Raw genomic sequence first — 56476 nt, 5'->3', positions numbered from 1 at the left:
ACGCTGGACGAGCTCAAGGCGATCCAGGCCCTCAGCGCCGACACGCTCAGCCGCACGCTCGCCGGCCTGCGCCGCGTGGCCGAGCAGCGCGACGACCTGGAGCGCCAGCTGTCCGCCGCGCAAGGCGAGCTGGGCCAGTTGCAGGGCCAACTCAACCGCCGCACCAAGACGGTCACGCTGCGCGTCAACCTGGCGCGCGCCGGCAAGCTCGATCTGAACGTGTCCTATGCGGTGGCGGGCGCGCGCTGGACGCCGTCCTACGATGCGCGCCTGCGTCCGGCCGACCGCAGCGTCGATCTCGGCTATTTCGGCGTGATCCGCCAGAACACCGGCGAAGACTGGAACAACGTCAAGCTGACCCTGTCCACCGCCCGCCCGGCGCTGGGCGGCGGCGCGCCCAAGCTGAATCCGTGGATCATCGACGTGGCGGCGCCGCCCCCGCCGATGCCGGCCCCGGTGGCGGCCGCGGCGCCGGCCATGCGCCCCGAGCCGCGGGCCCGCCAGAGCCCCAAGGCGGCCTACGCCGAGGCGGCCGCCGCCGACATGGCGCCCGTCCTGGAAGAGGCCAAGGTCTCGACCGCCGAGGTCCAGTCCGAGGCCACCAGCGCCTCGTTCCAGATCCGCCAGCCCGCCACGCTGCCGTCCGACAACAGCACGCAGCGCGTCGCCATCACCACCGCCAAGCTGCCGGCCACGCTGCAATACCAGTCCACCCCGGCGCTGCGCGAGGCCGCCTTTCTGACCGCGCTGGCCAACAACAACACCGAATACCCGTTCCTGGCGGGCACGCTCAACACCTTCCTGGAGGACGCCTTCGTGGCCGCCTCGTCCATGAAGCCGGTGATGCCCGGCGAAAAGGTCGAGCTGGCCCTGGGCGCCGACGACGGCATCTCGATCAAGCGCCAGCTGGTCAACCGGTTCACCGAAAGCACCGGCTTCTCCGGCAACGGCAAGCGCGTGACCTACGAATACAAGATCACGGTCAAGAACAACAAGGCCACCAAGGAACAGGTGAGCTTCAAGGACCGTCTGCCGATCTCGCGCAACGAGAAGATCGAGGTCAAGCTGCTGTCGCCGGCCGACCGCGACATCAAGCGCGAAGACGATGGCGTGCTGGTGTGGAACTGGGACATGGAGCCCGGCAAGTCGCGCGACGCGGTGCTCAAGTTCTCGGTCGACTATCCGGGCGACATCGACGTGGCCGGTCTCTGAGCGGCGATCGCGGCGCCGCCGGCCGGCCTCATTGCCGGCGGCAGAATGCGATGAAATCGGCCGGGGCCAGCGGCATCGAAATGCCGTAGCCCTGCGCCAGCGTGCACCCCAGCTCGCGCAGCAGCAGGATGTCGCGCTCCTGCTCGACCCCTTCGGCCACCACCCGCCGTCCCAGCACCCGCCCCATCTCGATGGCCGCCGCCACCACCGCGCGCGAGGCCGGCTCGCGGTGCATGTGGACGATGAAGTCGCGGTCGATCTTCAGTTCGGTGAACGGCATGGCCGAGAACAGCCGCATCGAGGCGATGCCCGCGCCGAAATCGTCCATGGCCAGCTCGAAGCCGCGCACCCGCAACAGGTTCAGGGCCGACGACAGGGCCAGCCAGTCGGTGACCGGCTCGTCCTCCGTCAGTTCCACCTTGACCAGCCGCGCTGGCAGCCCGGCCTGCGCCACCCGCTGCTCCAGGCCGTCCGGCAGCCCCGGCGCGCACAGCGTCGAGGCCGAGGCATTGATCGCGATCGGCACCGCGATGCCTTCGGCGTGCATCTCGGCCAGCACCTCGACCACGCAGTCGGCCACGCGATTGAACAGCGTCCGGTCCAGCCCCAGGCGGTGCGCCGCCGGCACGAAGTCGACCGCCGGAATGGCGCCCAGCGTCGGATGATCCCAGCGCGACAGCGCCTCGGCCGCCACCGCGCGGCCGGTGGTCAGGTCCACCTGCGGCTGCAGCACCACGCTCATGCCGTCGCCGGAATTGAGCGCGCGGCCCAGCTCGGCCTCGATCACCTCGCGCCGCACCGCGGTGCGGCGCGGCGACGCCGTATCGTCGTCCAGGCTGTGCAGCGCCGTCTTGATGGCGTGCTGCATGGCGGTGCGCGTCACCGGCTTGGCCAGCGCCTGCGACGACGGGCAGCCGGCCTGCAGCGCCAGCCGCACATGCGATTGCAACAGTTCGTCGGAAAGGCTGCTGATCCAGACGATCGGCGGCATGCTCTTGAGCCGGCCGCCGTCAACCAGCTGGCGCAGTTCGTTGGGCAGGCGGGTGCCGTCGCCCTCGCCCATGACGATGTCGCTGATCACCACATCGTAGGCCTGGCGCGCCAGGGCGCCGATGGCCTCGGCGCTGCTGCCGACCCCGGCCACCCGCCGGTACCCCAGGGCCAGCAGCATGTTCTGCAGATACGCCCGCTCCACCGGGTGGTCTTCCACCAGGAGAATCCGTCGAGAGGCGCCGGCGTCGGATTTGGGCATCGGTCATGTCCTCGGGCGTATCGGCATGCGGTGACCCTGGCTTGGGCCGCCAGGCCGGGGCGCGGTCGCGGGAACGCGTTGGGTCAATGCTAAGGCATCTTCCCCCACTGTAGCGCCACCGAACACGTCCTAGGCCCATTTGCCGCCCGGTCGCCATCGATCGTCCTAGGGCACACGGGGACATAGCCCGGACGGACGACGCCCGCCGGTGCGATAATGGCGGTCTTTCCCGCATCTACGGCACGGAGCTTCCCTTGACCCGCATTGACGATCCCCTGCACGACCGCGAGGTCGGCACGGCCGACGCCACCCAGGACAACACCCGCACGGACGACACCCGCATCAGCGCCGTGCGTCCGCTGATCTCGCCCGCCCTGCTGCAGGACGAGCTGCCGGTGTCGGCCGAGATCCAGACGCTGGTCGAGGACAGCCGCGCCCGCATCGCCGACGTGCTGCACGGCCGCGACGACCGCCTGGTGCTGGTGGTCGGCCCCTGCTCGATCCACGACCACGGCCAGGCCATGGAATACGCGCGCCAGCTGCGCGCCGCCGCCGACCAGTACCGTGACGACCTGCTGATCGTGATGCGCGTGTATTTCGAGAAGCCGCGCACCACCGTCGGCTGGAAGGGCTACATCAACGACCCGCGCCTGGACGGCAGCTTCCGCATCAACGAAGGCCTGCGCCGCGCCCGCGAACTGCTGCTGGACATCAGCGGCCTGGGCCTGCCGATCGCCACCGAATTCCTCGACCTGCTCAGCCCGCAGTACATTGCCGACCTGATCGCCTGGGGCGCCATCGGCGCGCGCACCACCGAAAGCCCCAGCCACCGCCAGCTCAGCTCCGGCCTGAGCTGCCCGCTGGGCTTCAAGAACGGCACCGACGGCGGCGTGCAGATCGCGGCCGACGCCATCGTCGCCGCCAGCGCCAAGCACGCCTTCATGGGCATGACCAAGATGGGCATGGCCGCCATCTTCGAAACCCGCGGCAACGAAGACACCCACGTGATCCTGCGCGGCGGCAAGCAAGGCCCCAACTACGACGCGGCCAGCGTCGACGCCTGTTGCGCCGTGCTGCGCGCCGCCGGCCAGCGCGAACAGGTCATGATCGACTGCTCGCACGCCAACTCCAACAAGTCGCACCTGCGCCAGGTCGACGTGGCCCGCGACATCGCCGCCCAGCTGTCCCAGGGCGACAGCCGCATCACCGGCGTGATGATCGAGAGCCATCTCGAGGAAGGCCGCCAGGACCTCAAGCCCGGCCAGCCGCTGCGCCATGGCGTGTCGATCACCGACGCCTGCCTGGGCTGGAGCCAGACCCTGCCGGTGCTGGACCTGCTGGCCGACGCGGTGCGCCAGCGCCGCGCCAAGGCCGCCTGAAGCGGCCTGCCGCCGCCCCGGTCCGCGCCGCGTCGCGGCGCACGCACCGGGCGGCCCCCGGCAACCGCCCGCGTCCCGCGCGGGCCTAGCGGTTCAATGCATACGGCGCCGGATCCATGTCCGGCGCCTGTCCCGTCATCAGGCAGGCCAGCAGCTTTCCGGTCACCGGCCCCAGCGTGAAACCGTGGTGCGCGTGGCCGAAGGCCAGCCACAGACCCGCATGGCGCGGCGCCGCGCCGATCACCGGACGCATGTCCGGCATGCAGGGCCGACAGCCCATCCAGGGCGTTTTCTCCACCGCCTCGCCCAGCGGCAGCAACTGCGCCGCCAGCGCCCGCGTGCGCGCCACCTGCACCGGCGACGGCGGCGCGTCGCGCGGCGCGAACTCGGCGCCGGTGGTCAGGCGCAGGCCCAGCGTCATGGGCGACATCACAAAGCCGCTGTCGATATCCGCCACCGGATGCGACAACGCCGCCCCGTCTTCCAACGCGAAATGCTGGTGATAGCCGCGCTTGACCGCCATGGGCACGCGATAGCCCAGTGGCCGCAGCACGTCGGGCGACCACGGCCCCAGCGCCACCACCGCCTCGCGCGCCTCGACCGGCCCGGTCACGCCGCGCACGCGCCAGCCGCCGGACACCGCTTCCAGGCTGCGCGCATCGCCCCGCGCCAACTGGCCGCCGCGCTGCTGGAACAGGGCCGCGTAGCCGCGCGCCACCGCGCCGGGATCCGACACGTTGACCGGGTCGCGCCAGTGAATCGCGCCCACCATGCGCGGCGACAACGACGGTTCCAGGGCCGCCAGGGCCTGGCGGTCCAGCACCTGGTAATCCAATCCGTAATCGGCCAGCGCGGAGGCGTCGGCCGCGGCGCGGTCCAGGCTCTGCTGGCTGCGCATGCCGTCGATCCAGCCGTTGCGGCGGAACAGCGCGCCGATGCCGGCGGCGTCCTTGAGCGCATCGTGCTCGGCCACGCTGCGCTCGATCAGCGGCAGCATCGCGGCCGCGGCGCGCGCCAGCCGCGACGGCGCCGAATGCCACCAATAGCGCAGCAGCCAGGGCGCGATGCGCGGCAGGAAACGCGCGTGGTAACGCACGTCCGGCGTGCGGTTGCCGGCATAGCGCAGCAGGCTGCGCCAGTCGCGCGGAAAGGCGTAGGGGATGACGCTGGCGCGCTCGATCAGCCCGGCATTGCCGTAGCTGGTTTCCTCGCCGGGACCGCGCCGGTCCAGCAGGACCACCGAACGGCCGCGCGCCTGCAGGTGCAGCGCGGCGCTCACCCCGATGATGCCCGCGCCCAGGACAACCACGTCTGTTTTCATGCGCCGCATTCTGCGCCCGGGCGCGGGCTTCGGCAAGCCGCCGACGGCGGGCGTAGAATCGCTGGGCGTCCGGGACGCCGCCATGACGGCGCGCGCCCGACCGCGACGCGCCCGCGGAGTCTCCCGTCATGCCCTCCCCCGCCCGCCTGCCGCCCGTCACCCTGGAAGGCGAGATCGTCCGGCTCGAACCCCTGACCCTGGCGCACGCCGCCGCGCTGGCCGAGGTCGGACTGCATCCCGAACTGTGGCGGCTGCAACCCGAACCGGTCGCATCGGCCGACGACATGCGCCGCTATGTCGAGCGCGCGCTCGATGGCCAGGCCGCCGGCGCCTGCCTGCCGTTCGCCATCGTGCGCCGCGCCGACGGCCAGGTCATCGGCACCACGCGTTATATGGATATCGCCCTGCCGCACAAGCGCCTGGAGATCGGCGCCACCTGGCTCACCCCCGCCAGCCAGCGCAGCGGCGCCAACACCGAAGCCAAATATCTTTTATTGCAGCACGCCTTTGAAACAATTGGTATCATGCGGGTTGTGTTCAAAACGGAAGTGACCAACCTGCAATCCCGGCAGGCCATTCTCCGTATCGGCGGCGTCGAGGAAGGGGTGTTCCGCAAGCACCTCATCGCGCAGTCCGGACGCACCCGCGACATGGTCTATTTCGCCATCCTCGACGAGGATTGGCCCGCCGCCAAAGCGCGCCTGCTGGCACGCCTGCGGCGCGCGCCGTAGCCCGGGCGGGGCATTGTTCTTTGTTGACATCAAGGCCGGCGCTCAAGTTCACGCAACTTGACGCCGTTAACGCAGTACCGCGGGGCAAGTTTCCACCCGCCCCGCCTCTTTCAAGTCAGGTATGGATCGTTCTCCCCTCGCCCCGCCCTCGCCGCTCGGGCACAACCAGCGCACCATCTTCATCTACACCGAGGAACAACGGGGCAACCAGCTGGTGGAATCATTGGTCATCGGCATGCTGTCGGACGTCTCGGGTTCGGACAAGCTCGTCGTGGTGCAGGATCCGTTCAGCGGCCTCAAGTTCATCTACCGCGTCGACCACGAAAGCAGCAACCTCGACGCCGCGGCCATTGCCGAGCAGGACGAGTCCGCTTTCAACGGCAAGAATTCCGTTCAGATCAACTCGATGTCCTACAAGTTGGGAACCGCCGAGAACGCGATGAAGCTGTTGCGCGGCAAGACCCAATGGATCCAGGACAAGGGCGCGGTGCTGTCGGTGCTGCTGCAGAACGCGGCGGCCCGCAAGACGCGCTTCGCCCCGCCCCGCATCGAACGCGATCGCGTGCGCACGGTGCCGCAGGGCGTGCCGGTGGAATACCTGGCGGACTCGACGACGCCGCCGCAATGACCCGGCGGCGCTGAACCGCTGAACAACTGTCAGGCGGCTTTCTTATCCACAGAAACTGTGGATAAGAAATTCGCGGGCGCACGGCTGCTGGCCGTTACGGCGCCGTTGACGGGGCTGATCATTTTTTGACCACCGGCATGGGCGCGGTTCGGGGCGCCTTGCAACAGCGTTCGCTGCACCGCAATATGCCGCGCCGCCGCAACGGCGATAATGATATTCTCCGCGAGAGCGCCTCGAGGGGATCACACCGATGGCGCCGTATCCGGCCCGCGCCAGGCGGACTCACTCACACCAATAAGAAGCCGTAGCATGAAAGGAGCGGAAAGCGTGTTTGCCCTTGGAGCGCCTCGCGCACAACCGCCTGCTCGACCGGCGCCGTGACCATCATCATCGTCGACGATCACGGGGACTGGCGCGACACCATCGCCGAATTCATCCACGACCTCGGCCTGGGCGAAGCCATCCTCACCGCGGGCTCGCTGTCCGAACTCGACCAACTGCTGCTGAGCGTCACCCCCGGCATCCTGGTGCTGGATGCCATGCTGCCCGACGGCGACGGACTGGCGCGCGTGTCCCACCTGCGCACCACCTATCCCTCAATGGGCATTATCATGCTCACCGGGCGCCTGTTGAGCGAGGACAAGGTGTCCGGCCTGAGCCTGGGCGCCGACCATTACCTGACCAAGCCCGTCAACCTGGCCGAACTGGGCGCGACGCTCGTCTCGCTGTCGCGCCGCCTGCGCGTGGTGCCCGCCAACAGCCCCGAGGCGCCCAGCGCCGACGTCTGGCGCTTCGATCCGGCGCGCCGCATGCTGGTGTCGCCCAAGCGCATCCATGTCGACATCACCGACACCGAGAGCCGCCTGATCGGCGCGCTGATCCAGGCCGCGCCGCTGCCGCTGTCGCGCGGCCGGCTGGTCGAGGCGCTGGGCGCCAGCGCCGAAGCCTACGACACCCACCGGCTCGACGCCCACATGCATCGCCTGCGCCGCAAGCTGCGCGCGCAGGCCGGCGGCGACATGGGCATCCGCACGGTGTATGGCGTCGGCTATGTCTGCACCATGCCCGTGCAGGTCATCAGCAATCCCAAGAGTTGAATCCATGTCCCTCGCCGCCCGTCCCCGCCGTTCCGTTCTCTACATGCCGGGCGCCAATGCGCGCGCGCTGGACAAGGCGCGCAGCCTCGATGCCGACACGCTGATCCTGGACCTGGAAGACGCGGTCGCGCCCGACGCCAAGGCGCTGGCGCGCCAGCAGGTCGCCGCGGCCCTGCGCGCCGGCGGCTATGGCCGGCGCGAATGCGTGGTGCGCGTCAATGCGCTGGATACGCCGTGGGGCCTGGACGACGTGCGCGCCATCGCGCAGGCCGGCGCCGACGCGGTGTTGCTGCCCAAGGTGCAATCGGCGGCCGAACTGGAAACCCTGGCGCAGGCGCTGGACGCGGCCGGCGCGCCCGCCGCGCTGCCGCTGTGGGCGATGGCCGAGACCCCGCTGGGCTTCCTGCGCCTGGACGCCATCGCCGGCGGCCACGCGCGGCTCGCGGCCATCGTGGTGGGCACCTCCGACCTGGTCAAGGACCTGCACGCGCGCCACACGCCCGAACGCCACGAGACGCTGCTGGCACGCTCGCTGGCGGTGCTGGCCGCGCGCGCCCATGGCCTGGCGGTGCTGGATGGCGTGCACCTGGATCTCGATGACGATGCCGGCCTGGCCGCCGCCTGCCGGCAGGGACGCGACCAGGGCTTCGATGGCAAGACCTTGATCCACCCGAAGCAGATCGCCGCCGCCAACGCGGCCTTCGCGCCGACCGATGCCGAACTGGCCAGCGCGCGCAAGCGGCTCGATGCCTGGCGCGCCGCCCAGGCCGCCGGCCAGGGAGTGGCGGTGGTGGACGGCGCGCTGGTCGAGAACCTGCACGCGTGCGAGGCCGAACGCCTGCTGGCCCTGGCCGACGCCATCGCCGCGCGCTCGGCCCCGGCCTGAAGCCGCGCCACGACTGGCTGAACCCGCCCTCGGGCGCGGGTCCGCGCGGCCGGCTACAATAGCGCCCGCGATCGGATGGGCATCGGCCCCGTCCGCCTGCCGCGCCCGACGCGGTCCGCATGTCGCGCCGCCGGCGCGATCGCTCCACGGTTCCTTCTTTTTGCGCCGCACTTTGTGGCGGGAGCCTTGCCGCGCTTATTTCACGCCACCCCGGTCGGCACCCTCCAGCCACACGATTCATGATCCGCTTCCAACAAGTTTCACTGATGCGCGGCGTCAAGCCCTTGTTCGACAAGGTCGACCTGCTCCTGAACCCCGGCGACAAGATCGGCCTGATCGGCGCCAACGGCGCCGGCAAGTCGAGCCTGTTCGGCCTGCTGCGCGGCACGCTGCACGCCGACCAGGGCGACCTGGACTACCCCGCCAGCTGGCGCATGGCCTACGTGGCGCAGGAAACGCCCGCGCTCGACCGCCCCGCCATCGAATACGCCATCGACGGCGACGTCACGCTGCGCAAGCTCGAAGCCGAGCTGGCCGCGCTGGAAGCGGAACCCGAGAGCGCCGAGAACGGCCTGCGCATGGCCGACATCTACGCCGCGCTGGCCGACGCCGATGCCTACACCGTGCATTCGCGCGCCGAACAATTGCTGACCGGCCTGGGCTTCACGCAGGCGCAGATGCAGTTGCCGCTGACCAGTTTCTCGGGCGGCTGGCGCATGCGCCTGAACCTGGCGCAGGCCCTGATGTGCCCGTCCGACCTGCTGCTGCTGGACGAGCCCACCAACCACCTGGACCTGGACGCCATCATCTGGCTGGAAGACTGGCTCAAGCGCTATCCGGGCACGCTCATCGTCATCTCGCACGACCGCGACTTCCTGGACGGCGTGGTCAACGTCATCGTCCACATCGACGAGCGCAAGCTCAAGCGCTATTCGGGCAACTACTCGTCGTTCGAGCGCCAGCGCGCCGCCCAGCTGGAGCTGGCGCAGGGCATGATGGAAAAGCAGATGCGCCAGCGCGCGCACCTGCAGTCGTTCATCGACCGCTTCAAGGCCCAGGCCAGCAAGGCGCGCCAGGCGCAGAGCCGCATCAAGGCGCTGGCCCGCATGGAGGAAGTGGCGCCGCTGCGCGCCGCCGCCGAGTTCTCGTTCGAGTTCCGCGAACCGCTGCGCGCGCCCAATCCGCTCTTGACGATGGACAAGGTCAGCGCCGGCTACCGCAACACCGACGAGGACAGCGGCGTCACGTCCGACAAGATCATCGTGTCGGGCATCGACTTCTCGCTGCAGGCGGGCCAGCGCCTGGGCCTGCTGGGCATCAACGGCGCCGGCAAGTCGACCTTCATCAAGACCATCGCCGGCGAGCTGCAATCGCTGGCGGGCGACACCCAGTTCAACAAGGGCCTGTCGATCGGCTACTTCGCCCAGCACCAGGTCGAGATGCTGCGCCATGACGAATCGCCGTTGTGGCACATGACCAAGATCGCGCCGACTGTGCGCGAACAGGAACTGCGCAACTTCCTGGGCAGCTTCAATTTCAACGGCGCCATGGCCACCAGCTCGATCGCGCCGTTCTCCGGCGGCGAGAAGGCGCGCCTGGCGCTGGCGCTGATCGTCTGGCAGCGCCCCAACCTGCTGCTGCTGGACGAGCCCACCAACCACCTGGACCTGGAGACCCGCGAAGCGCTGACCACCGCGCTGGCGCAGTTCGAAGGCACGCTGGTGCTGGTGTCGCACGACCGCCACCTGCTGCGCGCCACCACCGACCAGTTCATCATCGTGGCCGACGGCCGCTTCAGCCCGTTCGACGGCGACCTGGACGACTACAAGGACTGGCTCTACAAGACCAAGCTGTCGGCCAAGGCCGCGGCCTGACCGCGCGCGCCGAACCGGCATAGAATCGCAGGCATGTCCCGCCGCGCCGCGGCGGTCGCGCCCGCCTTCTCATGCCCTGAACCCATGGACAGCCTGAGCCAGATCCTGTCGACGGTCGAGCCCGCCGGCACGGTGGACCTGCTGTGCCGCTACGGCGGCCGCTGGCGCGCCGACCACCCGCAGGCGCCGGCGGGCCACGTGCCCTACCACGTCATCCTGCAAGGCGAAGGCGTGGCCCGCGTCGGGCGCGACGAGCTGGCGCTGCGGGCCGGCGACATCCTGCTGCTGCCGCACGGCGCCTCGCACCTGCTGCGCGGCATCGACGACACCGCGCCGGCCGCCTCGCCGCCCGCCGACATCCGCCACAACGGCGTCCTGACCGAACTGACCCAGGAAGGCCCGGGGCCGCGCCTGGAAATGCTGTGCGGCGTGTTCACGCTGGGCCGCGCCGGCGGCCTGCTGCTGATGGCGCTGCCGCAGGCCATGGTGCTGCGGGCCGCGGCCGTCGGCGGCAACACCGCGCTGGCCGCCCTGCTCGGGTTGATGCGGGCCGAGGCCGAGCAGCCGCGGCTGGGCGGCGCGGCCATCATCAATCAGCTGTCCACCGCCCTCTTCACGCTGGTGCTGCGGGCCCTGGTCCATGACGGCCAGCAGACCCGCGGCCTGCTGGCGCTGATGGCCGATGCGCGGCTGGCGCCCGCGATGCAGTCGATGCTGCTGGCGCCCACCGAGCCATGGACCCTGGCGTCGCTGGCCGAACGCTGCCATCTGTCGCGGGCCACCTTCGCGCGCCAGTTCGTCCGCGCCAGCGGCCTGACGCCGCTGCGCCTGCTGACCGCGATCCGCATGGAACACGCCGCGCGCCAGCTCGAGCGCCGCAAATGGTCGGTGGCGCGCGTGGCCGCCGAATGCGGCTACCAATCGGAAGCCGCGTTCGCGCGCGCCTTCAAGCAGCATTTCGGCGCCGGGCCGGGCGCCTACCGGCGCCATGGCGTCGCGCCGGCCGATACGGCCCAGGCGGCGTAACGGCACGGCCGGCATAGCGCGCCGCGGACCGTCAAATCGCGCGACGAAAGCTGTCCGCCCCATGGTCCATTCGCGGCCGGACGCGTTACAATCCCGCGAATTGCACGCCCGGGCGCGATCGGCCACGCAGCCATCGACATCACCCCGCGCGCGACAACCTCCAACCACGTCCCGCTGTCCGCGGGACGCGTTTTTTAGCGCTCCTAGATGCCCATCAAAGACCAGATCTTCCTCGCCAGCCAGTACCTCGCGCCGCATCACCTGGTGTCGCGTTTCTTCGGATACGCCTCGGACTGCCGGGAACCCGCGGTCAAGAACTGGATGATCTCGCGCTTCGTGCGCAAGTATGGCGTGGACATGCGCGAAGCCGAGCAGGAAGACGCGCTGGCCTACGAGTGCTTCAACGATTTCTTCACCCGCGCCCTCAAGCCGGACGCGCGGCCGCTGGACGATGAGCCCGGCGGCGTGCTGTGCCCGGCGGACGGCGCCATCAGCCAGATGGGCGCCATCGAGCATGGCCGCATCTTCCAGGCCAAGGGCCACAGCTATGGCCTGACCGACCTGCTGGGCGGCGACAGCGAGCGCGCCGCGCCGTTCCAGGGCGGCGAATTCGCCACCATCTACCTGTCGCCCAAGGACTATCACCGCGTCCACATGCCGGTGGCCGGCACGCTGCGCGAGATGATCCACGTGCCGGGCCGGCTGTTCTCGGTCAATCCGCTCACCGCGCGCAACGTGCCGCGCCTGTTCGCGCGCAACGAACGCGTGGTCTGCATCTTCGACACCGAGCACGGCCCCATGGCCGTGGTGCTGGTCGGCGCCATGATCGTGGCCTCGATCGAAACCGTCTGGGCCGGCCTGGTCACGCCGTACAAGCGCCGCGTCAAGGCGGTGCGTTACGACGACGCCGCCCGCGCGCCGATCCACCTGGACAAGGGCGCCGAGATGGGCCGCTTCAAGCTGGGTTCGACCGCCATCGTGCTGTTCGGGCCGGACAAGGTGCGCTGGGCCGACACGCCGTCGGTGCGCGGACCGGTGCGCATGGGTGAATTGCTGGCGCTGCCGCGGAGCTAGCGCGACGGCGCCATGGCGGGTGGCGGCGGGTGCTTGTCGAGGAAACGCTTCAGGTCCGCCTCGGTCGCGTCCGCCGGCTGCGGCAGCCCCTGCAGGAAACCCGGGCCTCCCGGACCGTAGTCGGACGGTTGCACGAAGATCTCTCCGCCCGGCAGAAACACCGCCCAGGCATAGCCATCGTGGAAGGGTTCATAAGGCAGCACGGGCGCATCACGCACCATCAGTTGGGTTTCCCCGCGCTTGAACATGGAATCCGTGCGCCACTCGATGCGCATTGTCATGCCGGGCTTCCACTGCGTTGGAATGGCAACGCAGCAGGTGCCCGAACTATGAGAACGCGGCCGGGCGTTCCCGGCCCAGCCTTGATTGATATACACGGGATCCAGGCCTTCACCAAGGTAATTGATGATGCCGAGCCGGACACCAAGCGTCTCGGGTATCGGCATCGACTGGGCCCATGCGGGCTGGCCCGCCCACGCCTGAACGGCCAGCAAGACACCGACCAACGCATAGCGGCCCGAGGCGATCAGGCCCCGCGGCGTGAACCAGCAACTCCGTGACGCGCTTGATATCCGCATGACTAGAACCGGGGCAAGGCGTTGAAATTCATCGGCATGTTCTGCAAGGCCCGCTGCGTTTGCTCCCGGTCCTGCTGCGCTTCCCTTTGCGCACGAACCTGGGGATTGGCGTAAACCGAACGCCAGCGCAGATATCCCCACTGCCAATAAAACTCCCGCCCGTCCGATTGCAACACCAGATCGTCCGGGTTGGCGCGGTAGCGTGCCAGTTCCGCCTGTTCCTGCTTGTTGGGGCGCGCGATCAGCGCCAGGTCGGGACGCCCGACGGCAACATACTCCTCGGCCTCTTTCTCGCGTTTTTCCAGCTGCTTGATGCGGTCCTTCTGCATCGCGATCCAGACATCGTCATCCTTGCCCAGCGGCTTGAACCAGGCGCGCGAATCATGCACGAAGTTGTCCAGCAGGTCGATTACCGCCGCGGCCGGACGGCCGGGGAGATTCCAGACGGTGCGGAGTTGATCGAGCCACATCTTCTCCTTGTTTCCTCGCAGCAGCAGCATGACGCTGTCGTAGAGCCGGGCGCCTCCGCCCCCGGCGCCTGGCATGGCCGTCGGCGTCGACGTGCGCTCCAGCGCATTGTCCGTCGTCAGCTTGCGCACTTCCAGCAGCAGTTCGTCATTGGCCCGCACCAAGTCTTCGTAGTCCTGCGGATAGTTGGCCCTGGCCCGCAGCGAGCTGGGAATGCCGCCGATCCACTCCGGTCCGCGATCGGCGCGCAAGCGCCGCCAACGCAGATACTGCACGTAGTGGTTGTACATGATGCGCCGGGTCGACGTCTGCTTCTGCGAAATGTCGGCGGTCGCGGTCACGTAGGCGTTGAAGGCGGCGCGCAGTTCCGCCGACACCTGGAATCGGGCCTGCGCGGGTCCGGGAGCGGTATGAAGCCGCAGCGGAACGCCGGCCTGCACGGCTTCCCGGTACATATCGCACAGCGGGATCTGCGACAGCTTGTCGCTGTCCCTCGTGCCGCGGCCCTGCTCCGCCGGCTTATAGCCGCCGCCCACGTCCGAGTGCACGCCCGGATAGACGATTTCCTCGTAGCTCGGCCCATCGATCAGGTCCAGCGGAAAAGACCCGCGCACTTCGTGAGCGCCGACCATGTGAACGCAGCGCGACACCGCGTTCGGAATCTCCAGGTCTTTCTTGCGCGCCCAGGCGCCGTGGCCGTCCCAGACGTCCTCGCTCACGCTCTGGGCGATGCCCGCGGACGCCACGGTATCGAACAACCCCATGAAATCGAGGTCGACCTTGATGCCCGCCAGGCGCAGCACGCCATCGCCGCGGGGCTGATAGAACGAAATGCCCTCGGGCGGATCGCACGCATCCTTGAGCCAGTTGGCGAAGACCCGGGCCTCCGCCGCGCCGCGCGAGAAACCGAAGATGGATACCCGGATGCGCTCGATCTTCGGCTTGGCGTCCAGATAGCCTGCCAGCAGGGTCCGCAGGTCCCGGTTGCGCCGCGCCAGCACCGTATAGCGTCCCATGTCCTTCGGTTCGGTGTTGTTGACCTCCCGAACACGCAACAAGGTGTCCAGAAAACCCTGCGTGCGCCGGGCCAGGACATCGGCCCCATCGCCCGGACTCATCCCGGTATAGGCGGCCAACGGGATCTTGGCGGCCTTGGCCAGGTCCTCGATCTGCAGGCGCGACAGGGACATGTCCGCGCTCATCTCCCGGACGAGGGCGCGGGTGTCCTGGCCCAGAGCCGCCGTCAAGGCGCGCGATGTGAAGTGCTGGTGCAGGTGGTTCTGGAACTCCAGCAACGCCCAGTTGATACGAGCCTCGCCGCCCCACCCGGCGGCGGCGCCGGCCTGCGCATGGGCCCCTGTGCCGGGATCGCCCACCTTATCGACACAAGGGGTGCCGACGCCCTCGACATAGGACCGGAAACGATGCTGACGGGCGCTGTAGCTGGGATCAACGGCGTCGTCGAACACGGAATACAGCCGGGCGACATTGGTCTGCGTGTGGTTGCCGGCCCGCTCCGACATGTACATGTTGTTGCGCGTCCCATCGAAGAAGAAGCCGAAGAACAATTCGATCGAACAGTCGGTGCCGGCCTTTTCCCCCATGCGCTGGCAGGCCTTGCGCTGTTCGCGGAAATCCAGGTCCGAGGGAATCTCGCGGCAGGGGCCGGCGAAGCGGAATTTGAAAGTCATGAGGACAGTTCCGTGCTGGAAGCGGCCAGAGACGGCATCGGATTGACGGGCGCCAGCATTCCGCGGCGGCGCAGCAACGCCAGCGCGTGCCGATAGGCCAGCGCTTCGTTGTCCAGCCCGCGCCGCGCCAGGCGCTGCACGCCTTCCAGGATCAATTGGTACGCGGTCGACGGCGGGCCATTCAACGCGCCGAACAACGGCGCGCGCAACTGCACGAAGCGCAGGATCGCATCCGGCAGCGCCAGCAGGCGCAGATGGCGCTGCTGATCCGCGGCGATCACATAGGGGTCGGTCGGCGCGGCCGGATCGAAGCGCGGATCCCCTTGCACCACCCGCAGCGCGCCGTGGCGGTCCACGTACGACCAGCGCTCGATGCCGGCCAGCAACCGCTGGCGCTGGGCCGGCGCGAACACATCCAGCAGCGCGGCGAAGGAACGCGTGTCGGCCAGGCGCAGCAGGTACGCCTTGCCGTCGGCGTCGACCGCCTCGATCTGCCGGCCCAGGTGATCCGCCAATTGCGCCAGCGATGCCGGCGTGGTCAGCAGGCTCAACATCGGCCGGCCCCGCGTCAGTTGCAGGAGCTTGTCGCACAGCGGCGCGCGCAGCGCCGGCACCCAGGGCAGCCGCAACAGATACGGCGCCACCTGGTCCAGGCCCTCGCCCTGGTAGCGGCCGGCGTAGAGTGAGCAGTAGTCCTCGGCGTCCAGCCAGCGCGCCAGCCGCTCGGGCAGGCGCGGCGAGAAAGCGGCGTCGAGCAGCACGTAGCGCTCCGGCGCGTCCGGGTGGTTCCAGGCGGCGTCGTGCAAGGCCCGCGCCACGTCCGGCGCGGCGGGATCGATCCAGGTGTCGCGATCCTCAAGCATTCTTCACCGTCATGGCGGAACCGCCCGCGGCCGCCTCCACCGCGCAGCTGACGCAGACGCTCTGCGGGAACTGCGGGAAGGGATACGGCAGCTGGTCCGGCCCGGCGAACTGCTTGTTGCCGGTCTTGACGTCGATGCGGCCGGGCGCGGTGACAGTGATGTTGCCGCCCTCGAGCACGATGCTGGCGCCCGCCGCCGTCGCGATGCGGATGCGCTTGGGCGCGGCGTATTCCACCGCGGTCTGGGCGCTGCCGACCGTCAGGTCCTGCTGCGCCTGCACCCGCAGGATGTCGTGCTGGGCCTGGATGTCGACGTTGCCCTTGGCCGAGATCAGGTCCAGGCCCGAGCCCGCCCCGCCCTGCTGCAGGCCCGCCACCATGCCCAGGCCCTGCCCCGTGTGCAGGCGCAGCGCGCCCATCACGGCCAGGTTCTGGTCCTTGCCCGAAGACCAGTGCACGGCCTCGCCAGCGGTGTACTGCAGGTGCTGCCCGGCGATCTGCGCCAGCCCCGCCCGCGCCGCCATCAGCACCACCGGATCGGTCGCGTGCGGCACCTTGCCCTGCGCCGCGTCGGTATGCTTGGCCGAAGCGTCGCCGCGCGCGCCGTCCACGCTGTCGCCCGCCACCGTGCCCGAGACCGCCCGGTGCATCGCCGCCAGCGGCGCCTTGTCGCCATCGAGCGCGCTGGCGCCCGGACCGCGCGTGCCCTGCACCGTCGCCAACCGCAGCCCCTGGTGCGCGCCTACCACGCCATCGAGCGAGCGTGCCATCTGGTCGGTCTGGCCCGCCAGCGCCTGCACCCCGGCCGCATCGCCGATGGCGCCGTCCTGGGGGGTGTAGGTGCTCAGCAACACGCCGGCGCCGCCGCGCACCGCGCCGTAGCCATCGGTGCGCAGCTCGGCGCCCAGGCCGCGCAGGCCGCCGCGGTAGTTGCCCGCCTGGTGGATCAGGTGGCCCAGGTTCAGCTCGCTGGCCTGCTGGCTGCTCTTGACCTGCATGCGCAGCTGGCCGTCGGTGTCGTCGAACACGATCTGGTTGTAGCCCGCGCCGCCGAATTCCTTGCTCTTGAAGCCGCTCAACGCGGCCGCGTTGCGGTGGTTCTCGTCGCCGCCGGCCGCCCCATGCCAGGCCGGCGCGTTGCCCGCCGCCAGATTGGCCTGGGCGCTGGGCGCGTTGTCGCGCGCCGCGGCATAGACCTGCGTGTCGGCCTTGGCGCCCGGGCGTCCGCCCGGCGTGGCGGGCGTGCCGCCCTCGCCGCGGCCGTTGTACAGCGCGCCCACCACGATCGGCTGGTCGATGTCGTCGTCCAGAAAACGCACCAGCACCTCCTGGCCGATGCGCGGCACGAAGCTGATGCCCATGCCCGCGCCCGACTGGCGCTGCGCCACCCGCACCCAGCGGCTGGCCGCCTCGCCCTCGGCGGCGTTGGCCTGCCAATGGAAACGGATGCGCACGTCGCCGCGCTTGTTGCGCAGGATCTCGTCCTGCTCTTTCACCTGCGTGCCGCCCTCGGCGTCGGTCACGACCGCCGTGTGCACCCCGTGCACCGACGGCGCGCCGCTCAGGCGCGCGCCGCGCTGATGCGCCAGCTGCGGCCGCCACGGCCGGTCGCAGCGCACCGCTTCGAAGCGGTTGGCGTAGCCCACCTCGCGCGCCTTGGCCAGTACCGCCGGATCGGGGGATTGCGAAGCCGCGGCCTCGCCATCCAGCATCAGATACGCATCCAGCCCCCCCAGCCGCTGCGCCAGCGAAGCATGGGTTTCCGGAGGCAGGTTGTTGATGCCCACATGCTCGATCCAGTCCAGCGCAAAGACGGGCTCGAAGCCGACCTCGCCCGCCGGCCCCAGCGACGACAGGTCCCGCAGCGTGAAGCGCGTGCCCGAGCGGAACGTGCGCACCACCCCGCGGCCCGCGAAAGTCTCGGCGCGGGCGCGCACGGCCTCGCGCGCCAGGTTCGCCTGCCGGCGGGCCTGCGCCTCGTCGGCAAAGCCGCCATGGCCGGCGATCTCGTACCAGTCCAGGCCCGCCGCGTCGTCCTGCCCGCTGGCCGGGTTGACCGGCGCCTGCGCGGCCACGGCGCGCTTGCCGCTGTCGTGCCAGCCCAGCACGGTGATGCTGTCGGGCGTGCGGCGGCGCTGGCGCGCCAGCGCCTGCACGGTGTCGCGCGATTCGGTCGCGGCGGCGCGCTGGAAGCGGATGCCGCCGCCCGCGGACTCGGCGTCCTCGGCCAGGTTGCGGCTGTCGGCGAACAGCTGCACCACGTGGCGCGCGGGCACGCTTTCGTCTTCCAGCACGGTCCAGCCCAGGCCGGCCTCGGCCAGCAGGCGCATCAGGAAGTCATAGTCGGTTTCACGGTATTGGGTGGTGTAGGGACGCGGCGCCAGGTCGGCCAGCGCGCCTTCGACGTCGGCCGCGATGCGGTAGACATAGCCCTCATAGCCGTCGAGCACATGGCGCACGATGTCCAGCACGGCCTTGCCCTCGAACACGCGGCTGGCGCGCCGCTGCGTCGCCAGCCACAGCCACGGCACGACGGTCAGCCGGTAGCGCGCCAGGCCGGCGTCGCCCGCCAGCAGCTCGGCCTCGCGGATCACGCCGCTGCGCGCCGCGCGGCTGCCGTCGGCGCGCGTGGTCCACAACGTGACCGGGCGCGAGATCATGTCCTGCAGCGACAGGCCGGCGTCATCCGACAGCGCCACCACGCGCAACTGGCCGACGCCGGAAAGCGCCTCGCGCGCGATCCAGCCCTCCACCTGCAATGACGCGAGCACGCCCTCGCCCTGCAGGCGATAGAGGCGCGACTCGGAATTGAACAGGCTGCCGCTCATGGCTGCCTGGAACGCTGGAACAGGGTTGAAGCCGGCACAGTCAGGGGTCTCCCATGCGCAGTCCTACAGCGGGGCCAAAGAGAAATAACACGCCGGCTTGGCCCGACCGGAAATTCAGCTGTGCGTAATATGCAACCAAATCTTGGCGCGCCGGGCATGCCCGCGCGCGGCCGGCAGCAGCGGATCGACGGGAGCCCTGGCGCTGCGGATTGCGCCAAAAGAATGAGAATGCGCGGTGATGATGCGAATTATCACAATTTCTCAGGTTCCGATAACGAATCGCGCTCGGACGGCCGCCTGGAAGGCGACGGACGCCTTGGCCCGGCCGCGCGGCGGCGCCGAGGCGCGCCATGCGCCGATCAGGCGGCACCTTACTTTCAATAAAGCGAACAGGAAATTCAGAATTTATTCGCTTTATGTGGCTAACTACCGTGGGTAGATTGGCGCTTTTTCGAACCTGCCATGACCACCACCGCCCTGCCCGCCGCCGCCCCCGCCGCCACCCCGAGCCGCCCGTCCCGCGCCCTGGCGCGCATGCTGTCGCTGGACGACTTCGAGGCCGCCGCGCGCCGGCGCCTGCCGCGTCCGATCTTCGGTTACGTGGCCGGCGCCGCCGAGGACAACCAGTCTCTGCGGGCCAATCGCGAGGCCTTCGGCCGCTACGCCTTCCAGCCGCGCGTGCTGGTCGACGTCTCGCGCCGCCAGCAGCAGGTCGAGCTGTTCGGCCGCCGCTACGAATCGCCGTTCGGCATCGCACCCATGGGCATCAGCGCGCTGTCGGCCTATCGCGGCGACATCGTGCTGGCGCGGGCCGCGCACGAACAGGGCATTCCCGCCATCCTCAGCGGCACCGCGCTGATCGCGCTGGAAGACGTCATCCAGGCCGCGCCCGGCACCTGGTTCCAGGCCTACCTGCCCGGCGACCCCGCGCGCATCGACGCGCTGGTGGCGCGCGCCGCCCGCGCCGGCTACGAGACCCTGGTGCTGACGGTGGACATCCCGGTGTCGGCCAACCGCGAGAACAACGTGCGCACCGGCTTTTCCACCCCGCTCAAGCCGAGCCTGCGGCTGGCCTGGGACGGCCTGACCCGGCCGCGCTGGCTCGCCGGCACCTTCCTGCGCACGCTGCTGGCCCACGGCATGCCGCACTTCGAGAATTCGTTCGCCACGCGCGGCGCGCCCATCGTGTCGGGCTCGGTGCTGCGTGATTTCAGCGCCCGCGACCACCTCAATTGGGAGCACGTGGCGCGCATCCGCCGGCAATGGCAGGGCGCGCTCATCATCAAGGGCCTCCTGCACCCGGCCGACGCGCGGCTGGCGCGCGAGCACGGCGCCGACGGCATCATCGTCTCCAACCACGGCGGCCGCCAGCTCGACGGCGCGATCTCGCCGCTGCGCGCCCTGCCCGGCGTGGTGGCGGCCGCCGGCGCCATGCCGGTGATGATGGACAGCGGCGTGCGTCGCGGCGGCGACGTGCTCAAGGCGCTGGCGCTGGGCGCGCGCTTCGTGTTCGTCGGCCGTCCCTTCAACTATGCCGCGGCCGTCGGCGGCCAGGCCGGCGTGGCGCACGCCATCGGCCTGCTGCGCGCCGAGGTCGACCGCAACATGGCCATGCTCGGCATCAACCGCCTGGACCAGATGGACGCCAGCCTGCTGACGCCCGCCTGAGGCGGCCGTCACGCGCAAGCGGCGGCGTCCATCTGGCGCCGCCCGTGGCATTTCCATCCCGGATGCCGTGCGCGCAGGGCATAGAATGGGGGTTCCTTCGCTACCGTTGGGCCGCCCCTCGCGCCGGCCCCCGCCCCGCCGCCCGTGTCTCTACGCCAATCCTCGTTTTTCCTGCGCTTTCTGACCCTGGGCGCGCTGGCCCACGTCTACGTCGGCGCCCGCCTGATCCCCGACGCCGGCCTGGACGGCCCGGGTTCGGCGAGCGCGATCCTGCTGCTGATCCTGTCGTGCATCCTGATTCCGCTGGGCATGCTGGCGCGCTCGTCGGTGCACCCGCCCTGGGGCGACCGCATCGCCTGGGTCGGCCTGATCGCCATGGGGCTGTTCTCGTCGCTGTTCGTGCTGACGGTGCTGCGCGACGCGCTGTTGCTGGTGACGTGGCTGGTGAGCCTGGCGACGGGCCCGGGACTGCCCTGGATCGACTTGCGGCGCATCAGCGCGATCGCCGTCGCGGCACTGGCGCTGGCGGCCACGCTGGTCGGCTTCTACAACGCCCGCCGGCGCGCCCGCGTAGTGACGGTCGACGTGCCGATCCGCGGCCTGCCGACCGACCTGGACGGCTTCACCATTGTGCAGATCAGCGACATCCACGTCGGGCCGACGATCAAGCGGCGCTACGTGCAGGCCATCGTCGACGCGGTCAACGAGCTGACGCCCGACGTCATCGCCATCACCGGCGACGTGGTGGACGGCAGCGTCGAGCAGCTGGCGGCGCAGGCCAGCCCGCTGGGCCAGCTGCGCGCGCCCTTCGGCGTGTACCTGGTGACCGGCAACCATGAATATTATTCAGGCGCCGCGCCCTGGGTGGCGGAATTCCGCCGCATGGGCTTGCGGGTGCTGATGAACGAGCATGCCGTGATCCATCCCGCCGGCCTGCCGGTGGTGGTGGCCGGCGTCACCGACTACAGCGCCGGCGCGTTCGACCCGCGCCAGCGCAGCAACCCCGCGGCGGCGCTGGCCGGCGCGCCGGCCGATGCGCTGCCCAAGATCCTGCTGGCGCACCAGCCGCGCAGCGCGGCCGCGGCCGCGCCGCTGGGCTACACCCTGCAACTGTCGGGCCACACGCATGGCGGCCAGTTCTTCCCCTGGGGCTTTTTCGTGCGCTTCCAGCAGCCGTACACGGCCGGCCTGCACCGCCTGGGCGACATGTGGGTCTACATCAGCCGCGGCACCGGCTACTGGGGCCCGCCCAAGCGCCTGGGCGCGCCGTCCGAGATCACCCGCCTGCGATTGCGGCCGGTGCACTGAACTAGGCGTCGTCCGGCAGCGGCCCGCGCTCCAGGTAGCTGGTCAGCGCGATATCGCTGGTGGTGTTGGTGATGCCCTCGATCTGGTGGATGCGCGCCAGCAGCGCCTCCAGCGCCTGCGTGTCGCGCACCCGCACCTTGAGCAGCATGGCGCTCTTGCCGGTGATGGTGTGGATCTCCTCGACCTCGGTCAGTTCGGCCAGGCCCAGCACCTGTTGGGTGATGCTCCAGTTGTTGGTGTCCACGTGCACGAACGCCAGCAGCGGGCGGCCGATGCGGGCGCCGTCCAGCCGCGCGGCGATGCCCTTGATGAGGCCGTCGCGCTTGAGGCGCTTGACCCGCTCGTGCACGGCGGGGGCCGACAGGTTCAGCAATTTGCCCAATTCGGCGTAGCTCGGCGAGGCGTCGTCCGCCAGCAGCGTTAATAGTTTTCGGTCGCGGTCGTCGAGATCTGGCATTGGAATCTGGTTCTGCCTAACGGCATTCGAACTTTTACGGGATAAAGGAATATCGGTATTAACCCTTATTTTATTCCAATAAAATTCCGCGGATGCAGAACCGCAACACCGCTCGCGCGCCGTCGCGCCGCCAGCCGCTTCCCCCCGCCATCCCCGCCTTGATGTTCGCCGTCAGCGTCGTCGGCTCGAACGGCCTGGCGCTCAGCCCGATCCTGTCGGACGTGGCGCGTTCGTTCGGCAGCACCGCCCTCACCGTCAGCACCGCCATTTCGGCCTACGGCGCGGCCACCGCGGCCAGCGCCTTCCTGCTGGCGGCCCGCATCGACCGCTGGGGCATCCGCCGTTCCCTCCTCATCGCCATGGCGGTGCTGATCGCGGCGCTGCTGCTGTCGGCCACCGCGCCGCACTGGATCGTCCTGACCGTGGCCCAGGCGCTGGCCGGCGCCGCCGCGGGCGTGATCCTGCCGGCGGCCTACGGCTCGGCCTCGCTGGTGGCCGCCGCCGGACAGGAAACCCGCGCGCTGGGGCGCGTGATCTCGGGCTGGTCGGTCTCGCTGGTGGCTGGCGTGCCCCTGTCGGCGCTGATCTCCGACGCGGTCGGCTGGCGCGCCACCTACGCCGTGCTGGCCCTGTGCGCCGCGGTCGCGCTGGCGGGGCTGCGCAAGCTGCCGGAACGCCGCAGCGCCCACGCCGCGCCGCCGCGGCTGTCGCGCCTGCTGGCGCCGCTGTCGTACCGCGACGTGCCGGTGCTGCTGCTGGGCTGCCTGGCGTTCTCGTCGGCCTTCTACGGCGTCTATGCCTTCCTGGCGGATCACGTGCGCACCCTGCTGGGACTGTCGGCGGGCCAGGTCGGCTTCATCGCCTTCGCCTATGGCGCCGGCTTCCTGCTGGCCGGCCTGGGCGGCGCGCCGCTGATCGAGCGGCTGGGCCCGCGCCGCGCCCTGCCGCTGGCGCTGGCCGCCATCGCCCTGGTCTACCTGGCGCTGCTGCCGGCCGCGCACGCGCTGACGGCGGTGCTGGCGCTGGCCGCGCTGTGGGGCGCGGCCTCGCAACTGAGCCTGAACCTGCTGGTGCTGTTGTTGTCGCGGGCCCGGCCCGACGAACGCGGCGCGGTGCTGGGACTGAATACCTGCACCACCTACCTGGGCGCCAGCGTCGGCACCGCGGTGGCCGGCACGCTCTACACCCACGCCGGCTTCGAGAGCCTGGGGCTGGCCGCCGCGGCCGCCGTGGCCCTGGCCGCGCTGGCCCTGCACTGGCGCCTGAACGGCCGCCGCGCCGGCGAGCGCCGCGCCGCCGCCTGACGCCTCAGGACGGCAGGACCACCGCGCAATCGCGGCCCGAGCGCTTGGCCTGATACAAGGCCTGGTCGGCGCGCCGCAGCACGTCCGACATGCTGGCGTCGGTTTCCAGGAAACCGGTGATGCCGCCGCTGGCCGACAGCACCACGGCGTGGCCGTCGATGTTGGCCGGGTGCTGGCGCAGGCTGGCGCGCAGCCGGTCACAGACCGCCAGCGCCACATCCTGGCCGGCGTCCGCCAGCAGCACCACGAATTCCTCGCCGCCCAGGCGTCCGACCGAATCGCCCTCGCGCAGGCAGGCCCGCAACTGGTCGCAGAAATGGCGCAAGGCGGCATCGCCGCCCAGGTGGCCGTAGCGGTCGTTGACCTGCTTGAAAAAATCCAGGTCCAGCATCAGCGCCGTATGGCCGGCGCCATGCCGGGCCGCCTCCAGCATCGTCTTCATGCGCTGCAGGATCTCGGCGCGGGTCCAGCAGCCGGTCAGGCCGTCGACCTTGGCCAGGCGCGCCAGCGCGGCCTCGTTGCGGCGGTTCTCGGTCACGTCCATGCCGATGTTGACGACGCTGCCATCAGGCAGGCGCACGTTGGACCACATGACCGACAGGCGCTCGCCGTCGCGCGTCAGCGGCCGCCATTCGCGAAAGCCGCGCTGCGGCGTCCGCCCGACGCTTTCGACGACCCGGGCGCGGATCTCCGGGTCGGGATAGAACAGCGCCAGCGGTTCGGGATGCTGGTTGATCTCGTCGCGGGTCCAGCCGAAGCGGCGCTCGCAGGCGTCGTTCCACAGCAGGCATTGGCCGCGCTCGTCGAACGCGTTGATCAGCACCGGGGCGTTGTGGAACAGGGCCTCGTATTGGGCCACCACCTGGCGCAGGCGGGCCAGTTCCTCGTCGCGCGGGTCCGGCGCGCCCGCGCGGTCGCCGCCGGCAAGGCGCGGCGACGAGGCATTCAGGGCGTCATTCGAAGAAACGAGTCGCATGGGGTGGCGGGCGGGCAAAGGCGTCACGGCGGGGCCGGATCGGCCCCGGGGGGTGCAAAGCGCGGCCAGTATACGGTCAAGGCCGCGCGGCAATTGCCAAGAAACGTCAAGCCCGCCCGGGCCCCTCCCGCTCCGCAGCGGCCCCGCGCTACCAGGGGAAGCTGATCAGGTCGCCGTACAGGCTGCGCAGCTTGGCCTTGACCTCGGCCGACTGCTGGTAGATGGCGATGAACTTCAGCAGGCGCGGGTCCTGCGCGCGGTCGGGCCGCGCGACCCAGCGGATGGCGTAGCGGCGCACATTGGCCGGATCGGTGTTGTCGAACGCCAGGCCGTCCTTTTCGTCCAGGCCGGCCTGCTTGGCGAAGGTGGTGTACGTGACCGACGCCGTGACGTCGTCGAACACGCGCGCCGACTGCGAGCCCTCGATCTGCACGAACTTCAGCTTCTTGGGGTTGTCGGTCACGTCCTCGATCGTGGCCTGGTGCGCCACGCCCGGCTTGAGCTTGATCAGGCCGATGGACTCCAGCAGCAGCAAGGCGCGGCCGGTGTTGACCGGATCGTTGGGCACCGCGATGGTGGCCCCGTCCGGCAGCGGCTGGCCCTTCTTGAGCTTCTTGGAGAACAGGCCGATGGTGGTCGAATACCCGTAGGCGATGGGCGTCAGGTTGGCGCCGCGGCGGGCGTTGAACAGTTGCAGGAACGGTTCGTGCTGGAAGAAATTGGCGTCGACCGAGCCGTCGGCCACCGCGATGTTGGGCAATACCCAGTCGTTGAATTCGACCAGCTCGACCTCCAGGCCGGCCTTGCGGGCCTCGGCCACGGCCAGCTCGGTGGCGGCATTGGCCACGCTCGGGATGAGGCCGATGCGCAGCGGCTTGTCGGCCGCCAGCGCCGGGCTGGCGCAGGCCAGCCCCAGGGCGGCCGCGGCGGCGCCGCGCGCCAGGGTCAGGAACAGGGATTGCAAAGACATGGGATCATCCGGAAAAGAATTCGATCGGCCCGGCTATTGTGCCGCAGCGCCGTTCCCGCGCGGCCAAAGGCCTTGCCCGCGCCATGGCGATCGCGTCACGCCGCGGCGCTACACTCGACCCCGATACCGAAACCCTGCATGACGGAGTCCGACCTTGCAAAACACCGCTACCCTGCCCCCGCATGTCACCCTGATCGGCGCGCCCACGGACATCGGCGCGGGCGCCCGCGGCGCCTCGATGGGCCCCGAGGCGCTGCGCGTGGCCGGCATCGGCCCCGTCATCGAAGCCCAGGGATTCCAGGTCACCGACCGCGGCAACCTCTACGGCCCGGCCAACCCCTGGCAGCCGCCCGTGGACGGCTACCGTCACCTGAACGAGGTGGCCGCCTGGAACCAGGCCGTGCACGACGCCATGTACGAGGCGCTGACGCAGGGCTCGCTGCCGATCCTGCTGGGCGGCGACCACTGCCTGGGCATCGGCTCGATCAGCGCGGTGGCGCGCCATTGCCGCGACACCGGCAAGAAGCTGCGGGTGCTGTGGCTGGACGCGCACACCGACTTCAACACCAACGCGCTCACGCCCACCGGCAACATCCACGGCATGCCGGTGGCCTGCCTCTGCGGCCATGGCCCGGCCCAGATCACCGGCATGTCGGGCCAGACGCCCGACATCGATCCGGCCTGGGTGCGCCAGATCGGCATCCGCAGCGTCGATGACGGCGAGAAGCGCCTGGTGCACCAGGCCGGCCTGGAAGTGTTCGACATGCGCTACCTGGACGAAATGGGCATGCGCGCGACGATGGAAGCGGCGCTGGCCGGACTGGACGCCGACACCCACCTGCACGTCAGTTTCGACGTCGACTTCCTCGACCCGGAGATCGCGCCCGGCGTCGGCACCACGGTCATGGGCGGCCCGACCTACCGCGAGGCCCAGCTGTGCATGGAGATGATCGCCGACACCGGCCTGATGCGCTCGCTCGACGTGGTCGAACTGAACCCGGCCTTCGACGTGCGCAACAAGACCGCCGACCTGGCGGTGGACCTGATCGAGAGCCTGTTCGGCAAGTCGACGCTGGTGCGCCGCGGCGGCTGACGCGCGCTTGCCAGACGCGGTGGCGGCGGACGGGTTGCCGATTGCCACCGAACTGATTGAGAATGCCCCTGGTAGAGCAAGAAACCGCCCCCCAGAGGAGACATTCCATGAAGTGCTATTGCGTCGTCAATTTCCGCGAACCGCTGCAGCAGATGGATCAGCCCATTGCCGCGCCGCAAGGCTCGCAGGTGCTGCTGAAGGTCCGCGCCGCGGGCGTCTGCCACAGCGACATCCACCTGTGGGAAGGCGGCTACGACCTGGGCCAGGGCCGCACCCTGTCGCTCAAGGAACGGGGCGTGACGCTGCCCCTGACGATGGGCCATGAAACGGTCGGCAGCGTGGTCGCCGCCGGCCCCGACGCCACGGGCGTCGAAACCGGCCGCAACTACCTGGTCTATCCGTGGATCGGCTGCGGCGCCTGCCCCACCTGCCTGTCCGGGCAGGAAAACCACTGTACCGCCCCCGCCTGCCTGGGCATCCATCGCGCCGGCGGCTACGCCGAGCAGATGCTGGTGCCGCACCCGCGCTACCTGATCGACATCGGCGATCTCGATCCGGCCCGCATCGCCCCCTACGCCTGCTCGGGCCTGACCACCTATTCGGCGCTCAGGAAGATCGGCGAGGCCGTCTACCGCGAGCACCCCGTGGTCATCTTCGGCGCCGGCGGCCTGGGCCTGATGAGCCTGACGCTGATCAAGGCGCTGGGCGGCAAGGGCGGCATCGTGGTCGACATCGACCCGGCCAAGCGCCAGGCCGCGCTGGAGGCCGGCGCGCTGGCCGCCATCGACGGCGCCGCGCCCGACGCCGCGCGGCAGATCATCCAGGCCGCCGGCGGCAAGCCGCTGCAGGCGGCCATCGACCTGGTGGGCGCCCCGTCCACCACCGCGCTGGCGTTCGACTTCCTGACCAAGGGCGGCAAGCTCATCATCGTCGGGCTGTTCGGCGGCGCCTCGTCGTGGCCGATCGCCCTGATTCCGATGAAGGCCATGTCCATCATCGGCAGCTACGTCGGCAACCTGGCCGAACTGCGCGAGCTGATGGAACTGGTGCGGGCCGGCAAGGTGCCGCCGATGCCGGTGCACCGCTATCCGCTGGATGCGGCCGACAGCGTGCTGGCGTCGCTGCGCGCCGGCAAGGTGCTAGGCCGGGCGGTGCTGACGGTGGATTGATCCTCCGCCGGGGCCGCCGCGAATGGGCCTATCATAGGCACCTGCGCAACCGCGCCCACTTTCCCGCAAAGGATCCCGCATGACCGACCGCCAGCTCACCATTCTCGCGGCCATCAACCTGCTGATCGCCGTCGGCGCCGGCGCCTTCGGCGCGCACGGCCTCAAGCGCCTGGTGACCCCCGAGCTGCTGGCGGTCTGGCAGACCGGCGTCATGTACCATCTGATCCACGGCCTGGGCCTGTTCATCATCGCGCTGCTCGGCGCGCGCTACGGTTCGCCGCTGCTGTCGGCCGCCGGCCTGGTGATGTTCATCGGCATCGTCCTGTTTTCAGGTAGCCTGTACGTCCTGACCCTGACCGGCACCCACTGGCTCGGCGCGATCACGCCCGTGGGCGGCGCGGCCTTCCTGGCCGCCTGGGCGATGGTGGCGCTGGCCGCCTACCGCGCCCAGGGCTGAGCCCCCTCGCCGGGCCGCGGCCCGGCACCCCCGCATTGCCTCCTGGCGGCCTCGGCCGCCTTTCCTGCTGAACCCCGATGTCGTCCTCTACCGTTTTTCCCGCCGCGCGTGACCACTCCGTCTTCACGGGCATCGCCTGTGTCGCCGGAGGCATCTTCTTCCTGACGCTCAGCGACGCCAACGCCAAATGGCTGGGCACCTCCTACAACCCGCTGCAGATCCTGTTCCTGCGCGCGCTGATCGCGCTGCCGTTCGTCACCGCCCTGGCCGTCTGGCTGGGCGGACGCCGGGTGCTGCGCACGGCCCATCCCGGCCTGCACCTGACGCGCGGCGCCATCAACGTGGTCTCGGCCTGTTGTTTCTACCTGGGGTTGCGCGCGCTGCCGCTGGCGGAGGCCACCGCCATCGCGTTCGCCGCGCCGTTGTTCGTCACCGCGCTGTCGGTGCTGATCCTGAAGGAGCGCGTCGATGGCCGGCGCTGGCTGGCGGTGCTGGCCGGGTTCGCGGGCGTGCTGATCATCGTGCGGCCGGGCACCGACGCCTTCCAGGCCGCCACCCTGCTGCCGCTGACCACCGCCTTCCTGTACGCCGTCATGATGATCACGGCGCGCGGCATCAGCCGCGGTGAAGGCATGCTGACCACCACCTTCTACATCGTCGCCGGCCAGCTGGTGTGCAGCGCGGTGGCCCTGCCCTGGGTCTGGCACACGCCGGCCATGGTCGACCTGCCCTATTTCGCGGCGGTGGCGCTGTTCAGCACGCTCGGGCTGGCGCTGATCACGCAGGGCTTTCGCATCGCGCCGGCCTCGGTGGTGGCGCCGTTCGACTACACCGGCCTGATCTGGGCCACGCTGCTGGGCTGGATCTTCTGGCGCGAGGCGCCCGACGCCTATGCCTACCTGGGCGCGCTGTTCATCGCCGGCAGCGGCGTCTACATCGCGGTGCGCGAGGCGCGCGGCTCGCACAAGCGGCGCGCCAAGGCCTAGCGGCCAGGCCGGCCAAGCCGCGCGGCGGTCAATGGTCGGCCCCGCGCGGCGCGCCCGCTATTCGGTCGGCGGCGGGAAATTACGGCGCAGCACGCCCGCCACGGTCGGCTCCAGCGCCGCCTGGTCGGCGACCGCCGTCAAGGCCGGACAGTGGGCCTCGAACCAGGCGCGGCCCGGCCGCCAGTGCGTCATCACCGTCACGTACAGGTCCAGCGCCGAAAAGCGCCGGCCCAGCATGTGCGGCGCGCCGGCCTGGCGCTCCAGTTCCAGCCACAGTTCCGCGCGCCGCGTATGCACCCGCTCGCGCAGCAGGTCGGCCGCCGCGCCCGGCGTGGTCCAGTGCGGCGGATCATCGCCGTAGGTGAAGGTGGGGTAGATCGCCGCCACCAGCCGCACCAGCAGGTTCAGGAAACGCGCCCGCTCGGGCCGTGATGGCTCGGGCGCCAGGCCGGCCTGCGGCGCCACGTCGTGCAGGTGCAGCACCATCGCCGCGCTTTCGGTCATCACTTCGCCGTCCGGCGTGATCAGCGTCGGCACCTGGCCCAGCGGATTGAGGTGCAGCAGCCGGTCGCGCTCGGGACCGGGCTTGAGGTACGGCACGTCGGTCAGCGTGTGCGGCACGCTGGCCAGCGCCAGCGCCATCTCGACCACGGCCGAACCGCAGCCGGGCGAGCCGATCAATTCATAGGTCTTCATGACATCACCCTCCCGCTGGCGCCGGCGCCAGCCGCAGCAGCTCGCCCGGCGACGCGTCGGTCAGCACATACACAAATCCGTCCGGCCCCTGCCGCACGTCGCGGATGCGGGCCTTGCGCTCGCCCAGCAGGCGTTCCTCGGCCACCACCTTGTCGCCGTCCAGCGTCAGCCGGATCAGGTCCTGGTCGGCCAGCGCGCCGATGAAGAGCGAATGGCGCCAGGCGGGAAAGCGGTCGGCATCGTAGAACGCCATGCCGCTGATGGCCGGCGACTTGGCCCACCAGTACAGCGGCGATTCCATGCCCGGCAACGTCTCGCCCTTGGCCTCGGGAATCGGCTGGCCAGAGTAATTGATGCCGTAGGTCGCCAGCGGCCAGCCGTAGTTCTTGCCGGGCTGCACCAGGTTGATCTCGTCGCCGCCGCGCGGGCCGTGCTCGTGCTCCCACAGCGCGCCGCTCCACGGATTCATCGCCATGCCCTGCGGATTGCGGTGCCCGTACGACCAGATTTCCGGCCGCGCGCCGGCCTTGCCGACAAAGGGATTGTCGGGCGGCACCGAGCCGTCGACGTTCAGGCGCACCACCTTGCCCTGCAGCTTGTCGAGGTCCTGCGCGGTCGGGCGCTGGTTGTTCTCGCCCAGTGAAATGAACAGATGGCCCTTGCCGTCGAACACCAGGCGCGAGCCGAAATGCAGGCCCTGCGACAGCTTGGGCGCCTGGCGGAACAGCACCTGGAAGTCCTCCAGCGCCGTGGCGTCGGCCGACAGCCGGCCGCGGCCGACGGCGGTGCCGCTGCGCGAGCCATCCGATTCGGCGTATGACAGATAGACGTAGCGGTCCTGCGCGAAGCCCGGCGACAGGGCCACGTCCAGCAGGCCGCCCTGCCCCTGCGCCGCCACCTTGGGCACGCCGGCCAGCGGTTGGGACAGGCCGCCCGGGATGCGCAGCAGCCGCAGGCTGCCGGGGCGCTCGGTGATCAGCATGCCGCCCTCGGGCAGGAAGGCCATCGACCAGGGATGCTCCAGGCCGCCCACCACGACGGTCACCTGCGCGCGCGCGGCGGGCGGCCTGTCGGGACTTTTCTGCGGGGTGGCCCAGACGCTGGCCGCGCATAGCGCGGCGCCGGCGAAGGCGATCAGGGACGAGGCGCGACGGATCGCGGACGGGCGTGACGGCATGGACATCTCCGGCGGCGGGGTGAAGCGCGGCGGCACGGCGCGGCGCCTTGCGGGTGGCGTACCATAGGAGCCAGCGACGGGTGGCTGCCCGTCCATTTCTCTCAGGAGACTCCCTTACATGAAACTGTACTACATGCCCGGCGCGTGCTCGCTCGCCTCCCACATCGTGCTGGAATGGATCGGCAAGCCCTATGACACGCACAAGCTCAGCCGCGACGAACTCAAGGGTCCCGAGTTCCTGAAGGTCAATCCGCTGGGCGCCGTGCCCGCGCTGGTCGACGACGGTTTCGCGCTGACCCAGAACGTCGCGATTCTGGAATACCTGGCCGAACAGGCGCCGCAGGCCAAGCTGCTGGGCGACGGCTCGGCCCGCTCGCGCGCCGACGTGCGCCGCTGGCTCGGCTTCATCAACTCCGACATCCACAAGACCTTCTCGATGATCTTCGGCGCCGGCCGCTTCCTCAACGAAGAAGGCCCGCAGCAGGAACTGGCCGCCTCGGCCTCCAAGATCCTGACGCGACTGTTCGCGCTGCTGGACGCCCAGCTCATCAACCAACCCTACCTGGGCGGCGAGGCGCCGTCGATCGCCGACGCCTACCTCTACGTGGTGCTGCGCTGGGCCCACGCCAAGCAGGTCGACCTGGCGGGCCAGGACCACCTGGCCGCGTTCTTCAAGCGCATGGAAGACAACGCCGGCGTCAAGGCCGCGCTCAAGGCCGAAGGCCTGGCATGACGGCATCGGCGCCGGCCTGCCCGCGCGCCATCGCCCCGGCCGTCCTGGACGCCGGGGCGTTCTTTTTTCAGGCCCCCGCCACGGCCGGCGCCGCGCTCTCCAGGATCTTCTTGACCGCCGCCAGGAAGCGCCGCGCCAGCAGCGGCGGCGCGCTCAGGTTCGAATGCGTGGCCCAGATCTCGACGCTGGCGCCCGGCGCGATCGGCCGCAGCACCATGCTGTCGGTCTGATCCGGCGACACGCACCAGGCATCCACCAGCGCCGGGCCCAGGCCCTGCTGCACGAACGAACAGGCCGTCACCGGCGAATGCACCTCGACCGCCGCCGCGCAGGCCGGCGCGCCGCCGAAGAACGACTGCAGCGCGCGTCCCAGCGGCGTGTCGTGGGGATAGCCGATCCAGGCCGCCGAGGCGAAATCCTCCGGATGCACCACCTCGTGCGCGGCCAGCGGATGGCCCTTGGGCAGCGCGCAGATCACCGGCACCGTCGCCAGCCGGGTCGAGGCCAGGTTGGGATGGTCCGGCGGCCGCATCGAGATGCCGATATCGGCCTGTCCCGACAGGAAATACGAGGCCAGTTCGTCGAACGTGACGCTGCGGTAATCGACCCGCGCGTCGGCATTGCGGTCGCGAAAGCGGCCCAGCGCCATCGGCACCAGCCGCTGGCCATAGCTGGCGCTGGCGACGATCTTGAGCATGCCCGCGCCCGACTGCCCGAGGCTGGCCGCCAGATCGTTGACGCGCTGGATGCCGCCATAGACCTGCTCGACCTCCGCATACAGGCGCCGCGCCTCGGCGGTGGGCGAGAGCCGGCTCTTGACCCGCTCGAACAGCCGGTAGCCCAGGCGCGTCTCGGTCAGCGCCAGCACCCGGCTCACCGCCGGTTGCGACACGTGCAGCATGCGCCCCGCGCCGCTGATCGAGCCGGCCATCATGATGGCGCGGAACACCTCGATCTGGCGCAGGTTCAGCGGCCGGCCGGCGCTGGGCCCGACCTCGTCGGCATAGGCCTGCTCATCCATGTTGGTTCCCCTTGATCAATAACGGCGGATTATAGGTTTTCGACATTTTTCGATGACGCGGTGCCGCATGCCCGGTGCTAATCTGCCGGCCTCCACACTACAAAACAAGGGGAATCCAGCATGCAACGCACCTTCATCCGCAGCCTCGCCGCCCTGGCGCTGGCCGCCACCTTCACCGCGGGCGCCCAGGCCGCCGGCGCCTATCCCGACAAGCCCATCACCTTCATCGTGCCGTCGGCCGCCGGCGGTTCGCCCGACGTGCTGTCGCGCCTGATCACGACCCAGATCTCCAAGGACACGGGCGCCACCCTGGTGGTGGAAAACCGTCCCGGCGCCGCCGGCAACATCGGTATCGCGCTGGTCAAGCGCGCCGCGCCCGACGGCTACACGGTGGGCTACGGCAACATCAACACGCTGGCGGTCAACCGCTCGCTGTTCAAGCGCCTGCCCTACGACGTCGACCAGGACCTGGCGCCCGTGGCCCACATGTTCGACCTGTACAACGCGCTGATCGTGCCGGCCGACTCGCCCGTCAAGAGCGTGCAGGACCTGATCGACCGCGCCCGCAAGGAGCCCGGCCGCCTGTCGTACGGCGCTTCCGGCGTCGGCACCACCGGCCACATGGGCGGCGAACTGTTCAAGAGCATGGCCAAGGTCGACGTCATGTTCATCCCGTACAACGGCGGCCCCGCCGCCATCCAGGACCTGCTGGGCGGGCGCCTGGACTACCTGTTCGTCAACACCTCCGAGGCCACCCCGCTGGTCAAGAGCGGCAAGGTGCGCGCCATCGGCGTCAGCAGCCTGAAGCGCCTGGCGCTGATGCCCGACGTGCCGACGCTGGACGAAGCCGGCCTGAAGGGCTACGAAACCGTGGCCTGGGGCGGCGTGGTCGCGCCCAAGGGCACCCCGCCCGAGGTCGTCGCCAAGCTCAATGCCGCCATCCAGAAGGCGCTGCAGGCCCCCGAGGTCCGCACCGGCCTGGAAACGCTGGGCGCGGTGCCCGCCAGCGGCGCGCCGGATGAATTCAAGCAGCTGATCGATCGCGAAACCGCCAAGTGGAAGCAGATCATCGAAACCGCCGGCATCGAGAAACTGGACTGAGCCCCGCCATGACGGACCGCAGCACCCGGCTGGACCCCGCCCCGCGCGTCGACTTCATCGTGGCCGGCGCCACGCTCATCGACGGCGGCGGCGGGCCGTCGCGCCAGGGCGACCTGGCGGTGCGCGCCGGACGCATCGTGGCGCTGGGCGAATTCGCCCACGCCCCCGGCGTGCCGGTGATCGATGCCCGCGGCCTGGCGCTGGCGCCCGGCTTCATCGACTCGCACACCCACGACGACGGCTACCTGCTGGCGCATCCCGAGATGCTGCCCAAGGTCTCGCAAGGCATCACCACGGTCGTCACCGGCAACTGCGGCGTCAGCCTGGCGCCGCTGTCGCGCCAGGAGATCCCGCAGCCGCTGGACCTGCTGGGTCCGCCCGAGCTGTTCCGCTTCGAAACCTTCCGCGCCTGGCTCCAGGCCCTGGCCGACGCGCCCGCCGCGGTCAACGTCATCCCGCTGGTCGGCCACACCACGCTGCGCGTGGCGGTCATGGACGACACCGGCCGCGCCGCCACCGACGCCGAACGCCAGGCCATGCGCGCCCTGCTCGACGAGGCGCTGGAGGCCGGCGCCTTCGGCGTCTCCACCGGCACCTTCTACCCGCCCGCCAGCGCCGCGCCCACCGACGAGATCGTCGACGTCTGCCAGCCGCTGCGCGGCCGCGCCGGCGCGATCTACGCCACCCACCTGCGCGACGAGGCCGACCACATCGTGCCGGCCATGGAAGAGGCGCTGCTGATCGGCCGCGAACTGGACTGCCGCGTGGTGTTCTCGCACCACAAGCTGGCCGGCGAACGCAACCACGGGCGCAGCCGCGAAACGCTGGACATGATCAGCCGCGCCGCCGCCACGCAGCGCGTCTGCCTCGACTGCCACCCGTATCCCGCCACCTCGACCATGCTGCGGCTGGACCGCGCCCGCCTGGCCAGCCGCACCCTGATCACCTGGTCCAAGGGCTACCCCGAGGCCACCGGCCGCGACTTCGCCGACGTCATGGCCGAACTGGGCCTGGACGACGAAGCCGCCCTGGCCCGCCTGGCGCCCGCCGGCGCCATCTACTTTCTGATGGATCCGGCCGACGTCAACCGCATCTTCAGCCACCCGCTGACCATGGTCGGCTCCGATGGCCTGCCGTTCGACCCGCATCCGCACCCGCGCCAGTGGGGCACCTTCACCAACGTGCTGCGCACCATGGTGCGCGAACAACAGCTGCTGTCGCTCGAAACCGCCATCCACAAGATGACCGGCCTGGCGGCGGCCCAATACGGCCTGTCCGAGCGCGGCCTGCTGCGTGAGGGGTATCATGCTGATCTGGTGCTGTTCGATCCCGCCACGGTGACAGATGTGGCCACTTTTTCAGCTCCCATTCAGGTTAGTCAGGGCATCCACGGCGTGTGGGTCAATGGCCGGCAGGTGTGGGACGGGGAACGGACCGGCGCCGAGCGCCCGGGCCAGGTACTGGCACCCGGTGATGCATTACCTTGGAGTCAACAAAGTGAATAGCTATTCCCAGGGCTGTTACCTGGGTGTTTTGGGCGGCATGGGCCCCATGGCCGGCGCCGCCTTCGCGCTCCGCCTCGCGGCGCTCACGCCCGCCGACGCGGACCAGCAGCACATCCCCACCCTGCTTCGCAACGATCCGCGCATCCCCGATCGTTCCAGCGCCTACATGGCCGGCGGCGAGAATCCCCTGCCCTACATGGTCGAAGGCGTGCGCTTTCTGGAACGCGCCGGCGCCCAGCTCATCGCCATCCCCTGCAACACCGCGCACCTCTGGTACGACGACATCGCCGCCGCCACCCAGCGCCCCGTGCTGCACATCATCCAGGCCGTCATCGACGACCTGCGCCGCCTCGGCCTGCAACAGGGCCGCATCGGCCTGATGGGCACCGCCGCCACGCTCAAGCTCGGCCTCTACCAGCGCCACCTCGAAGCCCAGGGCTACGAATGCATCGTCCCCGACGACGATGAAGTCGAACGCTACTGCATGGCCTCGATCCGCGCCGTCAAGGGCAACCAGCTCGAAGCCGCCTTCGCCCCCGCCGCCGAATGCATCGCCCGCCTCAAGGCCCGCGGCGCCGACGCCGTCGTCCTGGGCTGCACCGAGCTGCCGCTGGCCGTGCCCCACGCCCTGCGCCCCAGCCTGGGCATCACCCTGACCGACTCGATCGACGCCCTGGCCCGCGCCGCCATCGCCCACTACCTGGCCGACCAGCCCGAGCAACGCATCGCCGCGTAGGCAAGGCCCGCGAGTTGCACAACCGCCCGACAACCGGGAGAATCGACCCGCGGGCCCCCCCTATCGGTGGCCGCGGATCATTCAGGAGTCAAGGACGTGCGCAACCCCGTTCCCGCGGCAATGCCGACCGCCATCATGAAAGGCCCGCGCCGGCAAAGCGCTCAAGGCAAACATGCGATCCTGCATGCGGCAATCTGCGCCGTCCTCGCCAGCGCTCCGTTCCTGCCAGTCAAAGCCGCCCACGCCGCCGGCTTCGACTGCAAGGCCGCGAAAACCCATGTCGAACATCTGATCTGCGCCGACCCGTCGCTGTCCAGGCTGGACGATCAGGTGAAGGATCTCTACGACAAGATCCAGTCCGAAACCGCTGGCCGTGACGGTGAAACCGGCGAATGGCGCGATCCCGTGGCAAAAGAACAGACGCAATGGCGCACCACCGTGCGCGACCGTTGCCCCGACGCCGCCTGCCTGAAATCCGCCTACGAGGCCCGAATCGCCGCCATGAAAAAGAACTGGGCAGAGGCCCTCGGCCCCGCGGACAAGTAATACGCGAGCCCTACAGGGCGGTCGAGTTGCTATGAAAAAGCTCGGCCCCCCCGATCCCAATGCCAGAAATCAAAGGCCTCTAACCCGATTTCATGTCTGGCACAGTGCGACCGCCCCTCTCTCTCCCCCCCCAGGCGGGTCCCCCCTCCCCCAGCGCGCAGCGCCATCCTCCCGACGCACCCCCACCGCGTATGCCAAGATTGGCCGCCCGCGCGGCCAATCTTTGCGGGCCCCGCAAAACCCGCCCCTTACCCCACGCTCCAGCAGCGCGACAAGCCTCGCAATCCGCAGCCCGAGGCGGGTGGCGGGTGGGCGCGGCGGGCCGTCGATGCGCCCGAGGGAATCTGAAGGAACAGCCGCAGGCTGTGACGAAGATGACGAAGGGGCAGTCCGGAGCGAACGCTCCGGACCGCAATCGTTGGCCCGTCGCGCCCCCCCCCCCCCCCCCTCGGGCGACCCACGAAGCCCCCCCCCCCGCCTCGATCAAGACGAAAAAAAAGGGCGCCCTTCGCAGTAGCGCCCAAATTTCCCTTCGCGGGGAATAAAACCTTCAAGCGGATCACCCGCCCAGATAAGCCTTCCGCACCTGATCATTGACCAGCAGATTCGCCCCCGTATCCTGGAGCACCACCCGCCCGTTCTCCAGCACATACCCGCGATCCGCCACCTGCAGCGCCTTGTTGGCGTTCTGCTCGACCAGGAACACCGTCACGCCCTGCTCGCGGATCTCGCGGATGATGTCGAAGATCTGTGCGATCACCAGCGGCGCCAGCCCCAGCGTCGGCTCGTCCAGCAGCAGCAGGCGCGGCCGCGTCATCAAGGCCCGCCCGATCGCCAGCATCTGCTGCTCGCCGCCCGACATCAGCCCGGCGCGCTGGCTGGCCCGTTCCTTCAGGCGCGGGAACAAGCCATAGACGTGGTCGATGCCCGCCTGGATCTCCTCGCGCTTGGAGAAAAAGCCGCCCATCATCAGGTTCTCGGCCACCGTCAGGTCCTTGAACACGCGCCGCCCTTCCGGCGAAATGGCGATGCCATTGCGCATGATGTGGTGCGTGTCCTTGTTGGTGATGTCCTCGCCCTCGAAGGTGATCTTGCCTTCCTTGGCGCGCGGATTGCCGCAGACCGTCATCAGCAGCGTGGTCTTGCCGGCGCCGTTGGCGCCGATCAGGGTCACGATCTCGCCCTTGTTGACGTCCACCGACACGCCGTTGAGCGCCTGGATGGCGCCGTAGAACGTGTGAATGTTTTCCAGCTTCAGCATTTATTCCTCCCCCAGGTACGCCTTGATGACGCGCTCGTCGTTGCGCACCTGCTCGGGGGTGCCGGTAGTGATGGGCTTGCCGTGCTCCATGACCAGGATGCGGTCGGAAATGCCCATGATCAGGCTCATGTCGTGCTCGATCAGCAGCACCGCCACGCCGAACTCGCGGCGCAGCTGGTCGATGAGCGACTGCAGATCGCGCTTTTCCTGCGGGTTCAGGCCGGCGGCCGGCTCGTCCAGCATCAAGAGGCGCGGCTTGGTGATCATGCAGCGCGCGATTTCCAGGCGACGCTGGTGGCCGTAGGCCAGGTTGCCCGCCTCGCGGTTGGCATACTCGCGCAGGCCCATGAAATCCAGCCACTGCGCCGCGCGCGACAGCGCGTCGGCTTCCGACTGGCGATAGGACTTGGTCTTGAGCAGGCCCGGCAACAGGCGCGACTCCACCTGCGTGTGCTGCGCCACCAGCAGGTTCTCCAGCACCGTCAGCTGCTTGAACAGCCGCACGTTCTGGAACGTGCGCACCAGCCCGTGACGCGCCACCTTGTGGCTCGGCAGGCCGGTGATGGACTTGCCGTCCATCACGATGTCGCCCGCGGTCGGCGCGTAGAAACCGCCCACGCAGTTGAACACGGTGGTCTTGCCGGCGCCGTTGGGGCCGATGATGGCGAACACCTCGTCGGGTTTGACTTCGAACGCCACGCTATCGACGGCCAGCAGGCCGCCGAAGCGCATGGTCAGTCCGGATACTTTCAGCAATGCCTCGCTCATTTAGCCAGCTCCACGTGGGGACGCTTCATGGGCAACAACCCCTGCGGACGCCACATCATCATCAATACCATCACCAGACCGAACATCAGCATCCGGTACTCGGCGAACTCGCGCGCCAGCTCGGGCAGCACCGTCAGCAGGATGGCGGCGAGGATCACGCCCACCTGCGACCCCATGCCGCCCAGCACCACGATCGCCAGGATCAGCGCAGACTCGATGAAGGTGAAGGATTCGGGGTTGACCATGCCCTGGCGCGCCGCGAAGAACGCGCCGCCGAAACCGGCGAAGGTCGCGCCCAGCGTGAACGCCGACAGCTTGATGCGGGTCGGGTTCAGGCCCAGCGAACGGCAGGCGATCTCGTCCTCGCGCAGCGCCTCCCAGGCGCGGCCGACCGGCATGCGGATCAGGCGCGTCGAGACGAACAGCGTCACCAGCGCCAGCAGCAGCGCCATCATGTACAGATAGATCACCATGTGCTGGTTCTGGAACGTCAGGCCGAAGAAGTCATGGAACGTGGTGCCCCCTTCCGTGCTGGCGCGACGCGTCATCTCCAGGCCGAACACCGACGGCTTGGGAATGCCCGAGATACCGTCCGGACCGCCCGTGAGCGTGTTCAGGTTGATCAGCAACAGGCGGATCATTTCGCCGAAGCCCAGCGTCACGATGGCCAGGTAGTCGCCGCGCAGGCGCAGCACCGGGAAGCCCAGGATGAAGCCGAACAGCGCGGCCATCGCGCCCGAGAACGGCAGCGCCTCCCAGAAGCTCCAGCCGCCCCAGTGGTACAGCAAGGCGTAGGTATAGGCGCCGACGGCGTAGAAGCCGACGAAGCCCAGGTCCAGCAGCCCGGCGAAACCGACCACGATGTTCAGGCCCAGGCCCAGCATCACGTAGATCAGCACCAGCGTGGCGATGTCGACCGAGCTGCGGCCGGCGAAGAACGGCCAGGTCACGGCCACCGCCAGGATCAGGAACATCAGCAGCTTGTTGCTCTTGGCCGGGGCCGAGGGCAAGGTCGGCAGATTGGTCTTGAGCTTCTGGAACGGCTTGGCGATCCAGGGCCGCAGCAGCTGGAACACGAACACGACCGCGGCGGCCAGGGCCACCAGCGACCAGTGCGACTCCATCGACGTGCGGGCGCCCTGACGGATCAGTTGCAGGCCGAAGACGGGGGTGACGATGACGGCGGTCAGCACCGCCGCCATCGTGGCGTTTTTGAGATTGTTGTTCGACATCAGACTTTTTCCACCTCAGGTTTGCCCAACAGCCCGGTGGGACGGAACAGCAGGATCAGGACCAGCAGCGAGAACGCCACGATGTCCTTGTACTGCGACGAGATATAGGCTGCCGCGAACGTTTCGGCCAGGCCCAGCAACACGCCGCCCAGCATGGCGCCGGGGATGCTGCCGATGCCGCCCAGCACCGCCGCCGTGAAGGCCTTGATGCCGGCCAGGAAGCCGATGAAGGGATTGAGCTTGCCGATGGTGATGGCGATCAGCACGCCGCCCACCGCCGCCAGGATCGCGCCCATCACGAACGTGAAGGAGATCACGCGGTTGGTGTCGATGCCCAGCAGGTTGGCCATGTGCATGTCCTGCGAGCAGGCGCGCGAGGCGCGGCCCATGCGGGAGTACTTGATGAACAGCGTCAGGCCGACCATCAGCGCCACGGTCACCAGGATGATCATGATGCGCGAATACGGCACCGTCACATCGAAGTCGGATCCCATGTGGAACTGCACCGCGCCGGACACCAGCGATGGCACCGCCATGTCGCGCGCGCCCTGGCCCAGGGCGACCCAGTTCTGCAGGAAGATCGACATGCCGATGGCCGAGATCAGCGCCACCAGGCGGGGGCTGCCCCGCACCGGGCGGTACGCGACCCGCTCGACGCTGAAACCGTAGATGCCGGTGACGACGATGGCCACCAACAGCATGGCGGCGATGATGAACGGGACCGGCAGGCCGCTACCGGTGCCGATGGCCGTGAGGGTGACCAGGCCGACATAGGCGCCGATCATGTAGATTTCGCCGTGAGCGAAGTTGATCATACCGATGATGCCGTAGACCATTGTGTAGCCGATGGCAATCAACGCGTAGATCGCGCCCAGAGACAATCCGTTGAAGAATTGCTGGGTAAGTTGGGGTATGAGGTCAGACATTATTTCTCTGTGCTCCAAATAGTTCCGGCTCCGGTAGAGAGACCCGGAGCCGGAAACCTGGGCGTATTTTAAGGGCCTGTGATCATCGCGTGCCGGCCGCACAGCGCTTTTGGCGCATCGCTACGCGGATTACGACACAACGACGACGACAGGCCCTCACGCCGGCACCACGCCGGCGGAATCGCGGGAGTTTACAGCTGGGTCTTCTTGCCGTTCTTGTCCCATTTGTAAACGGCGAACTCGAAGTTCTTCAGATCGCCCTTGGCGTCGTACTCGACCTTGCCGATGCCGGTGTTGAAGGTGGTCTTGTGCATGTAGTCGGCGACCTTGGCGGGATCCTCGCCCACGGCGGTGATGCTGTCGGCCAGGATCTGCACCGCGGCGTAGGCCGGCATCTGGAAGGCGCCGTCCGGATCGCGCTTGGCGTCCTTGAAGGCCTTGACGATGCTTTCGTTGCCCGGCAGCTTGGTGAAGTCGGCGGGCAGCGTGACCAGCAGGCCCTCGATGGCCGGGCCGGCGATCGCCACCAGATCCTGGTTGGCGGTGCCTTCCGGACCCATGAACTGGACCTTCAGGCCCTGTTCACGCGACTGGCGCAGCAGCAGGCCGAGTTCGGGGTGGTAGCCGCCGAAGTAGACCAGGTCGACGCCGGCCGACTTGAGCTTGGTGATGATGGCCGAGTAATCGCTGTCGCCGACGTTGATGCCTTCGAACAGCGCCACGTTCACGCCTTCCTTGGTCAGGGTGTCCTTGACCTGGGTGGCCACGCCCGAGCCGTAGGTCTGCTTGTCGTGCAGCACGGCGACCTTCTTGGGCTTGAGGGTGTTGGCGATGTAGCGGGCGGCGTACGGACCTTGCTGGTCGTCGCGGCCGATGGTGCGGAAGAAGTAATGCGGCTTGATCGTGTCGGTGACCAGCGGCGACGTCGCGCCCGGGGTGATGCCGACGATGCCTTCCTGTTCGTAGACGTTCACGGCGGCCACGGTCACACCCGAGCACGCATGGGCCACGGCGAACTTGGCGCCGGAGTTGACCACGCGGTTGGCGGCCGGCACGGCCTGCTTCGGTTCGCAGCCGTCGTCGATGAGGATCGGTTCGAGCTTCTTGCCCTTCACGCCGCCCTTGGCGTTGATGGTCTCGATGGCAGTCAGCGCGCCAGCCTGGATCTGGTCGCCGTACTGGGTGTTGGGGCCCGTCATGGGCTGCGGGATGCCGATCTTGATCGTATCGGCGGCGTGCACGGAACCTGCCAGGGCAAGCGCCCCGAATGCCATAGCTACCGGGGTAAGGCGATGCAGAAACTTCATGCGGAGTTCTCCAGCGAGGTTTTGAGCGGCTCTGTTCGATCCGGTCTGTCGGGTGGATACCCCGCAACCCGTATCGCGCGTCGCCGGCTTCTTGGGCAAAAACACGGTGTGGCCGGTATTCTGGAAGCAAGCAGACATACTGTCACTGCGTGTAATCCCCAATATTTCAGGAGAAACCTTTAATCGTGACGGATCGGTGCGACAAGTATGTGAAAACGCAGGAAAAATCCGCGCGGCGCCTTGGATTTCCCATGGCGCCGCGATGCATTCGATGGCAGGTGATTTATATGAATAATCATTAATACGCCGTTTGACTTCGCATTTTCATACAGTACTTACGCGAGTCTTACGAATAATGATTATCCCGTTAATAATAATCACCGATTTTCGAAAATCAGACGCTGGCAGGTTTGGCCAGATTCCACATCAGCGCGCGGAACGGCGCCAGCATGCTGATGTTGACCACCAGCTTGATCGCCAGGTCGCCCATCATCCAGGTCACCCAGGGCGTGCCGGTGGCGGCGAAGGCCACGCTGAAGAACACCGCGGTGTCGAGGATCGCGCCCAGCACCCCTGACACCAGCGGCGCGCGCCACCAGCGCTGGTCGCGCAGGCGGTCGAACACCTGGATGTCGACCAGCTGCGCGCAGATATAGGCCAGGCCCGAGGCCAGCGCGATGCGCGGCGACGCCACCCACACCGACACCGCCAGCGCCGCGGCGAAACCGAACCACACCACCCGGCGCGCGGCCGCGGGGCCGAACCGGCGATTGAGCACGTCGGTCACCAGGAACGCCACCGGATACGACAGGCCGCCCCAGGTCAGCCAATCGTTCAGCGGCACCTGCACCAGGATGTTCGAGCCCACCACCACCAGCAGCATGCACAGCACGGCGATGCCGAACTGCGCCCGGCTCATGGGGGCAAAGCGCGCGGCGGCCTGGCTCACTTGCCGAACTCCTCGGCCAGCTCGCGCGAACGCTGCGCGGCCGCGGCCATGGCGTCCTCGACGATGCCGGCAAAGCCGGCGGCATTGAACGCGGCCAGCGCCGCGGCGGTGGTGCCGCCCTTGGAGGTGACGCGCTCGCGCAGCACCGACGGCGGCTCGGACGATTCGGCCGCCAGCTTGGTGGCGCCCGCAAAAGTGCCCAGCGCCAGCTGGCGCGCCTGCTCGGCCGTCAGGCCGACCTTCTGGCCGCCGGCGATCAGGGCTTCCAGGAACAGGAAGACGTAGGCCGGGCCGCTGCCCGACAGCGCGGTCACGGCGTCCAGCGCCGCGTCGTCGGCCACCCAGACCACGTCGCCGACGCTGGCCAGCATGCTGGCGGCCAGGTCACGGTCGGCCTGCCCCACCCCGTCGAGCGCCGCCAGGCCGGTGATGCCGGCGCCGACCAGCGCCGGGGTATTGGGCATGCAGCGCACCAGGCGGCGCCACGGCGCCTCGGGCGTGCCGAGCCAGCCGGCCAGCGTATCGGCGCGGATGCCGGCCGCCACGCTTACCACCAATGTGTCGTCGCGCAACCACTGACGCGTGGAAGCCACAACGTCTTTCATGTTCTGTGGCTTGACTGCGAACACCCACACGCGGCAGCGCGCCAGGGCCTCGTCCGGAGCGGTCGCGGTGGTCATGCCGCGGGCCTGCCAGGCGGCGTGCGAATCCTGGTTAATGTCAATGACATGAATGCTGCCGGCGGGGCATACTTTGCCCGCAAGGCCGGAGGCCAGGGCAGCGGCCATATTGCCGCCGCCGATGAACGCAATCGAAAGTTCGTTTTTCATAGGAAGCGATTGTAAACCGGCCGGCTCCAGCGGGAAAAAAAAGAAAATGTTCGTTCGCGCCTAAAACGCGCAATTTGACAGGCGTTTTAAGTGATGTGAAAGTCACGGTTTTGTCACAAACAATTCATAAGGTGACGTGTTTTCCGCGCCCGGACAATCCCGGTCGCGACACGCCCAACTGGAGGAAACCTCTCATGCGATCCCACCGAATTGCCCTCACCTTTGCCGCCGTCATGGCGGCCTTCGCCGGCGCTTCCGCGCACGCGGCCACCGAAATCACGTTCTGGCACTCGATGGAAGGCGCGCTGGGCGACCGCGTGAACGGCCTCGTCGACGAGTTCAACAAGAAGAACCCCGACTACCAGGTCAAGGCCGTCTACAAGGGCAATTATGGCGAATCCATGAACGCCGGCATCGCCGCGTTCCGCGCCGGCAACGCCCCGGACATCCTCCAGGTGTTCGAAGTCGGCACCGCCACCATGATGTACGCCAAGGGCGCCATCAAGCCGGTGCAGCAGATGTCGGAAGAAGTCGGCAACCCGATCGATCCGAAGGAATTCATCGGCGCCGTGGCCGGCTACTATTCGTCGGCCGACGGCAAGCTGGTGTCGATGCCCTTCAACAGCTCGACCGTGGTGTTCTACTACAACAAGGACGCCTTCAAGAAGGCCGGCCTGGACGCCGACAAGCCGCCCAAGACCTGGGAAGAACTGGCCGCCGCCGGCCAGAAGCTGAAGGCCGCGGGCCAGGAATGCGGCTACACCACGTCGTGGCCGTCGTGGGTCCAGCTGGAAACGTTCTCGGCCTGGCACAACGTGCCGTACGCCACCAAGGACAACGGCTTCGGCGGCCTGGACGCCCGCATCGCCATCAACACCCCGCTGCACGTGCGCCACCTGGAAAACCTGGCCAAGCTGGGCAAGGAAGGCATCTTCATGTACGGCGGCCGCGGCGACGAGCCGAACTCGCTGTTCATCAGCGGCAAGTGCGCCATGATCACCGGTTCGTCGGGCCTGCGCGCCAACATCGCCAAGAACGCCAAGTTCGAATTCGGCACCTCGACCGTGCCCTACTACGCCGACGTGCAGGGCGCGCCGCAGAACACCATCATCGGTGGCGCCTCGCTGTGGGTCTTCGCCAACAAGAAGCCGGAAACCTACAAGGGCGTGACCGCGTTCTTCAAGTTCCTGGCCAGCCCGGAAATCGCCGCCCGCTGGCACCAGCAGACCGGCTACGTGCCCGTCACCAAGGCCGCCTACGAGCTGACCAAGAAAGACGGCTTCTACGACAAGAACCCCGGCACCGAAGTCGGCGTCAAGCAGCTGAACGTCGAAACCACCGCGCAATCGCGTGGCCTGCGCCTGGGCTTCCTGCCGCAGATCCGTGAAATCGAGGACGCCGAAATCGAACGCATCGTGGCCGGCAAGGTCGCGGCCAAGGACGGCGCCGAGAACATCGTCAAGCGCGGCAACGAACTGCTGGAAAAGTTCGAGAAGAGTGTAAAGTAACGCCCGTTCCGGGACTCGGAACAAGCCCCCGCCACGCACGATTTCCGTTTCGTGACAGGGGCTTGCGTGATTCAAGCGAGGCTTAAAGCCCTGGTTATTTTGGGGCTTTAAGCCTATCGTGCTTATGCGTTGCCGGCGCCCTCGGGCGCCTCGAGCCAGGCCGGTGCCGCTTCCCGGCCGGCGGTTTCAAGCGGCGGTTAATCCAACCGCCGTTTTTCGTACCTTGGGTTCCCCCTATGGAAAAACGTGTTGTCTTTGGGCACAAGACCCTGCCCTATCTGCTGCTCCTGCCGCAGATCGTCATTACCGTGGTCTTCTTCTTCCTTCCCGCCGGCCAGGCCATGTGGCAGTCGATGCGGTTGGAAGATGCCTTCGGCCTGTCCTCCGAGTTCGTCGGTTTCGACAACTTCATGGAGCTGTTCTCGCAACAGGCCTACCTCGATTCCTTCCGTGTCACGGCGGTGTTCTCGATCCTGGTCGCCGTGGTCGGCCTGGGCGTCTCGCTGCTGCTGGCCGTCATGGCCGACCGCGTGATCCGCGGCGCCGGGCTCTACAAGACCCTGCTGATCTGGCCCTACGCCGTCGCGCCCGCCGTGGTCGGCGTGCTGTGGCTGTTCCTGTTCTCGCCCTCGGTCGGCATCCTGGCCGTGGCCCTGCGCCAGGCCGGCGTCGACTGGAACCCGCGCCTGGACGGCAACCAGGCCATGATCCTGGTGCTGATCGCCGCCGTCTGGAAGCAGGTCTCGTACAACTTCCTGTTCTTCCTGGCCGGCCTGCAGTCGATTCCGCGCTCGCTCATCGAAGCCGCCGCGATCGACGGCGCCAGCCCGTCGCGCCGCTTCTGGAGCATCGTGTTCCCGCTGCTGTCGCCCACCACCTTCTTCCTGCTGGTGGTCAACATCATCTACGCCTTCTTCGACACCTTCGCGGTGGTGGACACCACCACGCAGGGCGGCCCGGGCACGTCGACCTCGATCCTGGTCTACAAGGTGTACAGCGACGGCTTCCGTGGCCTGGACCTCGGCTCGTCCGCGGCCCAGTCGGTGGTGCTGATGTTCATTGTGATTGCCTTGACGGTCGTGCAGTTCCGCTACGTCGACCGCAAAGTGCAGTATTGATTTTCGAGGCAGATAACAATGGTTGAACGCCGTCCCTGGCTGGATATTCTGGCCCACGTCATCCTGCTGTGCGGGGTGGCGATGGTGGCCTTTCCGCTCTACGTCACTTTCGTCGCGTCGACCCAGACCGCGCAGGAAGTGGCCTCCGCGCCGATGTCGCTGATCCCCGGTCCGCACTTCGTCGACAACTACATGCAGGCGCTGTTCGGCGGCTCTTCCGGCGGCTCCTCGGGCGCGCCGGTGGGCCGCATGATGTACGTCAGCCTGATCATGGCGCTGGCGATTTCGATCGGCAAGATCGCGATCTCGCTGCTGTCGGCCTTCGCGGTGGTGTATTTCCGCTTCCCCGGCCGCATGTTCTTTTTCTGGATGATCTTCGTCACGCTGATGCTGCCGGTCGAAGTGCGGATCGCGCCCACCTACAAGGTGGTGGCCGACCTCGGCCTGCTCAACAGCTACGCCGGCCTGACGCTGCCGCTGATCGCCTCGGCCACGGCCACCTTCCTGTTCCGCCAGTTCTTCCTGACGGTGCCGGACGAACTGATCGAGGCCGCCCGCATCGACGGCGCCGGCCCGGTGCGCTTCTTCCGCGACGTGCTGCTGCCGCTGTCCAAGACCAGCATCGCCGCGCTGTTCGTGATCCAGTTCATCTACGGCTGGAACCAATACCTGTGGCCGCTGCTGGTGACCACGCAGGAAGACATGTACCCCGTCGTCATCGGCATCAAGCGGATGATCAGCGGCGGCGACAGCGTGACCGAATGGAACATCACCATGGCCACCGCCATGCTGGCGATGATCCCGCCGGCGCTGGTCGTCATCCTGATGCAGAAATGGTTCGTCAAGGGCTTGGTCGACACTGAAAAGTGACCCTCCCCTATCGCCTACCCGACAACGACTCCGATACGAATAACTCATGGCTACTCTCAGCTTTCGCAACGTAAAGAAAACCTACGCCGGCAACGTGCCGGTCATCCATGGCATCGACATGGATGTGAAGGACGGTGAATTCATCGTCATCGTCGGCCCCTCGGGCTGCGGCAAGTCCACGCTGATGCGCATGGTCGCCGGCCTGGAAACCGTGACCAGCGGCGAGATCGTGATCGACGACAAGGTCGTCAACAATCTCGAGCCGGCCGAACGCGACATCGCGATGGTGTTCCAGAACTACGCGCTCTACCCGCACATGACCGTGTTCGAGAACATGGCGTACGGCCTGAAGATCCGCAAGTTCTCCAAAGACGAGATCAAGAAGCGCGTCGACGCCGCCGCGCAGATCCTGGAACTGAGCCACCTGCTGGACCGCCGCCCGCGCGCCTTGTCGGGCGGCCAGCGCCAGCGCGTGGCCATGGGCCGCGCCATCGTGCGCGAACCCAAGGTGTTCCTGTTCGACGAACCGCTGTCGAACCTGGACGCCAAGCTGCGCGTGGCGATGCGCCTGGAGATCATGAAGCTGCACCGCCGCCTGGGCACCACCAGCCTGTACGTGACGCACGACCAGGTCGAGGCCATGACGCTGGCGCACCGCATGATCGTCATGTACCAGGGCGTGCCCGAGCAGATCGGCACGCCGATGGAAGTGTTCGAGAAGCCCGCTTCGACCTTCGTGGCCGGCTTCATCGGCTCGCCGCCGATGAACCTGATGGAAGTCAACGTCGCCGGCGACGGCACGGTGCAGACCGCCGACGGCCTGGCGCTGGAGATCTCGCCGCTGCAGGTGCCGTCGCAGGTGCGCGGCCGCAAGGTCATCATGGGCATGCGCCCCGAGCACATGCTGCTGAACACGCAGGGCGTGCCGGCCGAAGTCGAGATGGTCGAAACGCTGGGCTCCGAACAGCTGGTCCACTGCCGCTGCGGCAAGACCACCCTGGTCGTGCGCTGCACCACCCGCCAGTTGTCCGAGTCCTCGGCCAAGGTCGGCGACCGCGTCAACGTCGGCCCCGACGGCCGCCACCCGCTACACTGGTTCGAGGCCGACACCGGCCGCCGCGTGCAGGGCCTGTAATACCCCCCCGCGGGCGGCGTCGGCGGCCGCATGGCCCGCCGAACCGCCCCAGCCGCCCGCCCCGCCCGGGGCGGGCGTTTACCGCCACACACTCAGTACGTGTAGGTGATCATCGTGCCGATCGAGTATTGGTTGCGATCCTTCACGATCGGGCTGTCGGCCGCGTCGCCATACAGGCGGCGCGCCTCGGCCGCGACCGACCACGACCATTCCTTGCTCAACGGCAGCGCCCAGGTCGCGCCCAGGCCGATGCTTTCCAGGCCGCCCTTGGGGTTGTAGCGGCGGTAGCCCGAGTTGGCCGACTGGCGATCGCTCACGCCGTACCAAGTGCGCATGTAGTTGCCGTCGCCGAAGTTGCTGCTCAGCGCCAGCGAGATCGCGCCCGCCGAACCTTCGTACACCGTGGTGCTGGCGCCCAGGTTGAACAGCGTGTAGGCGCTGCCCACGTCCCGGTCGTCGCCCTTCTTGAATGCGTGCGCCACCGTGGCCGACAGCGTCACCGGGCCTAGCTGCGTCTCGGCATCCATGCCGATCTGCGCGCGGCTCTTGATGTCGCCCATGCCGCGCAGCTTGTTCGAGCCCTCGAATCCCTTCTTGTGGTCCTTGCGCGAGGCGCTGGGCGCGACGTAGAAGCGGAAAGTGCTGCTGAGCGCCTGCGTCTCCCAGCCCAGGCCGTGGGCCGTGTCCAGGAAGAAGCCGCCCGGGCTGCGGATGCCCAGGCCGAAGATCGGCAGGGCCGAGCTCTCGTCGCTGCCGCTGTAGCGCGGCGCGTAGCCGACGCCCAGCGTGCCGTAGAACTTCCACTCCTCGGCCGGCTTCTCGGCGCCGGTGGCGACCTCGATGCCGCGCGAGCTGGCGCCGCGAGAACCGTAGACCGAATTGTCGGCGACCTGCTGGCCGCCCGCGGCGAACGACAACACCGGCAGGCTGGCCAGCAAACACGCCGCGCCGGCGCGGCGCTGCATCAGGGACAAAGAGAGATTTCGCTTCATAAAAACATCCGGGAAACGAGGTTGAGGGGAAAACTGGGCCACGCCGCGGCTGCCGCGGCGCATGCCTACTCTTGCGCCACGCCCTTGGCCTGGCGCATCAGGTTCATGGCGAGGGTCGAGACCGAGGCCACCAGCGGCTCGGCGCTGTCGGCATTGCTCATCACCAGCACCGCCAGCTTCTCGCGCGGCGCCAGCAGCCAGCGGGCATGGAAGGCTTCGGTCGCGCCACTGTGGTCGCGCAGCGCGTCGCCGGCGATGTAGTCGGCATCGCAGGGCGCCGCCAGCCACGACAGCGCCAGGCGGCACTCCAGGTCCATGCCGTTGGCCACCGTCTCCAGGTTGAGCAGCGTGAGCGCGGATTCGTCGTTGAGGATGCGGCGCCCCTGGTAGGTGCCGCCGCCGAACAGCATGCTGGAGAAACGCGCCATCTCGGCGGAACTGGCCCACAGGCCTTCCGCGGCCTCGTTCGGCTGCGGCTGTTCGACCCACGGGATGCCGCGGCGGTAGCCGGCCGCGCGCAGTTCACGCGCGTCGTCGCCGGCGGCCGCCAGCCGGAAGCCGGCGCGCGAGATGTTCAGCGGCTGCAGCAGCGTGCGGCGCACGTAGGCGTCGAAGGGCTCGTCGGCGGCGTGCGCCACCATGTCGCCGAGCATGGCGTAGCCCATGTCGGCGCGGGCCCGGCCCATGGTGTCTCCCAGCGTGTCGGGACGCAATGCCAGCAGGCGGCGGACGGTGAAGGGATAGGTGCCCATCCAGTGCATGGCGGCGCGGCGCGGCTCCAGCGCCGATTGCGGCAGCGCCTGGGCGGCGGGGATGTCCAGCGACAGGCGGCCGTCGTCGGCGGCGCGCAGCACGCCCGCGGCGGTCACGACCTTGGAGATGGCGCCTACCCGGTAGAGCGTGTCGCCGGTGGCGTTGCGATGGCGCGCCGAATCGGCATAGCCGAAGCCGCTGCTCCAGACCGTGCGCTGGTCATCGACGATGGCGATCGACAGGCCCGGCACCCGCTGCGCGTCCAGGTCATAGGCAATGCGCTGCTTCAGGTACGCCACTACCGCCGGATAGTCGCCGCGGGCGATGGTCGGCGGCGCGGCCGGGGCCCCGCCCTGGCAACCGCCGGCGGCGATCAGGAGCATGGCGACGGCGACCAGGCGGGCGAGCGAAAACATGACGAACAGGCAACCCTCTTTTGAGAACTGCCGTCATGCTAGACAGGGACGCGTCCCCGATCTTTCCCGCTTTGTATGGAGTTTGTGAAGATTGGAAGGACAGATTGTTAAGTTTGTTAAAGGCGGGCCGGATCGATGCGGCGCGCCCCTGTCCCCGGCCTCAGGCCGCCTTCCAGCTGATGATGAAACGGGCCCCGCCCAAGGGGCTGTCGGTGGCCTCGGCGGTGCCGTTGTGCCAGCGCGCCACGCGGCTGACGATGGCCAGCCCCAGCCCGGTGCCGCCGGTGCCGCGGTCGCGGCTCTCGTCCAGGCGGATGAAGGGCTCGAAAATGCGTTCGCGGTCGGCCTGCGGGATGCCCGGGCCGTCGTCGTCGACCATCAGCACATACTCGCGCGGCGCGGGCGACACCAGGCTGACCTGGACCCGGCCGCCGGCGTAGCGGATGGCGTTCTGCAGCAGGTTCAGCAGCGCCCGCGTCATGTAGCGCTGGTGCAGGTGGACCTCGCGCACCTGGCACAGCACCACCTCGCAGCGCACGCCGGACTGGTCGGCCTCGAAGCCCGCGTGCTGCACCACCGAATCGAGCCAGCTGCGGGCGTCCTGCGGCTGCAGCGCGACGCCATCGCCCTTGTGCTCCAGGCGCGCGTACATCAGCAGCTCGGACGCCATGCTGTCGAGCTCGGCGACGTCGCTCTTCATGTCGTCGATCAGGCGCTTGCGCTCGGCCGGCTCGTCGGCGCGGCCGATCATGTCGAGCTCGAACGACAGGCGCGCGATCGGCGTGCGCAGCTCGTGCGAAACGGCGTTGGTCAGCTCGCGCTGGTTGCCGATCAGCGCCGCGATGCGCTCGGACATCAGGTTGAAGGTATCGCCCAGGTTGCCGATGCTGGAATGCCGCGACAGCCGCGCGCGGGCCTCCAGGTCGCCCTGCCCCATGCGCAGGGCGGCGGTCTTGAGGGCTTCCAGGTCGCGCCAGATCGGCAGCGCCCACACCAGCATGAAGGCGCACAGCAGCAGGCCCAGCGCCGAATAGACCGCCGCCACCACCCACGGGCCGAACGACGGCTCGGGCGGCAGCTTGACCTCCAGCCACTGGTGGTCGGGGCCGGGAATCGCGGCCACGAAGGTCTGCATCTTGTCGCGGATGAAGAAGTCGCCGCGGGCGACGATGCGCCGTTCGCTGTCGCTGGCGTTGTAGTCCGACGCATTGAAGACGCGCAGGCCCAGGCCATAGTAGGGCTTGAGCTGCTTTTCGATGTAAGCCGCGCGCGCGCCCGGCTCGACCTTCGACAGTTCCAGCACCAGGGAATGGATCTGCCCGCGCACCGACTCGCGGGTATAGGCGTCGCTGACCGGCTCGAACAGGTAGTTGGCGGAACGGTCCACGACTTCGTTGGAAATCACGAAGCCGACCGCCAGCACCACGAAGAGCCGCAGGACGAATTTAATCATCGCTGCCCTCGTGCGCCTTGGGCGAGAACAGATAGCCCTTGCCCCACACGGTCTTGATGCGCGCCGGATCGCGCGGGTCGTCGTCCAGCTTGCGGCGCAGCTTGCTGACGCAGACGTCGACGCTGCGGTCGAGCCCGTTGAACTCGATGCCGCGCACCGCGTTGAGCAGGTCGTCGCGCGTCAGCACCTGGCCGGCCTGGCTGGCCAGCGCCCACAGCATCTCGAATTCCATCGTGGTCAGGTCGACCTCGACGCCGCCGTGGATCACCGCCCGGGTGCGCCGGTCGATGACCAGCGGCCCGAACTCCAGGCGCTCCGGCGGCTCCTCGAGCTGGCTGTGACGGCGCAGCAGCGCCCGGATGCGGGCCAGCAGCACGCGCGGCTCGACCGGCTTGATGACGTAATCGTCCGCGCCCGATTCCAGGCCCAGGATCTGGTCCAGGTCGTCCTCGCGGGCGGTCAGCATCAGGATCGGCGCCGACGAGAAGGCGCGCAGGTCGCGGCAGACCTGCAGGCCGTCGCGCCCGGGCAGCATCAGGTCGAGGATGGTGATGGCCGGGTCGTGGCGGCGGAACGCCTCCACCGCATGGTCGCCGCGGTAGGCCTGGGCGACCTGGAACCCGTGTTGCTCCAGGAACTGCGCGATCAGGCGCGACAGCTTCGGATCGTCTTCGACTAGCAAGGCCTTGGTCATGGGGTGTCCGGACAGAAAAAGAGAGAGCGATTTCGCCGCATTCTACGCAAAACCGCGCGAGCGGCGTTCGACCCCGCCGGCGACGGCTCGGTTCCCGGCGGGCGGCGCCCACGAAAAAGCCGGGCGGGAAGACATCGCTTCCGGCCCGGCCGAGGGGTCTGGCGGATGGCGCATCCGGGCGGCTGGAAAGCCGCCCGGATGCGCGCCAAGTCCTTATTTATAAACGGACTTCGAGCCGTCCTTGTGCCACACGAAGACGTCGAACTGGAAGTTCGTCAGGTCGCCCTGCTTGTTCCAGGCCACCTTGCCGATGGGGGTGTCGAACGTGTTGGCGTGCAGGTACTTGGCGACCTTGGTCGGGTCTTCGCTGCCGGCGCCCTTGATGCCGTCGGCGATGACCTGGGTGGCGGTGTAGGCCGTCATCTGGAACGCGCCGCTGGCGTTGCGCTTCTTGGCGGCGAAGGCCTTGACGATCTCGGCGTTGGCGGCGTTCTGGGTGAAGTCGGCCGGCAGCGTCAGCAGCATGCCTTCGACGGCGTCGCCGGCGATGGCGTTGATGTCCGGGTTGCCCGTGCCTTCCGGACCCATCCACTTGGCCTTCACGCCCTGCTCGGCCGCCTGGCGCAGCAGCAGGCCCATTTCGGGGTGGTAGCCGCCGTAGTAGACGAAGTCCACGCCCTGGCTCTTGAGCTTGGTGATGACGGCCGAGTAGTCGCTGTCGCCGGCGTTGATGCCTTCGAAGATGGCGACGGGCACGCCGCCCTTTTCGAGGTCGTTCTTGACGGCGGTGGCGATGCCCTGGCCATACGACTGCTTGTCATGCAGCACGGCGGCCTTCTTGGGCTTGAGCTTGTCCAGGATGAACTTGGCGGCGGCGGGACCCTGCTGGTCGTCGCGGCCGATGGTGCGGAAGATGAACTCGTAGTTCTTGCCGTCGGTCAGGGCCGGCGACGTGGCCGAGGGCGTGACCATGACCACGCCTTCGTTGTTGTAGATGTCGGCGGCGGCGATGGTGGCGCCCGAGCAGACGTGGCCCACGACGAAACCGATCTTGCTGTTGACCACGCGGTTGGCGGCGACCGGACCCTGCTTGGGTTCGCAGCCGTCGTCGATGACCACGGTTTCCAGCTTCTTGCCGTTGATGCCGCCGGCGGCGTTGATGCGTTCCACCGCGGTGTCGACGCCTTCACGGACCATGTCGCCGTACTGGGTGACCGCGCCGGTGGTGGGGCCCACCACGCCGATCTTGATGGTCTGCGCGTGCGCGCCGGCGCTGAACGCCAACCCCGCGGCGACGCCCAGGGCCGCGATGATCGGGGTCAGACGAAATGCTTGCTTCATGAGTGGACTCCCTTAATGGCTTGTAATCGTTGGTTTTTGAACCGGGCGGACAGCCGGAAACGCATTGGTCACGCCCCGTTACGTTGCATTAGCACGGCAAGCATACACTGAAAAATAGCGGCTTTTGCAGGGGTTCCGGCCCGTCTTGGGCGGGGTTTCGATATTGCGGTGCCGCATCAGGGGCGCCACCGCCCTTATGCCCGCCACCGTATATGCAAAAGCGGATTTATTCGTTTGCGTTACTAAGGCGGCGCGGCATCATGGCCGCCATGAGACTCCAACCGATCATCGTCCCCGGATGGAAAGACTCCGGACCCGAACACTGGCAATCGCGCTGGGCGGCCTTGTTGCCGCACGCGGTGCGGGTGCAGCAGCGCGACTGGCAGAACCCGGTGAGCGCGGAATGGATATCCACCCTGGCCGGCCTGGTCGACCAGGCCCGCAGCCCGGTGCTGCTGGTCGCCCACAGCCTGGGCTGCCTGATCAGCGCGGCGCTGCCGGTGCCGCTGCGCGCCAAGGTCGCCGGCGCCCTGCTGGTGGCGCCGGCCGACGTCGAGCGTCCCGATGCGCCGGACTGTCTGCGCGGCTTCGCGCCGATCCCGCGCCAATCGCTGCCGTTCCAGAGCGTGGTGGTGGCCAGCGACAACGACCCCTACTGTCGGCTGGAGCGCGCCCGCGCCTTTGCCGAGAACTGGGGCAGCCGCGTGGTGGTGATCCCCGGCGCCGGCCACATCAACGCCGACAGCGGCCTGGAAGACTGGCCGCAAGGCCTCAAGCTGTTCGGCGCGCTGCGCCGGCGCGCCTCGTGGCGCGTGTCGCCACCGCCCGAGCGGATCGCGCCGATTCCCGAGCGGCCGCTGTCGCACCAGGCCTGACCCGTCGTTTCAGCCGCCGCAGCCCGCGCCGGTGCGCGCTGCCGGCAGCGGCGTATCGCCGCTGGTGTTGCCCGCATGCTTGCGGATCCGGTCGGCCAATTCCGCCGAGGGTTTCTCGTACCCATAGCAATACGGCGGCGTCGGCGCGGCCTCGGGACGGTAGTCCTGCAGCACGGGCTTGGCGTCCCCCAGGTAGAGGTTGTCCTTCAGGCGCAGGAACGCCTTGAAGTCGCGCGTATAGCCGTGCACCGCCTTCAAGTCCTGGTAGGCGCCCTCGTCCGACGCCCCGTTGTCCAGCGCGCTGCGCTTGGCGGCCGTGGGGATATAACGGCAGTAGTTCACCTTCACCCCCTCCACCGTGGGAAAGAATTCCGGCTCCACGCATTGGCGCTTGGCGTCATTGTTGAAGATGTTGCCTTCCACCAGCGCCTTGGCCTCCAGGCTGAAACTCATGCCGTAGAAATCCCAGTTCTCCAGCAGGTTGTTGAACAGGTGGAACGTGCCGAATTGCCCGCGGGGATTGCGCTGCACCGTGTTGAAGAAATAATTGTGGTGCAGCGTCACGCGCGCGATGGCATCCCGTTCGTAGTTCGCGAACAGGTTCTTCGAGGTGATGTTGTTGAGCAGCATGACCTTGTTCGAATTGTGGAACTTGGTCCACGAGATCGTGACGTCGGTGGAGCCGTTCTTCACGTTCAGCAGCCGGTCGGACATGCGTGACAGGTCCATGTGGTCCACCCACACGTCGCGGCTGTCGTTGGCGATGTTCACGGCCTGCGTCAGCCGGTTCAGGCGGCCGTCGATGGTCAGGTGCGTAAGGATGACGTTCTTGCTGCCATACACGCCCAGCCCGTCGTCGATCAGGGCCACGTGCTTGCCGCGGCCGTCGATCGTGGTGTTCGACGGCACCCGCAGCTGCGAATCCAGCACGATCGTCATGTCCGAGGCGAAGCGGATCCAGGTCGGTCCCTTCTTGGCCTGCGCCAGCGCCGCGCGCAGCGTGCCCGGTCCGGCGTCCTGGTCGGAGGTGACCTCGATGAACTTGCCGCCCAGGCCGCCCGTGGCGCGGGCGCCATAGCCTTCGCGCTGCTGCAGCAGTTCGGAAACGAAGGGGCAGCGTTCGTCCGGACTGGCGCAGGACTCACTGGCGGCGGCCGCGCCGCCATACAGCATGGCCGCCACGAGCATGCCCACCCCGGGCAGCCAGGCCGGCGCGCCCGGCAGCCCGCGCCCGGCCG

General features: G+C 68.7%; 51 protein-coding genes (1 of these 51 cut by a window edge). 26 read left to right on the top strand and 25 right to left on the bottom strand.

What is annotated here, in order from left to right:
- Window positions 1-1212, top strand: the 3' portion of a protein-coding gene (locus tag H0523_RS18045; protein WP_238925048.1) for a mucoidy inhibitor MuiA family protein. Its footprint begins 435 nt before the window's first position; only the last 1212 of its 1647 coding nucleotides appear in the window; the start codon falls outside the window, past its left edge; the stop codon is at window positions 1210-1212.
- A 28-nt stretch (window positions 1213-1240) separates the two neighbouring features.
- Here the strand turns inward: H0523_RS18045 and H0523_RS18040 are convergent, their stop codons facing one another.
- Window positions 1241-2464: an EAL domain-containing response regulator gene (locus H0523_RS18040; protein WP_054460664.1), complete on the bottom strand. Its 1224-nt coding sequence runs from the start codon at window positions 2462-2464 to the stop codon at window positions 1241-1243.
- A gap of 254 nt (window positions 2465-2718) precedes the next feature.
- Here H0523_RS18040 and H0523_RS18035 point away from each other — a divergent pair, with 254 nt between their 5' ends.
- On the top strand, window positions 2719-3843 hold the full coding sequence (locus H0523_RS18035; RefSeq protein ID WP_054434909.1) for a 3-deoxy-7-phosphoheptulonate synthase: 1125 nt from the start codon (window positions 2719-2721) through the stop codon (window positions 3841-3843).
- Between the two features lie 85 nt (window positions 3844-3928).
- On the opposite strand, the gene H0523_RS18030 is transcribed toward H0523_RS18035, so the two are convergent.
- Window positions 3929-5164 (bottom strand): NAD(P)/FAD-dependent oxidoreductase, encoded by a 1236-nt coding sequence (locus H0523_RS18030; protein WP_054434907.1) that lies wholly within the window; start codon window positions 5162-5164, stop codon window positions 3929-3931.
- 128 nt (window positions 5165-5292) lie between these two features.
- On the opposite strand from H0523_RS18030, the gene H0523_RS18025 reads away from it, so the two are divergent.
- From H0523_RS18025 to asd, 7 genes are all read left to right on the top strand, one after another.
- Window positions 5293-5895, top strand: coding sequence for a GNAT family N-acetyltransferase (locus tag H0523_RS18025; RefSeq protein WP_054460662.1), 603 nt, complete (start codon window positions 5293-5295; stop codon window positions 5893-5895).
- A 121-nt stretch (window positions 5896-6016) separates the two neighbouring features.
- Window positions 6017-6523 (top strand): hypothetical protein, encoded by a 507-nt coding sequence (locus tag H0523_RS18020; protein ID WP_054435660.1) that lies wholly within the window; start codon window positions 6017-6019, stop codon window positions 6521-6523.
- A gap of 377 nt (window positions 6524-6900) precedes the next feature.
- Complete coding sequence (locus tag H0523_RS18015) at window positions 6901-7620, top strand: response regulator transcription factor (RefSeq protein WP_054435661.1); 720 nt, start codon at window positions 6901-6903, stop codon at window positions 7618-7620.
- A gap of 4 nt (window positions 7621-7624) precedes the next feature.
- Window positions 7625-8506, top strand: a complete 882-nt coding sequence (locus tag H0523_RS18010) for an HpcH/HpaI aldolase/citrate lyase family protein (RefSeq protein ID WP_054435663.1) — start codon at window positions 7625-7627, stop codon at window positions 8504-8506.
- Between the two features lie 239 nt (window positions 8507-8745).
- Complete coding sequence (locus H0523_RS18005; RefSeq protein ID WP_006394850.1) at window positions 8746-10380, top strand: ATP-binding cassette domain-containing protein; 1635 nt, start codon at window positions 8746-8748, stop codon at window positions 10378-10380.
- Window positions 10381-10413: 33 nt separating this feature from the next.
- Window positions 10414-11406 carry an AraC family transcriptional regulator gene (locus H0523_RS18000; protein WP_231689851.1) on the top strand — a complete coding sequence of 331 codons (993 nt, stop codon included), beginning with the start codon at window positions 10414-10416 and terminating at the stop codon, window positions 11404-11406.
- 207 nt (window positions 11407-11613) lie between these two features.
- Window positions 11614-12480 carry an archaetidylserine decarboxylase gene (gene asd, locus H0523_RS17995; protein WP_054435668.1) on the top strand — a complete coding sequence of 289 codons (867 nt, stop codon included), beginning with the start codon at window positions 11614-11616 and terminating at the stop codon, window positions 12478-12480.
- Here the strand turns inward: asd and H0523_RS17990 are convergent.
- The 4 genes from H0523_RS17990 to H0523_RS17975 all read right to left on the bottom strand — a co-directional run bounded on the left by H0523_RS17990 (window position 12477) and on the right by H0523_RS17975 (window position 18907).
- Window positions 12477-12974, bottom strand: coding sequence for a DUF3304 domain-containing protein (locus tag H0523_RS17990; RefSeq protein ID WP_180180111.1), 498 nt, complete (start codon window positions 12972-12974; stop codon window positions 12477-12479). The genes asd and H0523_RS17990 overlap by 4 nt on opposite strands.
- Before the next feature lie 86 nt (window positions 12975-13060).
- Window positions 13061-15217 carry a T6SS phospholipase effector Tle1-like catalytic domain-containing protein gene (locus tag H0523_RS17985; protein ID WP_054435672.1) on the bottom strand — a complete coding sequence of 719 codons (2157 nt, stop codon included), beginning with the start codon at window positions 15215-15217 and terminating at the stop codon, window positions 13061-13063.
- On the bottom strand, window positions 15214-16080 hold the full coding sequence (locus H0523_RS17980; protein WP_054435674.1) for a DUF4123 domain-containing protein: 867 nt from the start codon (window positions 16078-16080) through the stop codon (window positions 15214-15216). Before H0523_RS17980 ends, H0523_RS17985 begins: the two co-directional genes overlap by 4 nt.
- Window positions 16073-18907 carry a type VI secretion system Vgr family protein gene (locus tag H0523_RS17975; protein ID WP_180180110.1) on the bottom strand — a complete coding sequence of 945 codons (2835 nt, stop codon included), beginning with the start codon at window positions 18905-18907 and terminating at the stop codon, window positions 16073-16075. The genes H0523_RS17980 and H0523_RS17975 overlap by 8 nt, the downstream gene beginning before the upstream one ends.
- A 462-nt stretch (window positions 18908-19369) precedes the next feature.
- On the opposite strand from H0523_RS17975, the gene H0523_RS17970 reads away from it, so the two are divergent.
- Together H0523_RS17970 and H0523_RS17965 are read left to right on the top strand one after the other, a co-directional pair.
- A complete protein-coding gene (locus H0523_RS17970; RefSeq protein ID WP_054434047.1) occupies window positions 19370-20575 on the top strand; it encodes an alpha-hydroxy acid oxidase in 1206 nt (401 codons plus the stop codon).
- A gap of 144 nt (window positions 20576-20719) precedes the next feature.
- Entirely contained in the window at window positions 20720-21883 is a 1164-nt protein-coding gene (locus H0523_RS17965; RefSeq protein ID WP_054434046.1) for a metallophosphoesterase, read from the top strand.
- 1 nt (window position 21884) lies between these two features.
- Here the strand turns inward: H0523_RS17965 and H0523_RS17960 are convergent, their stop codons facing one another.
- Complete coding sequence (locus H0523_RS17960; RefSeq protein ID WP_006394840.1) at window positions 21885-22340, bottom strand: Lrp/AsnC family transcriptional regulator; 456 nt, start codon at window positions 22338-22340, stop codon at window positions 21885-21887.
- Window positions 22341-22432: 92 nt separating this feature from the next.
- Between H0523_RS17960 and H0523_RS17955 the strand changes: the two genes are divergently transcribed.
- Window positions 22433-23644 (top strand): MFS transporter, encoded by a 1212-nt coding sequence (locus H0523_RS17955; RefSeq protein WP_054434045.1) that lies wholly within the window; start codon window positions 22433-22435, stop codon window positions 23642-23644.
- Between the two features lie 4 nt (window positions 23645-23648).
- Here H0523_RS17955 and H0523_RS17950 read toward each other — a convergent pair whose 3' ends face one another.
- Together H0523_RS17950 and H0523_RS17945 are read right to left on the bottom strand one after the other, a co-directional pair.
- Window positions 23649-24620: a GGDEF domain-containing protein gene (locus H0523_RS17950; RefSeq protein WP_054434167.1), complete on the bottom strand. Its 972-nt coding sequence runs from the start codon at window positions 24618-24620 to the stop codon at window positions 23649-23651.
- A gap of 148 nt (window positions 24621-24768) precedes the next feature.
- Window positions 24769-25590: a MetQ/NlpA family ABC transporter substrate-binding protein gene (locus H0523_RS17945; RefSeq protein ID WP_054460660.1), complete on the bottom strand. Its 822-nt coding sequence runs from the start codon at window positions 25588-25590 to the stop codon at window positions 24769-24771.
- A 154-nt stretch (window positions 25591-25744) separates the two neighbouring features.
- Here H0523_RS17945 and rocF point away from each other — a divergent pair, with 154 nt between their 5' ends.
- The 4 genes from rocF (at window position 25745) to H0523_RS17925 (ending at window position 29295) form a co-directional block, all read left to right on the top strand.
- A complete protein-coding gene (gene rocF, locus H0523_RS17940; protein ID WP_054434043.1) occupies window positions 25745-26683 on the top strand; it encodes an arginase in 939 nt (312 codons plus the stop codon).
- Between the two features lie 107 nt (window positions 26684-26790).
- The gene (locus H0523_RS17935) at window positions 26791-27852 is read left to right on the top strand and encodes an alcohol dehydrogenase (protein ID WP_054434042.1); all 1062 of its coding nucleotides are present in this window, start codon (window positions 26791-26793) and stop codon (window positions 27850-27852) included.
- Between the two features lie 79 nt (window positions 27853-27931).
- On the top strand, window positions 27932-28309 hold the full coding sequence (locus tag H0523_RS17930; protein ID WP_054434041.1) for a DUF423 domain-containing protein: 378 nt from the start codon (window positions 27932-27934) through the stop codon (window positions 28307-28309).
- 77 nt (window positions 28310-28386) lie between these two features.
- Window positions 28387-29295, top strand: coding sequence for a DMT family transporter (locus H0523_RS17925; RefSeq protein ID WP_054434040.1), 909 nt, complete (start codon window positions 28387-28389; stop codon window positions 29293-29295).
- 57 nt (window positions 29296-29352) lie between these two features.
- Here H0523_RS17925 and H0523_RS17920 read toward each other — a convergent pair whose 3' ends face one another.
- Together H0523_RS17920 and H0523_RS17915 are read right to left on the bottom strand one after the other, a co-directional pair.
- Window positions 29353-29991 carry a glutathione S-transferase family protein gene (locus H0523_RS17920; RefSeq protein ID WP_054434039.1) on the bottom strand — a complete coding sequence of 213 codons (639 nt, stop codon included), beginning with the start codon at window positions 29989-29991 and terminating at the stop codon, window positions 29353-29355.
- A 4-nt stretch (window positions 29992-29995) separates the two neighbouring features.
- Window positions 29996-31174, bottom strand: coding sequence for a PQQ-dependent sugar dehydrogenase (locus H0523_RS17915; protein ID WP_369815813.1), 1179 nt, complete (start codon window positions 31172-31174; stop codon window positions 29996-29998).
- Window positions 31175-31286: 112 nt separating this feature from the next.
- On the opposite strand from H0523_RS17915, the gene H0523_RS17910 reads away from it, so the two are divergent.
- The gene (locus H0523_RS17910; RefSeq protein ID WP_054434038.1) at window positions 31287-31901 is read left to right on the top strand and encodes a glutathione S-transferase family protein; all 615 of its coding nucleotides are present in this window, start codon (window positions 31287-31289) and stop codon (window positions 31899-31901) included.
- 67 nt (window positions 31902-31968) lie between these two features.
- Here H0523_RS17910 and H0523_RS17905 read toward each other — a convergent pair whose 3' ends face one another.
- Complete coding sequence (locus tag H0523_RS17905) at window positions 31969-32922, bottom strand: LysR family transcriptional regulator (RefSeq protein ID WP_054434037.1); 954 nt, start codon at window positions 32920-32922, stop codon at window positions 31969-31971.
- A 120-nt stretch (window positions 32923-33042) separates the two neighbouring features.
- Between H0523_RS17905 and H0523_RS17900 the strand changes: the two genes are divergently transcribed.
- The 4 genes from H0523_RS17900 (at window position 33043) to H0523_RS17885 (ending at window position 36810) form a co-directional block, all read left to right on the top strand.
- On the top strand, window positions 33043-34023 hold the full coding sequence (locus H0523_RS17900; protein ID WP_054434036.1) for a Bug family tripartite tricarboxylate transporter substrate binding protein: 981 nt from the start codon (window positions 33043-33045) through the stop codon (window positions 34021-34023).
- 8 nt (window positions 34024-34031) lie between these two features.
- Window positions 34032-35528, top strand: coding sequence for an N-acyl-D-amino-acid deacylase family protein (locus H0523_RS17895; protein WP_054434035.1), 1497 nt, complete (start codon window positions 34032-34034; stop codon window positions 35526-35528).
- A complete protein-coding gene (gene cuyB, locus H0523_RS17890; protein ID WP_054434034.1) occupies window positions 35521-36264 on the top strand; it encodes a cysteate racemase in 744 nt (247 codons plus the stop codon). Before H0523_RS17895 ends, cuyB begins: the two co-directional genes overlap by 8 nt.
- Window positions 36265-36360: 96 nt before the next feature.
- A complete protein-coding gene (locus H0523_RS17885; RefSeq protein ID WP_231689850.1) occupies window positions 36361-36810 on the top strand; it encodes a lysozyme inhibitor LprI family protein in 450 nt (149 codons plus the stop codon).
- 559 nt (window positions 36811-37369) lie between these two features.
- On the opposite strand, the gene H0523_RS17880 is transcribed toward H0523_RS17885, so the two are convergent.
- The 7 genes from H0523_RS17880 to proC form a co-directional block, all read right to left on the bottom strand.
- Window positions 37370-38071, bottom strand: coding sequence for an ABC transporter ATP-binding protein (locus tag H0523_RS17880; RefSeq protein ID WP_049073552.1), 702 nt, complete (start codon window positions 38069-38071; stop codon window positions 37370-37372).
- Window positions 38072-38839 (bottom strand): high-affinity branched-chain amino acid ABC transporter ATP-binding protein LivG, encoded by a 768-nt coding sequence (livG, locus tag H0523_RS17875; RefSeq protein WP_054431449.1) that lies wholly within the window; start codon window positions 38837-38839, stop codon window positions 38072-38074. It lies immediately after the preceding gene.
- Window positions 38836-40071: a high-affinity branched-chain amino acid ABC transporter permease LivM gene (locus H0523_RS17870; protein ID WP_054431448.1), complete on the bottom strand. Its 1236-nt coding sequence runs from the start codon at window positions 40069-40071 to the stop codon at window positions 38836-38838. Before H0523_RS17870 ends, livG begins: the two co-directional genes overlap by 4 nt.
- Window positions 40071-40997 carry a high-affinity branched-chain amino acid ABC transporter permease LivH gene (gene livH, locus H0523_RS17865; protein WP_054431447.1) on the bottom strand — a complete coding sequence of 309 codons (927 nt, stop codon included), beginning with the start codon at window positions 40995-40997 and terminating at the stop codon, window positions 40071-40073. Before livH ends, H0523_RS17870 begins: the two co-directional genes overlap by 1 nt.
- Before the next feature lie 191 nt (window positions 40998-41188).
- Window positions 41189-42304 carry a branched-chain amino acid ABC transporter substrate-binding protein gene (locus H0523_RS17860; RefSeq protein WP_025140820.1) on the bottom strand — a complete coding sequence of 372 codons (1116 nt, stop codon included), beginning with the start codon at window positions 42302-42304 and terminating at the stop codon, window positions 41189-41191.
- 394 nt (window positions 42305-42698) lie between these two features.
- Window positions 42699-43223, bottom strand: coding sequence for a queuosine precursor transporter (locus H0523_RS17855; protein WP_035361466.1), 525 nt, complete (start codon window positions 43221-43223; stop codon window positions 42699-42701).
- Window positions 43224-43249: 26 nt separating this feature from the next.
- Window positions 43250-44083: a pyrroline-5-carboxylate reductase gene (gene proC, locus H0523_RS17850; protein ID WP_054431446.1), complete on the bottom strand. Its 834-nt coding sequence runs from the start codon at window positions 44081-44083 to the stop codon at window positions 43250-43252.
- A gap of 194 nt (window positions 44084-44277) precedes the next feature.
- On the opposite strand from proC, the gene ugpB reads away from it, so the two are divergent.
- The 4 genes from ugpB (at window position 44278) to H0523_RS17830 (ending at window position 48714) form a co-directional block, all read left to right on the top strand.
- Window positions 44278-45591 (top strand): sn-glycerol-3-phosphate ABC transporter substrate-binding protein UgpB, encoded by a 1314-nt coding sequence (ugpB, locus tag H0523_RS17845; RefSeq protein ID WP_054431445.1) that lies wholly within the window; start codon window positions 44278-44280, stop codon window positions 45589-45591.
- 236 nt (window positions 45592-45827) lie between these two features.
- On the top strand, window positions 45828-46709 hold the full coding sequence (gene ugpA, locus H0523_RS17840) for a sn-glycerol-3-phosphate ABC transporter permease UgpA (RefSeq protein WP_054431444.1): 882 nt from the start codon (window positions 45828-45830) through the stop codon (window positions 46707-46709).
- 18 nt (window positions 46710-46727) lie between these two features.
- A complete protein-coding gene (gene ugpE, locus H0523_RS17835) occupies window positions 46728-47579 on the top strand; it encodes a sn-glycerol-3-phosphate ABC transporter permease UgpE (RefSeq protein WP_006386445.1) in 852 nt (283 codons plus the stop codon).
- Between the two features lie 46 nt (window positions 47580-47625).
- Window positions 47626-48714, top strand: a complete 1089-nt coding sequence (locus H0523_RS17830; protein ID WP_054431443.1) for a sn-glycerol-3-phosphate import ATP-binding protein UgpC — start codon at window positions 47626-47628, stop codon at window positions 48712-48714.
- Window positions 48715-48806: 92 nt separating this feature from the next.
- Here the strand turns inward: H0523_RS17830 and H0523_RS17825 are convergent, their stop codons facing one another.
- The 5 genes from H0523_RS17825 to H0523_RS17805 form a co-directional block, all read right to left on the bottom strand.
- Window positions 48807-49706: a MipA/OmpV family protein gene (locus tag H0523_RS17825; RefSeq protein WP_231690588.1), complete on the bottom strand. Its 900-nt coding sequence runs from the start codon at window positions 49704-49706 to the stop codon at window positions 48807-48809.
- Window positions 49707-49771: 65 nt separating this feature from the next.
- Window positions 49772-50875, bottom strand: a complete 1104-nt coding sequence (locus H0523_RS17820) for a serine hydrolase domain-containing protein (protein WP_054431441.1) — start codon at window positions 50873-50875, stop codon at window positions 49772-49774.
- Between the two features lie 160 nt (window positions 50876-51035).
- A complete protein-coding gene (locus H0523_RS17815) occupies window positions 51036-52328 on the bottom strand; it encodes an ATP-binding protein (RefSeq protein WP_054431440.1) in 1293 nt (430 codons plus the stop codon).
- Window positions 52321-53022, bottom strand: coding sequence for a response regulator (locus H0523_RS17810; protein WP_054431439.1), 702 nt, complete (start codon window positions 53020-53022; stop codon window positions 52321-52323). Before H0523_RS17810 ends, H0523_RS17815 begins: the two co-directional genes overlap by 8 nt.
- A 213-nt stretch (window positions 53023-53235) precedes the next feature.
- Window positions 53236-54363: a branched-chain amino acid ABC transporter substrate-binding protein gene (locus H0523_RS17805; protein WP_054431438.1), complete on the bottom strand. Its 1128-nt coding sequence runs from the start codon at window positions 54361-54363 to the stop codon at window positions 53236-53238.
- A 269-nt stretch (window positions 54364-54632) separates the two neighbouring features.
- On the opposite strand from H0523_RS17805, the gene H0523_RS17800 reads away from it, so the two are divergent.
- Window positions 54633-55238: an RBBP9/YdeN family alpha/beta hydrolase gene (locus H0523_RS17800; protein WP_054431464.1), complete on the top strand. Its 606-nt coding sequence runs from the start codon at window positions 54633-54635 to the stop codon at window positions 55236-55238.
- Between the two features lie 9 nt (window positions 55239-55247).
- Here H0523_RS17800 and H0523_RS17795 read toward each other — a convergent pair whose 3' ends face one another.
- Entirely contained in the window at window positions 55248-56426 is a 1179-nt protein-coding gene (locus H0523_RS17795; protein WP_287814365.1) for a pectate lyase family protein, read from the bottom strand.
- Window positions 56427-56476: the final 50 nt, after the last annotated feature.

Source organism: Achromobacter insuavis (genome assembly GCF_902859645.1).
GTDB lineage: Bacteria > Pseudomonadota > Gammaproteobacteria > Burkholderiales > Burkholderiaceae_B > Achromobacter > Achromobacter insuavis.
The sequence above is the reverse complement of the archived record's forward strand: the minus strand, read 5'-3'. Positions and strand labels throughout refer to the sequence as shown.

Bases quoted from the DNA above. Each gene is read 5' to 3' on its own strand.
- H0523_RS18040 (WP_054460664.1), bottom strand. From the start codon at position 2,464: ATGCCCAAATCCGACGCCGGCGCCTCTCGACGGATTCTCCTGGTGGAA.
- H0523_RS18030 (WP_054434907.1), bottom strand. From the start codon at position 5,164: ATGAAAACAGACGTGGTTGTCCTGGGCGCGGGCATCATCGGGGTGAGC.
- H0523_RS18025 (WP_054460662.1), top strand. From the start codon at position 5,293: ATGCCCTCCCCCGCCCGCCTGCCGCCCGTCACCCTGGAAGGCGAGATC.
- H0523_RS18020 (WP_054435660.1), top strand. From the start codon at position 6,017: ATGGATCGTTCTCCCCTCGCCCCGCCCTCGCCGCTCGGGCACAACCAG.
- H0523_RS18010 (WP_054435663.1), top strand. From the start codon at position 7,625: ATGTCCCTCGCCGCCCGTCCCCGCCGTTCCGTTCTCTACATGCCGGGC.
- H0523_RS18005 (WP_006394850.1), top strand. From the start codon at position 8,746: ATGATCCGCTTCCAACAAGTTTCACTGATGCGCGGCGTCAAGCCCTTG.
- H0523_RS18000 (WP_231689851.1), top strand. From the start codon at position 10,414: ATGTCCCGCCGCGCCGCGGCGGTCGCGCCCGCCTTCTCATGCCCTGAA.
- asd (WP_054435668.1), top strand. From the start codon at position 11,614: ATGCCCATCAAAGACCAGATCTTCCTCGCCAGCCAGTACCTCGCGCCG.
- H0523_RS17985 (WP_054435672.1), bottom strand. From the start codon at position 15,217: ATGACTTTCAAATTCCGCTTCGCCGGCCCCTGCCGCGAGATTCCCTCG.
- H0523_RS17980 (WP_054435674.1), bottom strand. From the start codon at position 16,080: ATGCTTGAGGATCGCGACACCTGGATCGATCCCGCCGCGCCGGACGTG.
- H0523_RS17975 (WP_180180110.1), bottom strand. From the start codon at position 18,907: ATGAGCGGCAGCCTGTTCAATTCCGAGTCGCGCCTCTATCGCCTGCAG.
- H0523_RS17970 (WP_054434047.1), top strand. From the start codon at position 19,370: ATGACCACCACCGCCCTGCCCGCCGCCGCCCCCGCCGCCACCCCGAGC.
- H0523_RS17960 (WP_006394840.1), bottom strand. From the start codon at position 22,340: ATGCCAGATCTCGACGACCGCGACCGAAAACTATTAACGCTGCTGGCG.
- H0523_RS17955 (WP_054434045.1), top strand. From the start codon at position 22,433: ATGCAGAACCGCAACACCGCTCGCGCGCCGTCGCGCCGCCAGCCGCTT.
- H0523_RS17950 (WP_054434167.1), bottom strand. From the start codon at position 24,620: ATGCGACTCGTTTCTTCGAATGACGCCCTGAATGCCTCGTCGCCGCGC.
- H0523_RS17945 (WP_054460660.1), bottom strand. From the start codon at position 25,590: ATGTCTTTGCAATCCCTGTTCCTGACCCTGGCGCGCGGCGCCGCCGCG.
- H0523_RS17935 (WP_054434042.1), top strand. From the start codon at position 26,791: ATGAAGTGCTATTGCGTCGTCAATTTCCGCGAACCGCTGCAGCAGATG.
- H0523_RS17930 (WP_054434041.1), top strand. From the start codon at position 27,932: ATGACCGACCGCCAGCTCACCATTCTCGCGGCCATCAACCTGCTGATC.
- H0523_RS17925 (WP_054434040.1), top strand. From the start codon at position 28,387: ATGTCGTCCTCTACCGTTTTTCCCGCCGCGCGTGACCACTCCGTCTTC.
- H0523_RS17920 (WP_054434039.1), bottom strand. From the start codon at position 29,991: ATGAAGACCTATGAATTGATCGGCTCGCCCGGCTGCGGTTCGGCCGTG.
- H0523_RS17915 (WP_369815813.1), bottom strand. From the start codon at position 31,174: ATGTCCATGCCGTCACGCCCGTCCGCGATCCGTCGCGCCTCGTCCCTG.
- H0523_RS17910 (WP_054434038.1), top strand. From the start codon at position 31,287: ATGAAACTGTACTACATGCCCGGCGCGTGCTCGCTCGCCTCCCACATC.
- H0523_RS17905 (WP_054434037.1), bottom strand. From the start codon at position 32,922: ATGGATGAGCAGGCCTATGCCGACGAGGTCGGGCCCAGCGCCGGCCGG.
- H0523_RS17900 (WP_054434036.1), top strand. From the start codon at position 33,043: ATGCAACGCACCTTCATCCGCAGCCTCGCCGCCCTGGCGCTGGCCGCC.
- H0523_RS17895 (WP_054434035.1), top strand. From the start codon at position 34,032: ATGACGGACCGCAGCACCCGGCTGGACCCCGCCCCGCGCGTCGACTTC.
- H0523_RS17880 (WP_049073552.1), bottom strand. From the start codon at position 38,071: ATGCTGAAGCTGGAAAACATTCACACGTTCTACGGCGCCATCCAGGCG.
- livG (WP_054431449.1), bottom strand. From the start codon at position 38,839: ATGAGCGAGGCATTGCTGAAAGTATCCGGACTGACCATGCGCTTCGGC.
- H0523_RS17870 (WP_054431448.1), bottom strand. From the start codon at position 40,071: ATGTCGAACAACAATCTCAAAAACGCCACGATGGCGGCGGTGCTGACC.
- livH (WP_054431447.1), bottom strand. From the start codon at position 40,997: ATGTCTGACCTCATACCCCAACTTACCCAGCAATTCTTCAACGGATTG.
- H0523_RS17860 (WP_025140820.1), bottom strand. From the start codon at position 42,304: ATGAAGTTTCTGCATCGCCTTACCCCGGTAGCTATGGCATTCGGGGCG.
- H0523_RS17855 (WP_035361466.1), bottom strand. From the start codon at position 43,223: ATGAGCCGGGCGCAGTTCGGCATCGCCGTGCTGTGCATGCTGCTGGTG.
- proC (WP_054431446.1), bottom strand. From the start codon at position 44,083: ATGAAAAACGAACTTTCGATTGCGTTCATCGGCGGCGGCAATATGGCC.
- ugpB (WP_054431445.1), top strand. From the start codon at position 44,278: ATGCGATCCCACCGAATTGCCCTCACCTTTGCCGCCGTCATGGCGGCC.
- ugpA (WP_054431444.1), top strand. From the start codon at position 45,828: ATGGAAAAACGTGTTGTCTTTGGGCACAAGACCCTGCCCTATCTGCTG.
- ugpE (WP_006386445.1), top strand. From the start codon at position 46,728: ATGGTTGAACGCCGTCCCTGGCTGGATATTCTGGCCCACGTCATCCTG.
- H0523_RS17830 (WP_054431443.1), top strand. From the start codon at position 47,626: ATGGCTACTCTCAGCTTTCGCAACGTAAAGAAAACCTACGCCGGCAAC.
- H0523_RS17825 (WP_231690588.1), bottom strand. From the start codon at position 49,706: ATGAAGCGAAATCTCTCTTTGTCCCTGATGCAGCGCCGCGCCGGCGCG.
- H0523_RS17820 (WP_054431441.1), bottom strand. From the start codon at position 50,875: ATGTTTTCGCTCGCCCGCCTGGTCGCCGTCGCCATGCTCCTGATCGCC.
- H0523_RS17815 (WP_054431440.1), bottom strand. From the start codon at position 52,328: ATGATTAAATTCGTCCTGCGGCTCTTCGTGGTGCTGGCGGTCGGCTTC.
- H0523_RS17810 (WP_054431439.1), bottom strand. From the start codon at position 53,022: ATGACCAAGGCCTTGCTAGTCGAAGACGATCCGAAGCTGTCGCGCCTG.
- H0523_RS17805 (WP_054431438.1), bottom strand. From the start codon at position 54,363: ATGAAGCAAGCATTTCGTCTGACCCCGATCATCGCGGCCCTGGGCGTC.
- H0523_RS17800 (WP_054431464.1), top strand. From the start codon at position 54,633: ATGAGACTCCAACCGATCATCGTCCCCGGATGGAAAGACTCCGGACCC.
- H0523_RS17795 (WP_287814365.1), bottom strand. From the start codon at position 56,426: ATGCTCGTGGCGGCCATGCTGTATGGCGGCGCGGCCGCCGCCAGTGAG.